Source organism: Pseudomonas sp. RGM2987 (assembly GCF_022952855.1).
Classification (GTDB): Bacteria; Pseudomonadota; Gammaproteobacteria; order Pseudomonadales; family Pseudomonadaceae; genus Aquipseudomonas.
Map to the genome: position 1 here is coordinate 1 of NZ_JALJDX010000178.1, position 42,925 is coordinate 42,925.

At 60.5% G+C, this 42,925-nt stretch carries 34 protein-coding genes; 6 read left to right on the top strand and 28 right to left on the bottom strand.

Going from position 1 to position 42,925, the window contains the following annotated elements:
- Window positions 1-66 precede the first annotated feature (66 nt).
- From fleR to RGM2987_RS10455, 26 genes are all read right to left on the bottom strand, one after another.
- Window positions 67-1,455, bottom strand: coding sequence for a sigma-54-dependent response regulator transcription factor FleR (gene fleR / locus RGM2987_RS10330; protein ID WP_245140472.1), 1,389 nt, complete (start codon window positions 1,453-1,455; stop codon window positions 67-69).
- A 5-nt stretch (window positions 1,456-1,460) separates the two neighbouring features.
- Window positions 1,461-2,651, bottom strand: coding sequence for an ATP-binding protein (locus RGM2987_RS10335; protein WP_245140539.1), 1,191 nt, complete (start codon window positions 2,649-2,651; stop codon window positions 1,461-1,463).
- 256 nt (window positions 2,652-2,907) lie between these two features.
- Window positions 2,908-4,383 carry a sigma-54 dependent transcriptional regulator gene (locus RGM2987_RS10340; protein WP_245140474.1) on the bottom strand — a complete coding sequence of 492 codons (1,476 nt, stop codon included), beginning with the start codon at window positions 4,381-4,383 and terminating at the stop codon, window positions 2,908-2,910.
- A gap of 169 nt (window positions 4,384-4,552) precedes the next feature.
- A complete protein-coding gene (gene fliT, locus RGM2987_RS10345; protein ID WP_245140477.1) occupies window positions 4,553-4,849 on the bottom strand; it encodes a flagellar protein FliT in 297 nt (98 codons plus the stop codon).
- A gap of 11 nt (window positions 4,850-4,860) precedes the next feature.
- Entirely contained in the window at window positions 4,861-5,256 is a 396-nt protein-coding gene (gene fliS, locus RGM2987_RS10350) for a flagellar export chaperone FliS (protein WP_245140480.1), read from the bottom strand.
- Between the two features lie 128 nt (window positions 5,257-5,384).
- A complete protein-coding gene (gene fliD / locus RGM2987_RS10355) occupies window positions 5,385-6,815 on the bottom strand; it encodes a flagellar filament capping protein FliD (RefSeq protein WP_245140482.1) in 1,431 nt (476 codons plus the stop codon).
- Window positions 6,816-6,897: 82 nt separating this feature from the next.
- Window positions 6,898-7,263: a flagellar protein FlaG gene (locus tag RGM2987_RS10360; RefSeq protein WP_122569016.1), complete on the bottom strand. Its 366-nt coding sequence runs from the start codon at window positions 7,261-7,263 to the stop codon at window positions 6,898-6,900.
- Between the two features lie 72 nt (window positions 7,264-7,335).
- Window positions 7,336-8,184 carry a flagellin domain-containing protein gene (locus RGM2987_RS10365; protein WP_245140484.1) on the bottom strand — a complete coding sequence of 283 codons (849 nt, stop codon included), beginning with the start codon at window positions 8,182-8,184 and terminating at the stop codon, window positions 7,336-7,338.
- Between the two features lie 336 nt (window positions 8,185-8,520).
- Complete coding sequence (locus tag RGM2987_RS10370; protein ID WP_245140486.1) at window positions 8,521-9,447, bottom strand: ketoacyl-ACP synthase III; 927 nt, start codon at window positions 9,445-9,447, stop codon at window positions 8,521-8,523.
- A gap of 326 nt (window positions 9,448-9,773) precedes the next feature.
- On the bottom strand, window positions 9,774-12,680 hold the full coding sequence (locus RGM2987_RS10375) for a TIGR00180 family glycosyltransferase (protein WP_245140489.1): 2,907 nt from the start codon (window positions 12,678-12,680) through the stop codon (window positions 9,774-9,776).
- Window positions 12,681-12,743: 63 nt separating this feature from the next.
- Entirely contained in the window at window positions 12,744-16,325 is a 3,582-nt protein-coding gene (locus RGM2987_RS10380; protein WP_245140541.1) for a glycosyltransferase, read from the bottom strand.
- Window positions 16,326-16,435: 110 nt separating this feature from the next.
- Complete coding sequence (locus tag RGM2987_RS10385) at window positions 16,436-18,001, bottom strand: flagellar hook-associated protein 3 (protein WP_245140492.1); 1,566 nt, start codon at window positions 17,999-18,001, stop codon at window positions 16,436-16,438.
- A gap of 13 nt (window positions 18,002-18,014) precedes the next feature.
- Window positions 18,015-20,081 (bottom strand): flagellar hook-associated protein FlgK, encoded by a 2,067-nt coding sequence (flgK, locus tag RGM2987_RS10390; RefSeq protein WP_245140495.1) that lies wholly within the window; start codon window positions 20,079-20,081, stop codon window positions 18,015-18,017.
- Window positions 20,082-20,091: 10 nt separating this feature from the next.
- On the bottom strand, window positions 20,092-21,396 hold the full coding sequence (gene flgJ / locus RGM2987_RS10395; protein ID WP_245140497.1) for a flagellar assembly peptidoglycan hydrolase FlgJ: 1,305 nt from the start codon (window positions 21,394-21,396) through the stop codon (window positions 20,092-20,094).
- 10 nt (window positions 21,397-21,406) lie between these two features.
- Window positions 21,407-22,492 (bottom strand): flagellar basal body P-ring protein FlgI, encoded by a 1,086-nt coding sequence (locus RGM2987_RS10400; RefSeq protein WP_245140543.1) that lies wholly within the window; start codon window positions 22,490-22,492, stop codon window positions 21,407-21,409.
- Window positions 22,493-22,522: 30 nt separating this feature from the next.
- Window positions 22,523-23,218: a flagellar basal body L-ring protein FlgH gene (flgH, locus tag RGM2987_RS10405; protein WP_245140500.1), complete on the bottom strand. Its 696-nt coding sequence runs from the start codon at window positions 23,216-23,218 to the stop codon at window positions 22,523-22,525.
- A gap of 52 nt (window positions 23,219-23,270) precedes the next feature.
- Entirely contained in the window at window positions 23,271-24,056 is a 786-nt protein-coding gene (gene flgG, locus RGM2987_RS10410) for a flagellar basal-body rod protein FlgG (protein ID WP_053146447.1), read from the bottom strand.
- A gap of 49 nt (window positions 24,057-24,105) precedes the next feature.
- Window positions 24,106-24,843 carry a flagellar basal body rod protein FlgF gene (locus tag RGM2987_RS10415; RefSeq protein ID WP_003199043.1) on the bottom strand — a complete coding sequence of 246 codons (738 nt, stop codon included), beginning with the start codon at window positions 24,841-24,843 and terminating at the stop codon, window positions 24,106-24,108.
- A 233-nt stretch (window positions 24,844-25,076) separates the two neighbouring features.
- A complete protein-coding gene (gene rffA / locus RGM2987_RS10420) occupies window positions 25,077-26,222 on the bottom strand; it encodes a dTDP-4-amino-4,6-dideoxygalactose transaminase (protein WP_245140502.1) in 1,146 nt (381 codons plus the stop codon).
- Window positions 26,223-26,273: 51 nt separating this feature from the next.
- On the bottom strand, window positions 26,274-26,951 hold the full coding sequence (locus RGM2987_RS10425; RefSeq protein ID WP_245140504.1) for a metallophosphoesterase family protein: 678 nt from the start codon (window positions 26,949-26,951) through the stop codon (window positions 26,274-26,276).
- On the bottom strand, window positions 26,932-27,909 hold the full coding sequence (locus RGM2987_RS10430; RefSeq protein WP_245140506.1) for an ATP-grasp domain-containing protein: 978 nt from the start codon (window positions 27,907-27,909) through the stop codon (window positions 26,932-26,934). The genes RGM2987_RS10425 and RGM2987_RS10430 overlap by 20 nt, the downstream gene beginning before the upstream one ends.
- Window positions 27,906-28,754: an NAD(P)-dependent oxidoreductase gene (locus RGM2987_RS10435; protein ID WP_245140508.1), complete on the bottom strand. Its 849-nt coding sequence runs from the start codon at window positions 28,752-28,754 to the stop codon at window positions 27,906-27,908. Before RGM2987_RS10435 ends, RGM2987_RS10430 begins: the two co-directional genes overlap by 4 nt.
- Entirely contained in the window at window positions 28,751-29,479 is a 729-nt protein-coding gene (locus RGM2987_RS10440; RefSeq protein WP_245140511.1) for a class I SAM-dependent methyltransferase, read from the bottom strand. Before RGM2987_RS10440 ends, RGM2987_RS10435 begins: the two co-directional genes overlap by 4 nt.
- 45 nt (window positions 29,480-29,524) lie before the next feature.
- Window positions 29,525-33,067 carry a glycosyltransferase gene (locus RGM2987_RS10445; protein WP_245140513.1) on the bottom strand — a complete coding sequence of 1,181 codons (3,543 nt, stop codon included), beginning with the start codon at window positions 33,065-33,067 and terminating at the stop codon, window positions 29,525-29,527.
- A 52-nt stretch (window positions 33,068-33,119) separates the two neighbouring features.
- The gene (locus RGM2987_RS10450; protein ID WP_245140515.1) at window positions 33,120-33,821 is read right to left on the bottom strand and encodes a WbqC family protein; all 702 of its coding nucleotides are present in this window, start codon (window positions 33,819-33,821) and stop codon (window positions 33,120-33,122) included.
- Between the two features lie 140 nt (window positions 33,822-33,961).
- Complete coding sequence (locus RGM2987_RS10455) at window positions 33,962-35,521, bottom strand: sigma-54-dependent transcriptional regulator (protein WP_245140518.1); 1,560 nt, start codon at window positions 35,519-35,521, stop codon at window positions 33,962-33,964.
- 426 nt (window positions 35,522-35,947) lie between these two features.
- Here RGM2987_RS10455 and phhA point away from each other — a divergent pair, with 426 nt between their 5' ends.
- From phhA to RGM2987_RS10470, 3 genes are all read left to right on the top strand, one after another.
- Window positions 35,948-36,733, top strand: a complete 786-nt coding sequence (gene phhA, locus RGM2987_RS10460; protein ID WP_245140520.1) for a phenylalanine 4-monooxygenase — start codon at window positions 35,948-35,950, stop codon at window positions 36,731-36,733.
- Window positions 36,734-36,833: 100 nt separating this feature from the next.
- Window positions 36,834-37,190 (top strand): 4a-hydroxytetrahydrobiopterin dehydratase, encoded by a 357-nt coding sequence (locus RGM2987_RS10465; RefSeq protein ID WP_245140523.1) that lies wholly within the window; start codon window positions 36,834-36,836, stop codon window positions 37,188-37,190.
- Entirely contained in the window at window positions 37,190-38,383 is a 1,194-nt protein-coding gene (locus tag RGM2987_RS10470; RefSeq protein ID WP_245140526.1) for an amino acid aminotransferase, read from the top strand. Before RGM2987_RS10465 ends, RGM2987_RS10470 begins: the two co-directional genes overlap by 1 nt.
- A 151-nt stretch (window positions 38,384-38,534) precedes the next feature.
- Here the strand turns inward: RGM2987_RS10470 and RGM2987_RS10475 are convergent, their stop codons facing one another.
- Complete coding sequence (locus RGM2987_RS10475) at window positions 38,535-39,098, bottom strand: NAD(P)H nitroreductase (protein WP_245140528.1); 564 nt, start codon at window positions 39,096-39,098, stop codon at window positions 38,535-38,537.
- Between the two features lie 164 nt (window positions 39,099-39,262).
- Here RGM2987_RS10475 and RGM2987_RS10480 point away from each other — a divergent pair, with 164 nt between their 5' ends.
- Window positions 39,263-40,717 carry a TrkH family potassium uptake protein gene (locus RGM2987_RS10480; protein WP_245140531.1) on the top strand — a complete coding sequence of 485 codons (1,455 nt, stop codon included), beginning with the start codon at window positions 39,263-39,265 and terminating at the stop codon, window positions 40,715-40,717.
- Here the strand turns inward: RGM2987_RS10480 and RGM2987_RS10485 are convergent.
- Entirely contained in the window at window positions 40,674-41,735 is a 1,062-nt protein-coding gene (locus tag RGM2987_RS10485) for an AraC family transcriptional regulator (protein WP_245140533.1), read from the bottom strand. The two genes, RGM2987_RS10480 and RGM2987_RS10485, sit on opposite strands and share 44 nt — an antisense overlap.
- 160 nt (window positions 41,736-41,895) lie before the next feature.
- On the opposite strand from RGM2987_RS10485, the gene RGM2987_RS10490 reads away from it, so the two are divergent.
- Together RGM2987_RS10490 and RGM2987_RS10495 are read left to right on the top strand one after the other, a co-directional pair.
- On the top strand, window positions 41,896-42,207 hold the full coding sequence (locus RGM2987_RS10490; protein WP_245140535.1) for a DUF962 domain-containing protein: 312 nt from the start codon (window positions 41,896-41,898) through the stop codon (window positions 42,205-42,207).
- A 20-nt stretch (window positions 42,208-42,227) separates the two neighbouring features.
- Complete coding sequence (locus RGM2987_RS10495) at window positions 42,228-42,815, top strand: HD domain-containing protein (RefSeq protein ID WP_245140537.1); 588 nt, start codon at window positions 42,228-42,230, stop codon at window positions 42,813-42,815.
- The last annotated feature ends 110 nt before the right edge of the window (window positions 42,816-42,925 follow it).

Below are 42,925 nucleotides of genomic sequence, written 5' to 3' on the forward strand. Positions count from 1 at the left end.
TCAGTCAATGCAACGGTGACTGGAAAATCGCTTTCGCGAGCAAGCCCGCTCCCACAAGGGAATAACTCAACTGGCGAAGAGGTAAGCCTCGACGTCCATCCCGGCATCGCGCATCTGCGCCAACTTGTAGCGCAAGGTACGCGGGCTGATGCCCAGGCGCTCGGCCGCTTCCTTGCGACGCCCGCGCTCGGCGCGCAGGGTGTCGATGATCATCTGGAATTCGCGGCGGCGCAGGTCGTCGCCCAAGGCACCGGCCGACTCGCTATCGACTTGCGCCGAGGGCACGAACGTCGACGCCGCTGGCAAGGCAGGCAATGGCGCACAGGCGACCGGGCCGGCGAGGCAGAAGTCCTCCGGCTGGATCAACCCGCCCTGTTGCAGGATCAAAGCCCGCTGGATCGCGTTATCCAGTTCACGGACATTGCCGGGCCAGGGATAAGCCACCAGGCAGGCGCGGGCTTCAGCTGAAAGCCGGGCCGCCGCATGCTTCATTTTATTGACGTGCTTGGTCAGCAGGCGCTCGGCCAGCGGCAAGATATCGGCGGTGCGCTCGCGCAACGGACGCCAGGCCAAGGGAAATACCGACAGGCGGTAATAAAGGTCTTCACGGAAGCGCCCCGCCGCCACTTCTCCGGCGAGGTCGCGGTTGGTGGTCGCCACCACGCGAATATCCAGACTGATGGGCTTGCGCGCCCCCACCCGCTCCACTTCACGCTCCTGCAATACCCGTAGCAGCTTGGCTTGCAGGCCCATGGGCATTTCGGAAATTTCGTCGAGCAGGATCGTGCCGCCGTCGGCCTGTTCGAACTTGCCCGCCTGGGCGGCAATGGCCCCGGTGAACGAACCTTTCTCGTGACCGAACAAGGTGGCCTCGAGCATATTGTCGGGAATCGCTGCACAGTTGATTGCAATAAACGGTTCGTTGGCCCGCCGGGACTGCTGGTGAATGTAGCGCGCCAGCACCTCCTTGCCGGTGCCGGACTCGCCGGAGATCAACACGGTTGAATCACTGCGAGCCACGCGCGCTGCCAGTTCCAGTAACTGCGCGCTGGCCGGCTCGATGGCAACCGGGCCTTCGCCCTCGACAGCAGGACTGCCCAAGGCATGGCGAGCCACCAGTTCCAGCAGCGCCTTGGGCTCGAACGGCTTGACCAGATAATCCGCCGCACCCTGACGCATGGCATCCACCGCTCGCTCGACAGCGCCGTGGGCGGTCATCAGCAGCACCGGCAACTGCGGCTTGCGCGCGCGCAATAGCCCGAGCAACTGGTGGCCGTCCATCCCCGGCATATTGACGTCACTGACCACCAGACTGAACGCTTCCCGCTCAACGGCGAGCAATGCCTCCTCCGCCGAACCCACCGCAGCATAATCATGCCCGGCCAATATCAGCGTATCGGCCAGTGCTTCGCGCAGGGCTCGATCATCCTCAACCAGCAATACCTTGATCGCCATTACCTTCACTCCACCTCTGGCGCGCTGGAAAACAGCGGCAGGTACACCGTCGCACAGGTGCCACGCCCCGACCGCGAGCGCAGTTGCAATTCTCCCTGATGGGCCCGGGCCACAGCCTTGACCACGGTCAGGCCCAGGCCGGTGCCGGTGGTCTTGGTGGTAAAGAACGGCTCGCCCAGGCGCGCCAGCACCGCCGGCTCGATACCGCTGCCGCTGTCGCTGACGCACAGGCGCAGGACGTTGTCGCGGGTATAAAGATGCACCTTGAGCCGGACCTCGCCGGCACTGGCCTGGATCGCGTTCTCGATGAGGTTCAACACCGCGCCCACCAGGGTGTCGCGGTTACACAACACCTCCCCGTGGTGGCTGTCGCATTGCCAACGGATCGGCAGATCCCGGACATGAGCTGCGGCAGCCGCCTGCAGCGCTTGCAGCAGCGCCTTGGGATTGACGCGATCCGTCAACGGCAGCTCGCCACGGGCGAAAACCAGCATGTCGCGCACCTGGTGCTCGAGCTCGTGCAGGCGTTCTTTCAGGCGCCCGGCGAAACGTTGCTGGGTGTCCATCGGCAGTTGCTGTTCAGTCAAATGACTGGCGTAGAGCAGCGCGGCGGAAAGCGGGGTACGAATCTGATGAGCCAGGGAAGCGACCATCCGCCCCAGGGAAGAGAGCCGTTCATGGCGGGCCAGTTGGTCTTGCAGATGACGGGTTTCAGTCAGGTCGTTGAGCAACACCAACTGCCCGGGCTCGGCGTCCAGCGAACGGGTCGAGATGGACAGGCGCCGGCCGTCCTTGAGGGAGACTTCGTGACCATCGTCCTCACGCGGGGCGAAGCATCGAGCGATGACCTGGCGCCACAGCTCCCCTTCCAGCGGCAGGCCAAGCAATTGGCAGGCGGCCGGGTTGGCTTCGCGCACGCGACCGTGAGCATCAATGACGATCACGCCACCGGGCAACAGATCCAGGAGGTTTTGTAGACGATTGGCCAGGCGTTCTTTTTCCGCCAGTTCCTGCATGCGCTGGGCGCTGACCACCGCCAGCTCTCCCTTGAGCTCGGTAACCCGGGCTTCCAGCAGACTGTAGGAATCGCTCAGCTGAGTGGACACCTGGTTGAACAGCGAAAATGACTGCTCAAGCCCAAGCCGGCTGGCCTGCTCAACGGACGGCATGTGCCCCGGCTCGGGGACAGGAGACATCTGGGCGGCGTGGGTCATGGTGCTCTCTCGCGTGGCTGACCGTCAGTTAAACGGACGTTGCGAGGGCTGTAGCAATAGGCGTGCCGGAAGGATGGTCAAACCTGTGGCGAGGGAGCTTGCTCCCGCTGGGCCGGGCTGGCGCACCAGCGCGAAGCGGCCCTGTTTTTGGGGCTGCTGCGCAACCCAGCGGGAGCACGCTCCCCCGCCACAGGGGAGCATACTCACCATGAATCAGGGGCGGATGGTTAAACAGGCGTCAATCATCCGCCTGTTCGTCTCCTTCGCGACGGCTCATGCCGTACTTGCGCATCTTCTCTACCAGCGTGGTACGCCGGATGCGCAGGCGCTCGGCGGCACGGGCAACGATACCGTTGGCGTCGTCCAGGGCCTGCTGGATCAGACCCTGCTCCAGGCCTCCCAGGTAATCCTTGAGATCCAGGCCTTCCGGCGGCAGCAAGGCATTGGCGCTGAAGTCGGGGGTATGGCCGTTGATTGCCACCCGCTCCTCCAGGTCGCTGCGCAGGCTGTCGACCATTTGCTCGTCTTCATCGTCGACGTAGCGGAATTTCTTCGGCAGCTCGTTTACACCGATCACGCCGTAGGGGTGCATGATCGCCATGCGCTCCACCAGGTTCGCCAACTCGCGGACGTTGCCCGGCCAGCCGTGACGGCACAGAGACATGATCGCCGCCGAGTTGAAGCGGATCGAGCCGCGCTTTTCATGCTCCATGCGCGAAATCAGCTCGTTCATCAACAGCGGGATGTCTTCGACCCGCTCACGCAGTGGCGCCATTTCAATCGGGAATACATTGAGGCGGTAGTAAAGATCTTCGCGGAAACTGCCAATCTCGATCATGGTTTCGAGATTCTTGTGGGTCGCGGCAATGATCCGCACGTCAACGCTCTGGGTCTTGTTGCTCCCCACGCGCTCAAAGGTGCGCTCCTGCAGGACCCGCAACAATTTGACCTGCATCGGCAGCGGCATGTCGCCGATTTCGTCGAGGAACAGCGTACCGCCGTTCGCCAGCTCAAAACGCCCGGCGCGACTGGTGATCGCGCCAGTAAAGGCACCCTTCTCATGGCCGAACAGCTCGCTTTCCAGCAACTCGGCCGGAATCGCGCCGCAGTTGACCGGCACGAATGGCGCTTCGCGACGCTTGGAGTGGTAGTGCAGGTTGCGCGCAACCACTTCCTTGCCGGTGCCCGACTCGCCAAGGATCAATACGCTGGCGTCGGTGTCGGCGACCTGCTGCATCATCTGGCGAACGTGCTGGATCGCACGGCTGGTACCGACAAGGCTACGGAACAGGTTGGGCTCACGATGACGGCCGCGCTCGCGGGCCTGGTCATACATCTCGCGATAGACCTGGGCACGGTGCAGCGAATCGAGCAATTTGCTGTAGCTGGGCGGCATCTCCAGGGTCGACAAGACCCGACGACGCTGGTCTTCGGGCAAGTCAAGAGAAGAATTTTCGCCCATCAGCAAAACGGGAAGGAACTCATCCCAGGTGGAGAGTGTCTTTAACAAGCCCAAAAGCGTGGTAGGCGCACTTACCGTCCCGATAAGGACGCAAATGACCTCGCGACTGGAGGACAAAGAGTCGACAGCCTGCTGCCAGTCATGGCTTGCGCAGGGTAAATTTTCTTCACCAAGAAAATTTAGGATCACCGCCAGATCACGGCGGCGGACGCTATCGTCATCGATCAGGAGAATTTTGGTTTCACGCCACATGCAATAGCAACTTCCCTAGTCAACCCAATGCCCGGAATTAGGGGGCAAGCTAGACGCTTGCAGACTTGTTATGCCTGTAGACGCCTGAAATCTGAAAACAGTTACTAGTTAAGTCAAAAAACCGTTCACAGTCAAATTTATGGCGCAACGGATTCGGATTAACTGAGTATTAACCGAACAGATGGTAAACCTTTGCCGCGTTCTGTGCTTGATGGATCTGCGACATCTCGTCGACGACCGCCTGGCGCTCCCCTGTAGCCGCCTCCAGCAATTGCTTGTAGACCCCCAGCAACTCCTCAAGATTGTCGCGCAGCGCCCCCTGATCCACGTCGGACTCGCTCAGCACGTCTTCCATGCAGGAACGACACGTCATGTCCAACTGACCGATCGCCTCCCAGTTGCGCTCGGCCAAGGCATTGACCAGTGCATCACGGGTATTTTCTATTCGCTGCAAGACAAGACTCATGAGAGTGCTCCTTAGAATTGCGGGCCAGGCGTGGCAATGGCATCCCAACCTTCCTTGACCGTGCGAAGCAGATCGGCGACTTCGTCGAGGATCTTCGGATCAGTCTTGACGTTGGCTTCGGTCAAACGTTTCATCATGTAGGCGTAGAGCGCATCCAATTCGGCAACCGACTCGGCCCGGTTTTCCAGGTCCAAGCCTTCGCGCAGGCCGCCGACGATACCGATGGCCTTACTGATGAATATGCCCTTGCTGGCAATGTCCTTGCGTTCCATTGCACCTTTGGCCTGCGCGATGCGGTCCAGGCCACCCTCCATGAGCATTTGAACAAGACGATGGGGACTTGCTTCGGAGGTTTGCGCCTGGGCCCCAATCTTCTGGTATTGGCGAAGGGCCAACATCGGATTCATGTTCTACCTCATCAAAAAACTTTGGTTCGTATAAACAGCGTATCGACGCTGCGTCAAAAAACTTTAGACCGAAAAGCCGAAAGCCCGGAACGCTATCAACCGTACCGGGCTTTCTGCAGCGGTCGAAATCAGCTGTTTTTCTGCTGAGCCGCCATTGCTTCGAACATCGAGGTGATGTTGCTGGCAGTAGCCTTCAGCTTGCCGACCAGGGTATCCATATCGTTGTACTTCTTGGTCAGAACAGCGGTCAGGGTTTCGACCCGTCGGTCCAGGGCCTCCTGATCGTTCTTCAGACGGGTCTGGGTCTGGGTCAGCGTAGTGGTCCGCTGATCGAGGATGCCACCCCTCTCGCTGAAGGGTTCGATCGCCTTGCCCATGCGTTCCAGCAGGCCATTGGTACCAGTGAACAACGTCTGGACTTCACCACTGAGCTTTTTATCGCCCATCGCTGTAGTGAATTTGACGGTATCGAAGTTCAACGCTCCCGTCTTCTGATCGGTGGTAATACCCAACTGGGCCAGCGAGGTCAACTTGTCGCCAGCGCCGGATTCAGACAAGGGCGTTCGAATCGCCGCCAACAGCGAGCGGGGCAATGCGTCACCGGTCAATTTTGCCGGCACCGTCAGCTTTCCATCGTCGTCGAGCGACGGTTTGGTCAGCGCAGTGATGCTATTGGCGATCGCATTATACGCATCGACGAATTTCTGGATCGAGGCTTTCAGGCCATCGTTGTTCGGTGCAACAGTAACGGTTGAACTCGCGCTCGGCCCACCACTGAGCAAATTCAAGGTCAACCCGGAAATCGCTGTGCTGACCGTATTGCTCTTGCTGGTCAACGCCATGCCATCGACGGAGAACTTGGCATCCTGGGCCAGGGCACCGATGGCGCCCGCCGAACTGGCCGTCAGCGCAGCCCCCCCGGCACCCACGACGTTCGTCCCATCAATCTCCAACCCGGCGATACCGGTCACCGAGATGTCGGAACCTGCGCCGGTAGTGGTTGAGCCCAGCACCAGGCGCGAACCGAAAGAGTCGGTGATGATGTTGGCACTGAAACCCGCTGCCTTGAGCGAAGTGTCAGCGTTGATCGCGTCACGAACCGATTGGAGAGTCGCACCGGACCCCACATTGAGGTTGTAGTCGACGCCGTTCTGCTTGATGGTCAACGTGCCGCTCGGAATGGCACTGCTAGTACCGCCGGCAAAGGCCGCCGAGGTGACCTTGGAAGCGGTCGCGATATTTTCGACCTTGATCGCATAGGTGCCGCCCACCGCAGAGTTGCTGGCTGTAGCCGTGAGTACTGTGGGGGTAGAGGATGTCGCAGCAAAACCCGAGAATTGCGGAGTCGTTGTGCTGGACAAGTCCTTCATGGCGGTGGTGAAAGCTGCCAACAACGACTTCAGGGTGCCCACCCCGGAGATACTGTTGGCAGTCGTCGTCGTCGCTCGGGTGATCTGACCTTGCTTGGCGGCCTTGTCAGAATCAACCAGCGCCTTGACGATCTCAGTCGTGTTGAGGCCGGAGCCTAACCCCAAGCCAGGTAGAATTGGACTTGCCATGTGGAACTCCCTTCAGTGTGTCGCCGGCCTTTTGACCCCTACAACGCCCAAAAGTACATAGCAACGAAATTCGTGCCTATTGTCAGGCTTCGGCGCTGAACAACAAGCTGTTTGCATCATTCAAACTGTTGGCCAGTTTCAGAACTTCTTCGTTCGGGATCTGGCGAATCACTTCACCGGAACCACTGGCAATCACCTTGACCACTACTTTGCCTGAAGGCTCATCAATAGAGAACTCCAGATTACGCTTGACCGACTGGACGAACTTCTCGATTTCCTGAACGGCCTTCTTGAGTTTGTCCTGCTCGGCGGCAGCGTCCTTGGGAGCTTCCTTGACCGGGGTCACGGTAGCAACTTCGGCTCGAGGCTTCTCCACTGGCTTGTCGACCACTGTAGGTGCCGGCTTCGCCGCTGGATAAGACAAGTTCAGCTTCACGCTCATATCCATGTCCATCACCTCTTGAACGGAAAAAGCGAGAGAGCACGCAAGCGCACTCCCCCGCTAAAACTCATCCGGCTATTACTGAAGCAGCTTCAGTACAGCGGATGGCAGTTGGTTGGCCTGGGCCAGAACCGAGGTAGACGCTTGCTGCAGAGTCTGCTGCTTGGTCAGTTGCGCAGTTTCAGCAGCGAAGTCGGTATCTTGTACACGACCCAGTGCAGCACTGGCGTTTTCGTTGATGTTCTGCAGGTTGGAGATGGTGCTGGAGAAACGGTTTTGTGCAGCACCGAGGTCGGCACGAGCACTGTTGATGGTGTCGATCGCGCTGGTGATTGCGTCCATGGCGGCCGAGAAAGCGGTTTCGGCGGCAGCGCTGTCGGAACCAAGGATGGTGACTGTCGAACCAACACCCAGGCTCGTAGCGTCGAAGCTGGCGCTCAGGGTCAAGGAGATCTGGTTGTCGGAACCGGTGTTCGAACCGACCTGGAAGGTCATGGTGCTGGCGGTGCCGTCGAGCAGGTTCTTGCCGTTCAGGTTGGTACTGTTGGCGATACGGGTCAGTTCGTCGCTCATCTGCGAGAACTCTTTGTTCAGAGCGACGCGGTCGGTTGCGCTGTTGCTATCGTTACGGGACTGGATGGCCAGTTCACGCATACGTTGCAGAATGTTGGTCTGCTCCTGCATCGCGCCTTCAGCGGTCTGCGCCATGGAGATACCGTCGTTGGCGTTTTTGATCGCCATGGTCTGACCGCGGATTTGCGAGGTCATACGGGTAGCGATCTGCAGGCCGGCGGCGTCGTCTTTGGCGCTGTTGATTTTCAGGCCGGAAGACAGGCGGGTCATCGAAGTAGAGAGAGCGTCGGAAGCACGGTTCAGGTTCTTCTGGACGTTCAGCGAAGTGGTGTTGGTGTTTACTGTTAAAGCCATGACGAATTCCTCGTTGGTTGGGTACTGCGGCTTCCGGCCCTTGGCAACCGCCGGGGTGTGGCCTAGAGAACCTTCGTAATAGTTATCGTCGGATTGGGAACTTGCTTGAGGGCTTTTTTCAAAATATTTACTAGCAGACTGCCACCCCTTGCAAAACAAGGGTTTAGCGGGGAGCAAAGCGCCGAAAAATGACGTCAAAAACCTGCGCCATGAAATCGCAAGCAAAAAATGTGGGAGCGGGCTTGCTCGCGAAAGCGGTGGATCAGCTTGTATATGTGCTGAAGTACCGACGCCTTCGCGGGCAAGCCCGCTCCCACATTTATATTCCGGTGTGAATCAGTCGCGATAGAGGATCGCCGAGCCCCACGACAGGCCTACACCAAAACCACTGATTGCCACGCGCTTCCAATTGGCATCCAGGACATGCTTTTCCAGGAGCAATGGAATACTCGAGGACACGGTATTGCCGGTCTCGACCATGTCTTTGATGAATTTTTCCGGTTCACCTTCAAAACGTCGCGCCACGGCATCGACAATCGCTGCGCTGCCCTGATGGATGCAAAACGCATCGATGTCGCCTGGCTGTAGCGAAGATTCGCTCAGCAGTTCATGCAGGTGAGCCGGCACTTTCACCAAGGCGAAGTTGAAAACCTGGCGCCCGTTCATGAAAAACACGCCATCGCTGACTTTCAAATGGGGCGCGCCTGAGCCATCGGTGCCGAATTTCGCCTTACCCAGTTGCCAGGCGGCCCCCTCGCCCATCCATGTCGCCGTGGCGGCATCGCCAAACAACATGGTGGTGTTGCGGTCTTCTGGGTCGACGATCTTCGAATACGGGTCAGCGGTCACCAGCAGGCCATTCTTCAGGCCAGCAGCCTCCATGAAGCCTTTCAGGGCGTAGATGCCATAGACATAGCCCGAACAGCCCAGGGAAATATCAAACGCCGCCACATGGGTCGGCAGGCCCAGTTTGTCCTGCACAATGGCTGCGGTATGAGGCAGGCCTTCCTCGTCGCCGTTCTGGGTGACGACGATCAGCGCATCGATCGATTCGCGCGCAAGGCCCGGGTTGTTGGCGAACAATGCATTGACTGCTTCGACACACAGGTCGGAGGTTTCCTGGTCCGCGTTCTTGCGCGGCAGGAACGCCGAACCGATCTTGCCAAGGATGAACTCTTCATCCTTCTCGAATTTGGCACCCTGAGCGTAGTTATCCACACCAGCGGTCGGCACATAACTCGCTATGCTTTTTATGCCAATCATCATGGCTTCCCGATCATAAAATGCGATTTGGTTCATCCCCAAAAAGCTCAGGGACGCTTCAAAAATGGTTGATTTGCTGGGGCGGGCGCCTTTTCAGGCGAATGAACGAGCCTCCACTCCTGGCAATACAATACAGTGAAGATGCACTTTATGACCTATGCGTCACGCGCATTTGCCCGGGAAGGGCATTTTTTCATGACAAACGAAGCAGTGTCATTGTTTGCAAAGGTGGGGGGCACTGGGCAGGAATCTTCAGAATGGCGGCGTATTTGGGCCAGAGCGCCGGCAGCTTTAAGCTGCCGACGCCGAAGGCTTGCGAGGCAGGGTTATGCGCCGGGCTCGTCCAGCAAGGCGGTCCAGGGTACGTTGCGCACCGGTCCCAGGGTGAAGCCCGCGCCTTGCAACGCCAGGTTGCCGTTGTAGAACCGATCCTGAGCGAACGCCTCGGACCACTTCTCCCGCAGCGCCACCAGAGCATCAGGCGTACTTGCCAGCACGCCGGGCTGGATCACTTGCACGTGTGGCGTCCATACCGTCAGGTACCCAGCCTGGCCGACTCTGAGGCACAGGTCCACATCACCCAAGGCATCGTCGAACAGTCCAGTGTCTATGCCGTCAGCAGCGTTGAATAGCTGTTTGGAAATCATCAAGCAGGCAAAAGATACCGCCGAACAATTCTGCTCGACGACCAACCGGTTCATGTAGCCTCTGGCGGTCTTCGGTTCGCCGATGAAGGCCGAGCCGACTTCGTCATTCAGGCCCAGGATCAGGCCGGCCTGGGTGATACGTCCATCGCGCTCGATCAGCCTGGCGCCGACCACACCGACTTCCGGACGCAAGGCTTGATTGAGCAGCGATTCGATCCAGTTGACGTTGAGCACCTCGCTGTCGGCCGCCAGGGTCACCAGATAGTCACCCTTGGCCTCCTGGCTGACGGCGTTGATCAAGGACCCCGTCGCGACGCCCGGTTCGATCTCCAGCAACCGCACGCGACTGGCCTGATGCCCCTGGCCGCCGAGCCAGGTGCGCAGCGTCGCGTGCTCGGCCGCCATGAGCGGGACCAACACCTCGTAGCGCTGATAACGAGTGCGTTGCAGCACGCTGAGCAAGCAACGCTGCAACGCCGCCAGTTCGGTGACGCCATGGACGATGATCGACACCATGGGGCGATCGGCAAAGCGGTAGTCGATCTTGTGCGTGCCCCGCACCGCCGTGCTCACGTCGGCCTGATAACCCCTTACCGCCAAGTGACGCAGCAGCGTCTTGCGTTCATCGGCGTTGTCCTCCACCGGTGGCGCCTGACTAATCAGCAGCGGCTCATCCAGGTGGGCAAGGCCCTCCAGGCCGTCCTGCTCGATCAAGCGCAACAGCAGGTCGAACTCCATCGCTTGCTTGAACTCGCGGGAATAGCCGCCGAGCCTGACCAACGTCTCGCGGCGTACCAGCCAATGACGGGCCATCAAGGCCGGGGCGTTCAGCAGCAAGTCGAGGTTGAACCCCGGCCGGAATACATCGGCCAGCGTCCCGTCGGGCTGACGCTGGAACTCATCCATTGCCACAGCCTGGCACTGTGGAGCGGTCAGCAATTCCACACCCGCGCGGAACAGGCCGCCCGGCGTCAATTCATCACCGGCCTCGGCCATGACCATCCAATCGCAATCGCTCTGGCTGGCCACCTGGTTGATCTTGTCGACGTAATTGCTTTCGTTGACTTTGACGAAATGCAGGACATTCTTTGATGTCGTCTCGGCCGGCAGATCGCCGGTGGTAAACACAACAATCTTGAACGCCCGGCAATAGCCATTGATGACGCTGTCGAAAGTTGCCTGCATCTTGAAGATATCGGCGTCCAGGTCCAGGATCAAAATGCCGAACGTCGGGCCACCGTTGCGGGCGGCCAGATATTTGGAGACTTTCCGGGTGTCACTGGCGCTCGGTTCACGCGCTTCGAGCCAGCCCAGCAATTGGCCGGAGCGCGTGGTATCGAACAACCTCGCGGTATTTTCAAACGCCGCCGCCTTGAGCCGTTGGTCCCAAGCTTGGAGCATTTGCACGTAGCGCTTGTCACCCTTGGCCTGCATGAGATCGAGCAGTTGCTTGTTCAGGTCCTGGTTGAAGGCATAGCTCAGGAAAGCCCTCGCCAGTTGTTCATCAAGCGGCTCGGCACTGGTGTTGCGCTGGGGGCGAGACAGCTCCTTCTGCTTGAGCATGACAGCTTCCAGCTCCCTCAACTGCACCTGCCCGCTTGGCGCCGCATGAAGCAGGAATTCCAGGTCGGTGAGCTGGTCAAAAAATGCCCGGTTATAGAAAGGCATCTCAACGTACTGCGTCGGTTCGAAACGGCGAACCGGTTCGCCACGCCGCGAATCCCAGGAGGACTCCAGCAGCTTGCCGGACTGGGGCACCGAGCGCTCGGCCAGCTTCTTCACGATGGTTTTGGCGTGCTCCCGCGTCGAGGCACCCGTGCCCAATGCACTGGCCAACGTCGTGGCCAGGCGTTCCTGTTCGGCGGCCGCATGCAAGTCCTGGGACCCCGGCGCCAACGCGGACGGGCTTAGCGGCGGCGCCACGCGACCGCGCTCATGCAGACCGTATGGAATGTCCAGCAAGCGCACCGAGGCTTCGCTCACCAAACCATAGGAATGGCCGGCTTCCTGCAATCGCGAATCAAACCCGGTGGGCGACGACGCGTAGCTGCGCCGCAGGGTTTCAGTGCGCACGAGGGCATTGGCCAGCGACGGGCAATCCTCGGCAAACGCGGCCAGCCGCCCTTCGGCCGATGCACCGCGGTAGTCGTCACTGCCCTTGCGATCGAGCAGGTAGTAGTCGACACGATCGGCGTGGGCCTCGAACGCCAGGCTGTAGCCTTGGCAGGCGCTGTACTCAGCGTTCGCTTCCAGGAAACTCAACGCCTGTTCGAGCGCCTGGGGCAGCAGGAAACTCTCCGCATCGGCAATCGCCAGGTACGGCGTGGCGACTCGCTCGACGGCCTGGCGAACCTTTTCGCCGAAACCAATGGCCGTGGGTGCGTGCAGGTATTGCACACTGGGGGAAGCTGCGGCGATGTCGGCGTGGTTCAGGCTCGAAGAGTCGATCACCAGTACGGCGAACGAACTGTCACGGTAGTGGCGCAACGCCCGCCGCAGGGCAGTCGACTGGTCGTGAGCGAGCAGCACCAGGGTCAATCGTTCATTCAACGGCGCGGTCGATCCTGTTGGGACATTGCTTTGCATATTCATTCCTTAACGAGTGGGTGATCGCATCAGCGACACCGGGAGTTTCAAGCTTGAAACCCATCAATCCGGCAGCCAACCATTGGCCCAGTACTGCAGGTTATCGCCGCGCAAAATAAAGTCGCGCAACACCACTTCACGTAATTCGTCGCCCATCCGGTAGCTGGCAATCGGGTCTGCCAGGTGCATACGGATGGCCTCCAGCCATTCTTCGGTGCTGTTGGTGAGAATCCGGGTACAAGGCAGGTGTCCCCGGTAAGCCTCGGTATCCGAACAAATGACGGGATAGCCGCACGCACCGTATTCCAACAGGCGCAGATTGCTTTTGCAGTCGTTGAAAATATGGAACTCCAGCGGCGCCAAGGCCAGGTCGAGATTCAGGCTGGCAAGCTTTGCCGGATAAGTCGCCAGGCTCACGCCAGTATGAAACTCATGGACATAGGGCTTGAGCAAATCCGGGCACATGCCAAAGAATACCCATTCGACTTCGTCAGCCAGTTCCCGAACGACATCGGCGATGAGTTCCAGGTCACCACGGTGGCTGGTGCCGCCGCCCCAACCAATACGCGGCTTGCTGGAGGTCGCACGCTGGCTTCTGAGCTGATTCCACAGGCCGGCAGCCAACATGTTCGGCACGACGCGGATGTCGTGGTGCATGCTGGACAGGACGTCCGCCAACGGATGGGTGGAGACCACGACCCGATCACACAGGCCGATCCCTCTGCGCAACATGTCCTCGAGGTTGTCCGGCATATTTCGGCTGTGTTCGTTTTTCTCCGGGATCCTGGCAACGTAGTCATCCAACTCGTAGATGCGCATGGCCTTGGAGTAGTTCTTGACCTGGGTGATGTCCTTGAATTTGCCGATGTTATAGCGACCCTGAAGCACGACCACGTCCGGCGACTGACGCTCGATGTCGATGATCGAAGGCATATCGTAGGCAACACGCCCGATGATCCGCCCAGCCGCTTCCAGTTCGAATAGCGGTTGGCTTACACGGTAATGCCCCACCGCCGAAGTGTTGAGCGCCAATCCCAGGATCGAGGGTACGTTGCGGGTAATCAACGGATTCCATCCGGTGCGTGGCCCAGGCTCAAGACTGAAGCTTTTCCCGGTCAGGGTCAGGTTATGGTTGTAGGCCGGATCGTTGGCGATCCTGGGCAACCAGCGTTGGTAGAACGCTTCCTGCTCCAGCTCCAATCGTTGCTTCCACGAAGACTCGCGATGAGTGTCCACGCCAGGCGCCAACACGACGTCGCAATAAGGTGTGGTGACAATCAGGTAACCGCTCTTCCCGACCTGCAGGCATAACTCCAGAGAATTGATGCCCTGTGTCGTGATCGTCTCATCGAACCCGCCCACCTCCTCAAGAACCCGTTTGCGCACCAATAGACACTGATCGCCGACAGCGCTCCAATTTTGCACCACCTGCAAGCGCTGCATGTAGCCGCCAGAAGTCACCGATTCGTTGACAAAAGCCCTGCCCGCCAACCCACCCAGCCCCATTATCAGGCCGGAGTCGATGACACGGCCCTGCAGGTTGAGTGTGCGAGGGCCAACGATACCGACTTCAGGACGCTGCCCCTGATTGAGCAATTCGTCCAGCCAGGCGGCTTCACACACGATGCAATTGGGGTTGAGCAGCAGCAGGTATTCGCCGCGGGCCTGTTGCGCGGCGAAGTTACGGATCACTGCCTCGCTGGCAATTTCGGGGCGCACGAATATTCGTAGCTTTTCGCTGCCCAGTTCGGCCATGGCCCGTAGCCAATGCGCCAGCTCGGCGTTGTCACTGGCATTATCGACAATGATGATTTCGTAATGCGGATAGGCGGTCGTGCTGATCAGGCTGTTGACGCAACGCTCCAGCGCGTCCAGGTCATCCTTGACGCTGATGACGATCGACACCAGTGGTCGCTCGTCGAACTGGTATTCGATGCGTGGGAGCAACGCCAGGACCGCCCCCGGATGAAGCCGGTGCGGCGCGCCGATACGTTGTAGATGAGCGCTGATCAACCGGCCGTTTTGCTCGATGACCTCAGGTAACGATAGCCATTGGGCAAACGAAAACGTCGATTCGACCTGGACTTCCGGAATGTGACCGATGACCTGCGGCCCATCGGTTTCCACCAGGCGCCAGATCAAGTCATGGGGCGCCAATTCGCCCAGGCTCGAATCGAATCCACCCGAGGCAAGGAATCGCGCACGCTCGAAAGCCAGTGCCCGGCCGACATAGGGATAACCGCGCATCAGGTCGAGATTGAAGTCAGGCTTGAAGATCGGTTCCACCGACTTGTCATCCACCAGCGCACCTTCATCACTGTAGATACAGGCAGCAGACGGCGAGCTGACAATCCGGTCGGCCATGATCAGCAGCGCAGACTCGGTCAAGCGATCGCCGGCACGCAGCAGGTAGAACCAGTCGGCGCCGTCCAGTTGAGGCAACAGTCCATTGAGCTGCTGCGCCCAGTCCGCCTGCAGGCCAAGGCGCAGGACATGGTTGTCCACGGCCTGGCGCCCATTGGACAGCAGCAGCACCGATTCGCAGGCATAGGCTTGGACAGCGATACTCTGCAGGGTAATGCCCAACGCATAAGGATCGTCCTGCACGTCGATGATGACCGGGACAATCATCGGCCGATAGGCCCAGCGAGCGATCTGCCGGGACAAGACTTGCTTGCGCAATGGACTGAAACGTCGACACGTCAACCACTGAGCGTAGAGCTCTGCGTAACTTTCGATGTCAGTACCGACTTGCGAGCCAATGACACCCTGCCGGGTCGCAATGAGCGAGTAGACGTTGATTTCCTCCCACTCGGACGCCCCCGGCTCCCTGGCCTGCCCCAGCGCCTGGTAACGCACCCAGCCACTGGCGGGCGCCGGCTCGCCACTGCGCTGGGCCAGCATTTCCTTGAGCCATGTCAGCTCCACCGTGGCCGCCTCAAGCATCCTGGCCTGACGTGCCAGGCGCTCTGGATGCAATCGCTGGCCACTTCCTTCGGCATAAAGCTGGACCAGATTGCCCCGGCGCAGCAGGCAGATGAACAAAGCAAAATCGAGGACAGCCTCAAAGCCTTCACCGGGTCGCGCCAACGCTGGCAGCAAGGCATCGACATCGGTACGGCGCATCAATGCGCCACTCAAGCCGCCGAGAATATTACGGCCGGTTTTTTCAAAATACGCCAGCATGTCTGTGCCGTTGAACATCGCATCGAACAGCGTGATGCCCGTGTTTTCAACGCGGACCGGCAAGGCATAATTGTCTGCATCGATTAAATGATGCCTGTTGATTACCAGCGATACTTGCGCATGCTCCTGCAGGATCGCCGCCTGCTGACTGACGCAGCACGCCAGCAACTGATCGTCATCACACAGGAACTTGATGAACTCGCCCCGGGACTCTTCCAGGCAGCGCAACAAGTTCTGCTGGAATCCCAACCGGGTAGTGTTGCGCAAGTAACGCACCGCAACATCGGAGCCGGCGCCAAGTTCCTGGACGACCCGCTCGATTTCATCGGTGCGACAGTCGTCGCAGATGACAATCTCAAGGTTCTCGTAGGTCTGCTCGAGCGCACTTTGCAAGGCGAGATTGAAAAAGCGTGGGTTGAACGCGGGGATGGCAATACTGACAAGAGGAGCTGATTTCACACGCATGGCTCTCAACCGGCGGGCGTCAACTCAGGCGAGAGCAGGACGTCCTGAATCGTGAAGGAAACGGGTCAGGGGACCGCTCTGGCGTCACGGCCCCCTGCCTTGGATCAGATTTTGTTGAACAATCCCAACTGGGAGACTTTGCTGAACGCCAATTGCGATGCCTGCAGCATAGTCTGCTGCAAGGTCAGGCGCGTCATCACTTCGGCCGGATCGGAATCACGAATTGCCGACTGGGTCTGCGAGTTGGCGAGCACGAAGCTCTGATTGGTATCGCTCTGGGTATCGAGCGCCTGGCCGCGCCCGCCGACCGCACTCAATGCACTGGTCAACTGGTCAGTGCCGCTGGCCAGGTTACCTATGGCCGAAGCCAGTGCCGCGTTCAGTTTCTGGCCGGCGATGTTGTTGCCATCGACTGGCGTTTCCAATGCCGAGCGCAACTGGTTCACGGTGTCCAAGATGTTCTGCGTCTCGTGGGTGTTGACCGCGATGCTGAACTGATCGTTGGCGGCCGGGGCACCGTTGAGCGTGAAGCTCACGCCGGAGGCGGTCGCCACGTTGCCTGCCAGGGTGCCGCTGGACACCGGCTTGCTGTCAGCAGTCAGTGGCGCGGCGTACAGGTCGAAATCCGTGGCACTGGTGAATTTCATCACTGCCGAGCCCGACGGAAAACTGGCGTGGTAGGCCACCGGATCGGTGATCGCGCTGCCGGTGATCTGAGTGGCGCTGGCGTTGCCCGGGCTGCGGGCCGGGGTGAAGCTGTCAGGCTTGGCCGCCAGCGTGAAGGTATGGCCGGGCAACACCGTGCCAGCCACGTCGCCCGCTTGCAGGTTGACGTTCAAAGTCAGGTCGACGCCGCGAAAACTCACGCTCTGCCCGGCCTGCTTGTTGGGATCGATTACACCGCCCTTGCTGGCTTCGGCGGTCACATCGTTGCCACCCGAATCGGTGATCTTCAACTGGGTGCCGCTGACAAACTCCACTGTGTACGGTTCGCCGCTGCGGAACTGGCTGTTATAGGTCACGCTGGACGAAACTTGGCCGTTGGTCAACACGACGCGGTCATCATCCACCGCCGGCGCGGTCATGGTGACCTGGCTGCGACTGGTGTTGACGGCTTGCTGGAAGGTCTCCCAGCCGGTGCTGTTGGTGGCCATCGACATGGTGTCGCCGATCGGCAGGTCCAGGGTAACCTGGTCGCCGTTATAGGTGTAGGTGCCATCGTCGTTGCGGGTGAACGGAACGACATCGCCCTTGGACCCGGCAAAGATATATTTGCCGTTTTCATCCTTGGTATTCATCAGGCTCAGCAGTTGCTCTTCGATCGACCCCAACTCCGAAGCCACAGCCTTACGGTCGGAGTCGGTGTAGGCCGCGTTACCGGCACTCACGGCCAATTCCTTGGCGCGCTGCAGCACGTTGCCGATGCTGGTCATCACCGATTCGGTGGTGCCCAGGGTCGCCTTGATGGTGGTGACGTTGGCTTCATATTGGGAAAGCATCGACGCCTGGTTACCCAACTGCAGAAGACGCGAGGCACCCACCGGATCATCGGCGGCGGTGTTCACCCGCACCAGGCTACTGGCTTCTTCGCTGGTCTTGACCACCTTGGCGAAATTTTTCTGGTAGTTCGCAGCCGTGCTTTCGTAAAACTGAGAAGTAGAAATGCGCATGGGCTACGGCTCCTTAAAGACTGTTGATCAATGTGCTGAAGATTTGTTGCGCAGCCTTGATGATCTGCGAAGACGCGGTGTAGTACTGCTGGAACTTGACCAGGTTGCCGGTTTCCTCATCCAGGTCCACGCCCGACAGCGAGTCGCGGGCGTTCTTGGCGTTGTTCAGGATGGCGCCGGTGGCGGCGCTGTCCAGCTTGCCCTGGGCGGCCTTGGCGCCGACCCCTTCCACCAGTTTGCCGTAGGCATCGTTCAGGGAAATGCCTTTGCTGGCCGAGCCGGTGTCGACGGCCTTGGCGGTCTGCAAACCGGCCAGGATCGTGCCGTTACGGTTGTCCAGGCTGCCGGGCTGGCTGAGGCTGATAGTGATGCCCGCACCCTGGGATGGCGCCCCGGCGATGGACATGTCGAACGCGACGGTACGCTGTACCGGCGGCACGGACGAATCCATGATCGGGTTGCCGCTGGCGTCCTTGAGCGGAACACTGAGGCTCAGGGTGTTGCTCTCGCCGGGCTTGATGGTGCCATTGCTGATCTGGACGCCTTTGGCATCCAGCAGTTGATAGGCCTGGCTGGTGCCATCGGCGGACGTCGCACCGAACACCACCTTGACCGGCATCGAATTCTTGATGCCGTTCTGGATGATGGACGTGGTGGCCGTGTCGTAAATGTCCAGCTTCGTCGTCATGGTCGGCTGGCCGCTGGCCGGAATGGTCAGCGTGCCGCTGCCGCCCGGTGCAATGGCAGCGCCCAGCGGCGCGGCAATCGCCAACCGCTTGGAGTCGGTCATTTCGGTCTTGATGTTGCCCGCCTCGTTGCGGGTCGGGGTGATCTTGAACGAATCACCGGCCGCCGCAGCGCCACCGGAGAAGGTCATCGCGAACCCGTCGATCACCGGAGCTGGCGTCGTCGTGGTGCTGAAGGCCCCCATCGACGTACCCTCGGGCAAGCGCTGGACGATATAGCCCGTGGCGCTGGTGAACGTCACTTTATAGTCGTTGGTGGTCAGTTTGCCGGAGTCTTTGATGGCCACATCGAAGTTGCCGGAGCCGGCACTGTTGTTCAACGAGGCCACACTGCGCTGGCTCATCTGCGCCGCGCTGTTGATGTTGCTGAACAGATTGGAGCCGAAGGCACCGTTCATGTCGATGCCGGTAGCCTGGATGCTGTTCATCCGGTCGGCGACCACCAGGGCCACGCGCCCCAGCTCGTTCATGGCCGGGTCGAGCACAGTGCTGCGGTAGCGCATCAGGCCACCGATCTCGCCACCGGTGAGCACCGAGGTCAGGTCCATGGAGCTGGAACCGCTGTTGAGCTGGATGCCCAAGCGCCCCGGATCGTTCTTGTCCGGCACTGCTTGCAGGGTATTGGTGATGTTGCCCATTACCAGCGGCTGGCCGGAACCCAGGTAGATGTCCAGGCTGCTGCCGTTCTCCACCACCTGTGTACCGGTGAAGGTGGAGAGTTGGCGAATGGCCTCGCCACGGGAATCCAACAGGTCGTTAGGCGCACCGCCCGCGTTGGAGACTTCGGCGATTTTCTTGTTCAGTTGCGCAATGGTGGAAGCCAGGTTATTGACCTGCTCGACCATGTTCGACAAGTTGCCGTTGATGTTGTCACTCTGCGCCGTCAATTGGCTGGAAACCGAGTTGAAACGGTTGCTCAGGGCCTGGGCATCGCTGAGCAGCAATTGCCGGGACGCATCATCGCCCGGCTTGGCGTTGACGTTCTGCACCGAAGCGAAAAACTTGGTCAACGCGCCGTTCAGGCCGGTGCCGCTGTCCGACAGCAGGGAGTCCAGCGGGGTGATCTGCCCTTGATAGGCCGCCGCGTCGCTATTGAGCGACGTGGTGGTCTTCAATTGCGCTTCCAGGTACGAGTTATACACCCGACGCACGTCGGCCAGGGTCGTGCCGGAACCGATGAACACGTTGCCGTATTGGTTCGACGCCTTGGTGGTCTGCACGGTCTGTTGACGTGAATAACCGGCGGTATCGACGTTGGCGATGTTGTTACCCGTGGTCACCAACGCGGTCTGGCTTGCGGACAGACCCGACATCCCTATGTTGAGCAAACTCATGGTTCAGACCTTATAAAGTCGTGGTGGCGCCTGCAGATGCGTAGTTTTGGTAACTCGTCATCTGCCGGGCTATATGCGAAATCTTGCGGGCGTAGTTAGGATCGGTGGCGTAACCGGCCTTTTGCAGCTCGCGTACAAACTGTTCCGGGTTATCGGCCGACTTCAGTACATCTTGATAGCGGCTGTTGCTTTGCAGCAGATTGACCAGGTCGTGGAAACTGTCGCTATAGGAGGCGTAGGAACGGAACTCGGCCGTCTCCTTGACCATCTCGCCATTGCGGAACTCGCTGGTGATCGCCCGCGCCGAGTCGCCCTTCCAGTTCTGGCTCGCCTTGATGCCGAACAGGTTGTGACTGCTGCTGCCGTCAGGCTGGCGCATGACCGACTTGCCCCAACCGGTTTCCAGGGCGGCCTGGGCCACCAGGTAACGCGGATCGACACCGATGCGGTCCGCCGCTTCCTTGGCCATTGGCAGCATGGCGTTGACGAATTCATCGGCATCGCGGAAGGCTTTGCGAGCCGGAGCCAGTGGTGGTTGCGCCACGGCACGGCCATAGACCTGCATGTCCGGTTTCGCGTCGGCGGCCTTGAGCGCCGCCAGCCAATCGCCATTGGCGAGTTCGCCGGTGGCCGGCTTGACCGCAGCGACAGTGCGATCGGGCAGCAGGTTCTGCGCGGGCACATCGGCATTGGCCGACGCCGAAGGCACCAGCCCGGCGAGCAGCCGGTCGGCCAGTTTCGGCGGTAGGGCCAGGCGCCGCTGGTTCAGCAGTTCCATATCGTTGCGATGAGCACCTTCTGTCCCTTGCGGCGCGCTCACGGCCCGTGACGCCCAGAGCGGACGCTGGCCGCTGGTGCGCGACAACGGACCGTCGGTAGGCAAGGTTCCGGCAGCGACCGGTGTCGGCACCGCTGCCTTGGTGACCTTGTCCAGCGCCTCCTGCTGCTTGGCGGCCGACAACGTCGCCGCCTCGCCGGGGGCCATCGGTTTGTTCTTGGACATCTGGCGCAGCAGCACGTCAGCCAGGCCGATACCACCGCCCTCACGGGACATGGAGACAGCCAGCTGTTGGTCGTACATTTCCTGGTACTGCTTGGCCTCAGGCGTGTTCATGGGGTTGTCCTTGCCCAGGGCCTCGGTGGCCGAGCGCATGGACTTGAGCATCTCGCCAAGGAACAGCGACTCGAATTCCTGCGCCACTTTACGCAGGTTGCCATCGCTGTTCTTGTCGCCGACCTTGAGCTGGTTCAAGCGGTTCAGGTCCGAATAGGACCCCGAATCCCCACTGATCAAAGCGCCCTTGCGCATATCCATGGCCAGATCCTCAGATCACGATCAGGTCGGCTTGCAACGCGCCGGCCTGCTTCAAGGCTTCGAGGATCGCCATCAAGTCGCCTGGCGCCGCGCCGACCTGGTTCACCGCCCGGACGATTTCATCCAGGGTAGTGCCCGGGCCGAACTTGAACATCGGCTTGGCTTCCTGTTCGGCATTGACCCGCGAGCGCGGCACGACGGCAGTCTGGCCGTTGGACAGCGGGCCCGGCTGGCTGACGATCGGGTCTTCGGTGATCGTCACCGTCAGGCTGCCGTGGGTCACGGCGGCCGGCGAAACCTTGACGTTCTGGCCGATGACGATGGTGCCGGTACGCGAGTTAATGATGACTTTCGCCACCGCCTGGCCCGGGTCGACCTCGAGGTTTTCCAGGATCGACAGGTAATCTACCCGTTGGCTTGGATCCATCGGCGCGGTGACACGAATCGAGCCGCCGTCGATGGCCTGGGCCACGCCTGGGCCGAGCATGTCATTGATCTTGTCGACGATGCGCTTGGCGGTGGTGAAGTCGGAACGGTTGAGGTTCAGCGTCAGGCTGTTGCCCTGGTTGAAACCGCTCGGTACCGCACGTTCCACCGACGCACCGCCAGGGATGCGACCGGCCGACGGAACGTTGACGGTGATCTTCGAGCCGTCCGCGCCCGAGGCGTCGAAACCACCGACCACCAGGTTGCCCTGGGCCACGGCGTAGACGTTACCGTCGATACCCTTGAGCGGTGTCAGCAACAGGGTGCCGCCACGCAGGCTCTTGGAGTTACCGATGGACGAAACGGTGATATCCACCTGCTGGCCGGGCTTGGCGAACGCCGGCAGATCGGCACTGATCGAAACCGCCGCGACGTTTTTCAGCTGCACGTTGCCCGAGCCTGCCGGCACCTTGATGCCGAACTGCGACAACATGTTGTTGAAGGTCTGCAAGGTGAACGGCGTCTGGGTGGTCTGGTCACCGGTGCCGTTCAGGCCCACGACCAGGCCGTAGCCGATCAACTGGTTGGAACGCACGCCGGAAATGCTGGCGATGTCCTTCAAACGTTCGGCTTGAACGCTGAAGGCTGCCGACATCACCAACGCGCCCATCAACAGCTGCTTAAGATTCAACTTGACCACCTAGAAAGGGAACTTCGGGCTGAGGAAGAAACGGTCGAACCAGCCCGGCTGGCTCGCATCGGCAAAGGCACCGGTGCCCGAGTAGGTGATGCGCGCATCAGCCACACGAGTCGACGACACAGTGTTGTCGGTTGCTATATCGTCAGCACGAACCATGCCAGCGATGCGCACCAGTTCATCACCGGTGTTGAGGGTCAGCCATTTCTCGCCGCGCACGACGATGATGCCGTTGGGCAGCACGTCGGCGACGGTCACGGTGATCGAACCGGTCAGGCTGTTGCTCTGCCCGGACTTACTGTCGCCCTTGGTGGCGCGGTCGGAGCCGTAGCCGGCGTTGAGGCTCAGGTCGTTGCCGCCGATCGGGTTGTTGGTGGTCAGGCTCGAGCCGAACAACGACGTGAGGCCGACGCTGGTCTGGCTGGTCTTGTCGATCTGCGCATTGGCGTTCTTGCTGGCCTGGGTCCGCTCGTTCAGGGTGATGGTGATGATGTCACCGACCCGGAAAGCCTTGCGGTCGCTGTACAGGTTCTGCTCGAAGCCGGCCTGGTAGATCGAGCCGTTGTTGGCGGCGGCCGGCAAGGGCGTGCGCGGCAACACCGGAGCGTAGTACGGGTCATTGGGCCTTGGCGTAGGCGCGACACAGCCGGCGAGCGCGGTGATCCCACTCAGTGCCAGAACAGATACAAAGCGTTTCATGACCCTACCTCTCGGTGTTGCTAGGCGGCTTGTGGCCGCCTGATAGATGTAATTACAGATTCTGCGTGACGAACGAGAGCATCTGGTCTGCGGTGGAGATCACCTTGGAGTTCATCTCGTAGGCGCGCTGGGTGGTGATCATGTTGACCATCTCCTCAACGGTGCTCACGTTGGAGGTTTCCAGGGTGTTTTGCAGCGTGGTGCCAAAACCGTTCAAGCCTGGGGTGCCGACTTGCGGCGCACCGCTGGCAGCGGTTTCCAGGAACAGGTTGTTGCCCACCGCTTGCAGGCCGGCCGGGTTGATGAAGTCGGCGGTCTGCAGGTTGCCGATCACTTGTGCGGCAGGGTTGCCCGCCACGGTGATGGACACGGTGCCGTCACGGCCCACGGTAAAGGTCTGGGCATCGTTCGGGATGATGATGGCCGGCTCCAGGGCGAAACCGCTGGCGTTGACGATCTGGCCATTGGAATCGAGGTGGAACGTACCGTCACGGGTGTAGGACGTGGTGCCGTCCGGCTGCAGGATCTGGAAGAAACCGCGACCGTCGATGGCCATGTCCAGCGGCTGCTCGGTGGTTTGCAGGCTACCGGCGTTGAAGTTTTTCTGGGTGCCGACGATGCGCACACCGGTACCTACTTGCAGACCCGACGGCAGTTCGCTGTCCTGGGTCGACTGGGCACCGGGCTGGCGCTTGACCTGGTACAGCAGGTCCTGGAATTCGGCGCGATCACGTTTGAAGCCCGTGGTCGAGACGTTCGCCAGGTTGTTGGAAATGGTAGTCAGGTTGGTGTCCTGGGCGGACAGACCTGTTTTGGCAACCCAAAGAGCCGGAAGCATTCGTTTCTCCTCGTACGCCTGTTTTTCGGCGCGACGCTGTCAGTAGTAGTTAGATTTGCAAGACCCGAGCCATGGCTTCATCGCCTTCTTTGGCCGTGTTCATCATTTTCACGTGGAGCTCGAACTGCTTGGCCAGGGCCAGCACCGAAGTCATCTCATCCACCGCGTTGACGTTGCTCGCCTCCTGGAATCCCGACACCAGTTGCACATTGGCATCGATGGGAGCCGGCTGGCCGTCCTTGGTGCGGATCGAGCCGTCGAGGCCTTTGGTCATGTTCTTCAGGTCCGGGTTGACCAGCTTGATGCGGTCCACCTCAGCCATCACCCGCGGGCCTTCGCCCATGGCGCGGATGCTGATGGTGCCGTCCTGGCCAATCTCGATTTTCTGCTCTGGCGGCACGGCGATCGGACCGCCGTTGCCCATGACCGGCATACCGTTGCCGGCCCGCAGCACGCCCAGGGCGTCGACGTTCAGACTGCCAGTACGCACGTAGCTTTCACCGCCATCGGGGTTCTGCACGGCCATCCAGCCCGGCCCGCTGACCGCCACGTCGAGGTCACGACCGGTCTCTACCAACGCACCTGGAGTGAAATCAGTGGCGGGACGCTCGGACATGGCAAACGCCCGCGCCGGAAAGCTGTCACCGAACACCGGCATCGAGCGCGCCTGCTCCAGGTCTTTCTGAAAACCATTGGTGGAGATGTTCGCCAGGTTGTTGGCATGGGCCCGTTGCGCCAGTGCGTTCTGGCTGGCGCCGGTCATTGCCACATAAAGGTACTTGTCCACTGTCGTTCCTCTGCATGCCGGACGTTTGCCGTCCACTGCTGTACGGCTGATCCTTAAGCAATTTGCAGACCAACTTTTTTCTGACGCGCCCAGGCCCGGCAAACAAAGGGTCTGACGGGTTTTACTGGAGGTAGGCTATGGGAATCGAAGTCGAGAAACCGGCGGAGTTATGCCGCCCGGTGGCAAGGGCCGGCACCTGGCCTGAAGCCAGGTGCCCGATCAGACTGGATACGTCAGGCCTTTGCCAAGGCATCACCCAGCACACCGACCACCTGTTCCTGCTGATCACCGGTCAAGCCAAGCCACATGGGCAAACGCAACAGGCGCTCGGAGTAATCGTCAGTCACCTCCATCGGGCCGTGCACACGCCCATAGCGCAGGCCACCGGGCGAAGAATGCAGCGGCACGTAATGAAATACCGCGTAGATGGCGTGCCGCTTGAGCTCCTCGAGGATGGCCTGGCGGTCCACGCCCGGGGCGAGGATCACGTAGTACATGTGCGCGTTGTGCTGGCAGCTTTGCGGCACTATCGGACGACGCAGCGCCCCTTGCTGCTCAAGTGCGGCCAACGTGGCGTGGTAATTGTCCCAGATGGCCAGGCGGCGGTCAGTGATGGCTTGGGCTTCTTCCAACTGTGCCCAGAGGAAGGCTGCCGTCATTTCTCCAGGCAGGAACGAGGAGCCCACCTCCTGCCATGTGTACTTGTCCACTTCGCCCCGGAAAAACCGGCTGCGATCGGTGCCTTTTTCCCGGATGATCTCGGCCCGCAATGCCAGCGCCGGATCATTGACCAGCAAGGCCCCGCCCTCCCCCGAAATCACGTTCTTGGTTTCGTGGAAGCTGAATGCCCCAAGGTCACCGATACTGCCCAAGGCCCGGCCCTTATAGGTCGACATCACGCCTTGTGCCGCGTCCTCGACCACCGCCAGCCCATGCTTGCGGGCGACGCCCAGGATCACGTCCATCTCGCAGGCCATACCAGCATAATGGACCGGCACGATGGCCTTGGTCCGTGGCGTGATCGCCGCCTCGATCAGGCGCTCGTCGAGGTTGAGGGTATCGGGACGCACGTCGACGAAGACCGGCACCGCACCACGTAACACGAACGCATTGGCGGTGGAGACAAAGGTATACGAAGGCATGATGACTTCGTCGCCAGGCTGGATGTCCAGCAGCAAGGCCGCCATCTCCAGGGCTGCGGTGCATGAGTGGGTCAGCAGGGCCTTGTTGCACCCCGTTTGCGCTTCCAGCCAACGATGACAGCGCCTGGTGAAGGGCCCATCGCCCGCGAGCATGTTGCCGAACTTGGCCTGGGCAATGTAATCCAGTTCCTTGCCGGTCATGTAGGGGCGGTTGAAGAAAATCGTTTCTGTGCTCATTGCATACTTCCCTGGATGGGCGTGGTACCGGGCGGCGCGCAAGTCAAAACCTCAAACCGCACTGATCCGCCCACCTATCTGGCTGCCTGTATCAAGATTTTCATAGAAGTACGGGGTAAATCCGGCCCGCTTCATCGCCTCTTGGGTTTCACCGATGTCGTATTCAATCCGGTGCAAGGTGAATGCTTCACCGTCCCAGGTCGCAAAAGCTGCCCGGGCATCACCATCACGTGGCTGCCCGACTGAACCAGGGTTGCAATAGACCTTGTCCTCGCCACTCCACAAGTGCTGGACATGGGTATGGCCTGAGGCGAAGTACCGGCCAGGTAATGCAGAGAAATACGCCTGCGACGGTCTCAGGTATTCGTCCAGCGGATCGTTCCAGCCGCCATGGACGATGCTTAATTCGTCCTGGATCGAGCGCTCGGCAAGCGACCACAACCATGCCAGGTTTTGCGAAGTGATGATGCCTCGCTGATAGTCCAGGCAAGCATTGGCGCTATTGGAGCGAGGGCATCGCTCATTCCGAGCCAGGTACCAGTCATGATTGCCCATCACGCTGAAGACTTCTCGCTCGCGCAAGGCCTCGCAGCACTCATTGACCTGACTGTAGTATCCGGCTGTATCGCCCAGGCAGATGATCCGCGAAACACCCAGTTCATCCAGCCTGGCAAGCACTGTTCGAAGGGCGCTGTAATTGCCATGCACGTCAGAAATGATTCCGATCATAGACAATGAAATCCTCTATAAAACGAACAGCGAAACCACTACGAAGGGTCGGCTGACCCGGTGTCTTGCCGTCGAGGTAGTAGTCCAGGCACATAGCCGCCTCGTTGTAACCGAATGCGCGTCGTATCGAACTGGTCGAGGATATTCGCGGATTGATCTCGAGCAGGCGCCAGGAACCGTCGATACCACGACGGAATTGCAAGTTGGTCGGCCCCTCCGGTTTGAAAGCGCGGCACAGCCTGGCGACCGTCTTGTCCAGCGAGTCGTCCTGATACACCCAGGCCTTGGCGGTAGACCCGTCCGAGGCCAGCCTGCGCTGGAAGGCAATGCTCGGACCGGTGTCGCCGCGGCCATCGCCGAACGCCGCAACGGTGAATTCGTCGGCCGCGCTGCCGATGATCGGTTGCGCCATGAGGTGATCGCCGAGCAGTGCCGCATGAGGCACAAAGTCATACTCCTCACGAACCCAGACCAGCCCCTTGGAGGCGTAGCTCCTGCGCGGCTTGAGCAGGAACGGCAGGCCCAGGACAGTCTTGAGCGAGTGAAAGTCCCCCGACAGCCGGCTGGGAATGCGACTGGGATCATCCAGCGCCACGAGCGCCTGGTCCATCGCCCACTTGTCCCTGGAAAGGTCAATCAGGTTCTGGTTGTTGAGCACGACCTGACAATCAAACGTGGCGAGCAGCGCTCGGTTGTCCGACAGCCAGTGGATATCCTGTTCGATCCCCGGGATCAGTAAATCAACCTTGTGCCGGGCCAGTGTATCGCCCAGCCATTGGCCGTATTCCGGGGCAGAGGTCAACGGGGCCTGCACGAACTCATCGCTCCACCCGCGACCGACAGCGTCGTCGTAGATATCGGTGCCCACCAGGCGAACCGACGGATCCGCCGCACGTAGCGATTTGAGCAGGCCATAGCCCATGATGGCGCCTACGCCAGTCACCATGACGGTCTTCATGACAGATTCTCCCGGCGTGCCCGCATCAGTTCGAAGCCGCGGCGAACATCGATCTGCGGGGTGAAGCCTATTCGTTCGTACAGCTCGTGCGCAGGATCGAAGGGAGGCAAATCGGGAATATCGGTTTTTTCCGGCAGAAAGCGCACATCCAGCGGCGCGCCAAACGCCTCGAAGGCGGCCTGGGCGATCTCGGACAGACGCGGGCTTTCGGGATGGCCGCAGTTGAACAAGCCCGCAATGGTGCGCTGCGCCAACCGCGCGCAGACCTCGACCAGGTCACTCAGGTGCAGGTAGTTGCGCCTGGCGTCGTTGCTGCCATACAGCTCGACGGTGCGCCCGACCTGCGCCTTGTCGGCAATGGCATATAACAACGGCTGGTGAGGCCTGCATTGCTCCGCGCTATCGTAGACCTGGCTGATGCGCAGGACTGTCAATGCCATGCCCCGTTCCTGGCAATACAGGCTCGCGACTTCCTCGGCATGGCGCTTGGACAGCGAGTAGCTGCCATAGTAGGGATCCGTCGGCTGGTAGCCGGCCGATTGGGACGACAGCAAAATGAAATGACGCGCCCCGCACTGTTCGGCCAGGCGGCAAGCAGCCAGTGTGCCGACACTGTTGACCAGTTCGGCGCGAACCAGATCCTGCGGCTGGCTACCGCCAAAATCGGCAGCGGCCAACATCACTACGTCGAAACGCTCCTTGCAAGCGCACGGTTCCTGGCTACTCAAGTCAAACGCCAGGTCAGCTTCCCGGCGCCCCGCCAACTTGACTTGTCCATGGCGCGACAACTCAGCGGCGATCGCCTTGCCAATGACCGAGGTACTTCCGATGACCAGGCTTTTCATGACGGGGTGACTGTCCCTTCAAGCATCAGCGCGCAACTGAGTTCCGGATAATCGATGCCTACGGTGCACATGGCAGCGATGATGTCCGCCCCCAGGTTCAACTCTTTCAATTGTCCCGTGGTGAAAGGCTTGAGAAACACGCCCTCCTTGCGTACCACTTGATATCCGGCCGCTTCCATTTCAGCGCTCAGGGTCTGTAGCGAGTAGCTGCGCACATGACCCAGTTCCAGATCGCCACGCCCCAGGGCCATCATGTCGTCAAGCAGTCCGGCAGCGTGGCCCAAGCGTCGATGCAGGGACTCGCCATTGGGAACCAGTACGAAGCAACGACCACCGGGGGCGAGAAAGCGCTTGAACCGTTGCAGCACGGCCTGTGGATCATCGACATGTTCGAGGACAAATCCCATCACGATGAGATCGAAACGCTTGTCGGTGTCGAATGTCTCGAAATAGCTTTCGACGATCTCGGCCGCATTGTCCGGGTATTGCGCCTTGAACTGGTTGATCACCGATGCGGAACCATCGATGACCGTGTGTCCACTGAAGAACTGTGAGAAACGGTTGGTGGTGAAACCATGGCCAATACCGAGTTCCAGCAGGCTTTGCGCCTCGGTGCAGAGCGCCATGATGCGTTGTGGATACCAATTGAGAATGATGTTGTTGTCATACGCGTAGCCAAAGCTGTCGCTGTAGGCTGCGATGAAGGTATCAAGGTCGTTGCTCATGTCACATGTGCTCCGCTGGACGGCCAGGGTAATAGTCGGTACGGATCAATTGGGCAACCAGGCCTGTTGCCAGGCTTGCAGGCGCTCACCTTCGAGCAGCCACTGTGCACGCACGGTCGACTGCAAGGCGTCCCCCAGCGCCGCAGAAGCCTCACGGTCTTCCAGGTGCAAGCGAATCGCTCGGATCCAGTCTTGCGCCTCGTTACTCACGCGAGACAGCGGCAACACCTCACCGCCGATAAACCCCGGCACCCGACTGCAAATGACCGGATGCCCGCAGGCGGCGTGCTGCAAGACCCGCAGATCACCGGAACAGGCATTGCCCAGGTTTTGCACCATCGGTACCAGTGCAAGATCAAGATTCAAGGCTGCCAGGGCCGCTGCCAACCCCTGCTGTGCAACACCTGGGTGCAGCTCCTTGAGATAAGGCTGCAATGACACGGGACAGTCGCCGAGCACCACCCACTCGACTTCATCGGCCAACGCCGGCAGCACCTCGGCCAGCAGTTGGGTATCCTTGCCGCCCAGTAAGCCCAACCTTGGCTTGGCCCCCATGCGGCGCTTGCTTTGTACACGCCCCCACGTGGCCGGCAGCAGGGTTTCCAGTACGCGGATGTCGTGGTGCTGGCCCTGCAACAGTTCGGCCAGCGCAGGCGTGGGGACCAGCACCCGATCGGCCTGCAACATCCCGAACCGCAGACGCTCCAGCAGTTCATCGGCCGAGTAGTCGCCCTTCAACTCCATCTGCGGCAGGTAACCGTCCAGATCGTAGACCGTGAACGCCTTGGAAAACGCCCTCAGGCGGCTCAGCGCCAGGAGCCCGGCATCATTCAAAGGACGCTGCAGCACCACGGTGGTCGGCGCCAGGCGCTCAATCTCCACTGGCAACAGCAAACTCGCTACAGCCGCGCCCTCGACTTGCCCTGCCTCAACCAATGTGCTGAACGGCTGGACCAGTCGCGCGTATGCCGCCGGCTGCTGTTCTGTGACGCAGACCAACACCCTTGGCACGCTGCCTTGTAGCGGATACCAGCACAGGTCGGTGTTTTCCCGGGTAAAACCCTCGCCAGCGCGCAGCGAAAAGTTGGCATTGTAAGTAGCATCGCGGGCCAGCTGCGGCAACCAGCGCGCGAGCAAGGCATCCTCTTGCTCCGTACTTGCATGGGCCTCTGGCTCGCGGTCCACCAACAATCGTGCGTGAGGCGTCCAGACATTCAGGTAACCCGTTTGTTGCAGCTTCAGACACAGGTCAACGTGGGACCAGGGCGCCAGCAGCGGATCGGTATCGAAACCACCGGCCTCAAGGAACAGCCCTCGATCCAGCATCAGGCATTCGCTACCCACGGCAGAGCAGTTCTGCTCAAGCCCAAGCCGCCCCATATAACCCGGCGACTGGGATGGCAAGCCAGCAAAAGCCCTACCCACAGTCCCGCCCAGTCCCAACACGAGGCCGGCCTGACGTACGCGACCATCACTCTGGAGCAACTTGCCACCCACGACGCCGACTTCGGGGCGCTGGGCGTGATTGAGCAACGCTTGCAACCATCCGGACTCAAGCACGGCACCATGGGCATCGAGCCAGGCCAGATACTCGCCGCGCGCCTCCTGCGCCGCTGCATTGCACATGGCCGCACGAGGCTGCCCCGGCATGAAACGCAGTACCTGGATACGGCCTTCGCCCATCTGTTCGACCAGCCCCAGCCACTCCAGCAATGCGGGTTCGTCGCCGCCCGGCTCGATCAGCAGGATCTCGTAGTCCACGGAATGCGTCTGCGCCAGTACACTTTCCAGGCACCGCTGGAAATGCGCCAACTGCCCTTCCAGGTAGACCAGAATACTCACCGAGGCCTGTCGCTCATGGCCATAGTCAATACGATAGCGGCCCGGCTCGTTCTCCAGCGCAATAGCTCGCGCCCGGCCATAACCACGCCCTTGCAGATGGGCATCGATGACCGCGCACTCATCCGCACAGTGAGACTGATGCACCTCGTCGGCGATCAACAGGGGTTCGCTGACGTGTCCGATAGTCGCCATCCCACACTCGCTGATCAGGCGCAGTTGGTAGGCCAATTCGAAGGCACCGCCGCAGGCATTATCAAAGCCGCTAGAACGCACCAGCGCCTCGCGACGGTACATCCAGTGGCGTGAAAGACCGGCCGGAAACGCCAGGAGCAGGTCCAGGTTCAGATCCGGCCGCAACGAAAGGTCAACCACTGCGCCGGTGCGCAGCGCCTCGTCGGCATATACCGCCAGGCAGCTGTCAGGCGCTTCAAGCAGATTCTGAGCCGTCACCAGCAGCCCGGCAGCGATGAACTCGGTCCCGGCCTCCACCAACATGACCCAGTCGCTCTGGACGCCCTCAAGCAAGCTATTGATAGCTGCCGCCGGTTTGTTCGGATCACACGCCAACCACTGAACGTTGGCCCGCCCCGGGTCAGCGCTTGCGATCACGCATACATGGATGCGTTGATACAACTGTCGATCCAGACTGTCCAGGGTGTGGGCCAGCGCCAACTGATTGCCGTCATCACGGACCAGAACAGTGAAGGCAGGCGCCGCCGAGTTCGCCAATCGCTCATTGACCAGACGCAGTTGCTGCGCCGTCGGATAGCGTTTGCGCAACCAGTCAAGCACCCCCAGCCGGTTACCGGCTGCCTCACGAGCGGCAGTCGCCTGGGTTTTCGCAATAAACACGTCCAATTGCTGCCAGAAAGACGCGGTGCGCTCAACGTAACGTTGCAAGGCGTCACCGATGCTCGCCCGGGCATGTTCCAACGGCTCCGGCTGATCGAGCATGGCAAAGCCGACGCTGCCGAAGAAACTGGTCTCGAGCAATGGCTGATCGACGCCATGCCCCGGAATGAATATCACCGGGCATCCGCACAGCACCGCCATTACGCAAGTCATCGACCACTCGTAGCTGTACATCGCTTCCGCGCTGCGCAGCAGCTTGGCCAGCTCGGGCAGAGGCAAGGGATTGGCCATGCTCAGCAGGCGGATATCGGCCGGCAGTTGCGAGTAGTCGATCTGCTCCAAAGGGTGACGGTTCTGGTAGAGATAACTTCCCTTGCGCTCGGCTGGGGCGCCTACCGTCGAGAACATTTCGACGTCGATGGCTGGCAGACACAACAGGTCGCCGTCAGAGTCGCCACGGTGCTCGGCGAGCCGGGCTGCATAGTAAAAAAACAAGTCGGTGGGCGCGGCGTTCATGCCGTTTCCGGTAAGGAACCCCTCGAAATTCAGGAGAAACCGCGCCACGACCGAACAGTTGAGCGGATTGCCGGGAAACACCTCGGGATACACCGCAATCGGCACCTTGCCCGCTGCCTTGTGGCGCTGTTTGATTGCGGACGTGATCACCGGTGTCTTGAGGTCTGGATTGACCACTTCGGTACCGCAGATGTAGGCCTCACGTCCACTGAGGTTGAGCATATGGCAGAGGTAGTGCAGCGAGACAACGCCCGATGACGATTCACGGTAGGCAGGCGCGGCGAAGTAGTAAGGATGTTCAGGCTTGGCATACATCAGCCGCAGACGCGCCAACGCCTGTTCGAGCGAATAAGCGTCCAGCTGCGCGAGGTTCGACATCGGGTGCAATCTCCAGAATCAAAATCAACAGGGTGTCACTGGCGAAGCCCGGTCAGGCGGCCACTTTCTTCAGAAAAGCCGGTGCATCCGCGCCGGTGTTGAACAACAGGTCGATGACACTGAGCGCATGCTGGAAGTCGCCATACACCTGCGGATACTCGGGATAGCCGGCATAACTCATATACGAGACCGTAATCCCTTTGGCGGCAAACGCCGCTTCGTCGAGATAGTGACTGGCCGCAGGCCCTGAGAGGTATTGATCAGCACCGAGAACCTGGCACAGGTGGATCAGGCGCTCATTCTTGCCCTCCACACCGCCCAATTGCTCGGAACGGTAAAGCGGCGTGTGAATGTCCAGCAGGGGGCACAAGCCGGCAATAAACAGGTGGTTGATCTGGCTCAGGTGGGTAAGGTCGGCGGCCTGCTCGTAGAGCGCGCGAATCGGCGCTTGCATCTGGGCGAAGCAAGGCGCACGCCGGTAACTCTGTTCAATGGTCTTCCAGTGCGCTGCGGCCCAATCCGCACTACTGACCTGGACTTCATTGATCAACTGGCCGAGACGGCCCTTTTTCTGGACTGCAATACTCAGCCAATGCTCACCCTGGGCCGTCTTGATCTTGTTACGGTTGCGCCAGTCGGACCGGGTGTACTGAACATCGTCATACAGGATGAACGCATCGACGCTGCGGATCAGATCGAAATAGCCCTTCCAGGGGATGTAGTTCGACTGCACCACAGCTATTTTCTTGTGCATCCTGAACCTCACGTACACAGGGGAAACCGAGGCTTTGCCCTGTCAAAAAATCGCCACCCACCTTGAACAAGCGGGGAATAGGTGACGATCTAGCAAATGCCATACCAGCAATCCGAGTGCATGATTCTCAGCAAAAAGCCCTAGGGTTGAACCTTGCCTACTTCGTACTCACGCAACTTGTTGGCAATCGTAGTGTGGGAAACCCCCAGCCGCTTGCCCAGCTGCCGGCTGCTGGGGTGTTCGGAATACAGGCGCTCCAACACCGCTTTTTCGAAGCGTCCGACGATTTCGTCCAAGTCACCTTCGAGGGAGAAGTCGCCAAGGGGTTGGCGCACGCCGTAATCCGGCAGGCGAATGTGCTCGGCCTTGACCTTACCGCCGTCGCACAGGGAAACCGCCTGGAACAGCACGTTTTCCAGCTGTCGGACGTTGCCCGGCCAATGGTAGTGACTGAGGCGTTCCATGGCCGCCGGGGCCAGTTTCGGCAGCGCACAGCCGATCTGGCGGCTGGCCTGGTCGAGAAAATGCTCCACCAGCGGCGTCAGTCCATCCAGGCATTCGCGCAGCGGCGGGATGTGCAGCGAAAGGACGTTCAAGCGGTGGTAGAGATCCTGACGGAATTCCCCCCGTGCGCAGAGTTCCGACAAGTCCACCTGGGTGGCGCAGATCACCCGCACATCCAGGTACACCTCCTCATCACTGCCGACACGACGGAAGCAACCGTCCTGCAAAAAGCGCAGCAATTTCACCTGCAAGCGCGGGCTCATCTCCCCTACCCCGTCGAGAAACAGCGTGCCGCCCGCCGTCAGTTCCAACAGGCCGAGCTTGCCTTCGGCTCGTGCGCCTTCGAACGCCCCGGGGCCATAGCCGAACAATTCAGTCTCGGCCATGGATTCCGGCAGGCCGGCGCAGTTGAGCGCCATCAACGGCGACTGGCCTCGCGGGCTTGCCAGATGACAGGCTCTCGCCAGCAGCTCCTTGCCGGTACCGGTTTCGCCTTCTATCAATAGCGGCGCGTCCAGCGGCGCCATGCGCCGGGCCTCGCGGACCACCGCCGCCATGACCTTGGAGCTCTGGAAAATACTGTCGAAACCGCGCAGTTCCTGCTTGCGCACGTTATAGATACGCTCGCCCACCCGGTCGGCCCGATGCAGAGTCAGCACTGCGCCGGCCATGGCCTCGCTGTCGTCGTGCTCCGATTGCAGCGGGGCGATGTCAGCCAGGAACACATCGCCCTTGACCTTGACCCGCAGCCCGTTGATCCGCGACTGATTGGCCCGCACCAGCTCCGGCAGGTCGAAATCCTCGGCATAGCGCGACAGCGGAATGCCCGGCACCTCATCCACCCGCACCCCGAGCAACTGCGCGGCCGCCCGGTTGGCCGCAACGATCGAACCGCCCATGTCGATAGATAGCACCGGAAACTCTAGGGCGCCGAGCAAGGCGTTGAGCTCCATGTGCCGACGTTCGCTGGGCATCAATCCTACGCGCTTGACGCCAAACACCCCGGCGATGCCTTCGAACTTCGGGCGCAACGCCTGGAATTGAATGTTGATCAGGTTCGGGCAATGCAGATAGATCGCGTTGCCATGCTCACCGCCGACTTCTCCACGGGCAACGTTGATGCCGTATTCGACCAGCAGGTTGAGGATATCGCGCAGGATGCCGATGCGGTTCTGGCAATGGACTTTGATGCGCATGGAAGGACCCGGATGTGTAGGAGAGACAAGGCGCGCCATTGAAGCCACCCACATCCTGTGACGAGGGGATTTATCCCCGTTGGGCTGCGCAGCGGCCCCATTTTTTGGGGGCTGCTTCGCAGCCCAGCGGGGATAAATCCCCTCGCCACAGGGTTTGTGGTGCGACTTTTTATTGCGTAGCGCAATTAGTTGTCAAGATTATGTGACAGCTGTAGGCCGATTCCCACCCGAAAATGTCGATAACATTGCACCGCCGGTCTTATCGTAACGAAAGCTTTACAAATTCTCCTTTCGTCGGCCATATAGGCTCGCAACACTCTGCTGCAAAGACCCTTGCCTCGGGTTATCTCTAATGCACCGCTGGACATAAAAACAAACAGCCTTTCTTCCGGTTTCAAGGCCGGGGAAAAACAGCAGGAGAGCAGCATGAAGCAGACGCAGTACGTGGCCCGCGAGCCCGATGCGCAGGGTTTTATCGACTACCCCGCCGAAGAACATGCGGTGTGGAACACGCTGATCACCCGCCAGCTGAAAGTCATCGAAGGCCGTGCGTGCCAGGAATACCTCGACGGCATCGACAAGCTTGGCCTGCCCCACGACCGCATCCCGCAACTGGGCGAAATCAACAAAGTGCTGGGCGAGACCACCGGCTGGCAAGTCGCCCGGGTGCCGGCGCTGATCCCTTTCCAGACCTTCTTCGAATTGCTCGCCAGCAAGCAGTTTCCGGTCGCGACTTTCATTCGCACCCGTGAAGAACTGGACTACCTGCAAGAGCCGGACATTTTCCATGAGATCTTCGGCCACTGCCCATTGCTGACCAACCCCTGGTTCGCTGAATTTACCCACACCTACGGCAAACTCGGCCTACAGGCCTCCAAGGAAGAACGCGTGTATCTGGCGCGCCTGTACTGGATGACCATCGAGTTTGGCTTGGTGGACACCCCGCAAGGCCGGCGCATCTACGGCGGCGGCATCCTCTCGTCGCCCAGGGAAACCGTGTACTGCCTGTCGGACGAGCCGGAGCACCAGGCGTTCGATCCGTTGGAAGCCATGCGCACGCCGTATCGCATCGACATCCTCCAGCCGGTGTATTTCGTCCTGCCCGAGCTCAAGCGCCTGTTCGAGCTGGCCCATGAAGACATCATGGGCATGGTCAGGCGTGGCCGGGAACTGGGCCTGCATGCACCTAAATTTCCGCCGAAAGCTGCCTGAATGGCGTTTTTTGCTCTCAAGTGAGTCTGTTGCACCCCATAGCTTTGCTTTAGCGTGGGTGCCATCGACGTTTTTCAAACATTCGATCCAGGAACACACCATGAACGCTCTGAACCAAGCCCATTGCGAAGCCTGCCGCGCCGACGCCCCACAGGTCAGCGACGAAGAACTGCCGGTACTGATCAAGCAGATCCCGGACTGGAACATCGAAGTGCGCGACAGCGTGATGCAGTTGGAAAAGGTCTTCCTGTTCAAGAACTTCAAGCACGCCCTGGCCTTCACCAACGCCGTCGGTGAAATCTCCGAGGCCGAAGGTCACCACCCGGGCCTGCTGACCGAGTGGGGCAAAGTCACCGTGACCTGGTGGAGCCACTCCATCAAGGGCCTGCACCGCAACGACTTCATCATGGCCGCGCGCACCAATGAAGTGGCCAAGACCGCCGAGGGCCGCAAGTAATGCATTTCGACGCCATCGGCCGGGTACCCGGTGATCCGATCCTCGGCCTGATGGAGGCCTACGGGGCGGACAGCAATCCACTCAAGTTCGACCTGGGGGTGGGCGTCTATAAGGACGCCCAGGGCCTGACGCCGATTCTTGAATCGGTGAAGCAGGCCGAACAGCGGCTGGTGGATCGCCAGACCACCAAGACCTATATCGGTGGTCACGGCGATGCTGCATTCGGCGGCTTGATCAATGAGCTGGTGCTGGGCGTTGGCTCAGAGCTGATCGCGCAAAAACGCGCTGGCGCTACCCAGACTCCGGGTGGCACCGGTGCCCTGCGCCTGAGCGCCGACTTCATCGCCCAGTGCCTGCCCGGGCGTGGCGTCTGGCTGAGCAACCCGACCTGGCCGATCCACGAAACCATCTTCGCCGCGGCCGGCGTCAAGGCCAGCCACTACCCCTACGTGGGTGCCGATAACCGCCTGGATTTCGAGGCGATGCTGGCGACCCTGGAACAAGTGCCGAAAGGCGATGTGGTACTGCTGCATGCCTGCTGCCACAACCCGACCGGTTTCGACCTGAGCCATGAGCAATGGCGCCAGGTGCTGGAAGTGGTGCGCAGTCGGGAACTGCTGCCACTGATCGACTTTGCCTATCAGGGCTTTGGCGATGGGTTGGAACAGGATGCCTGGGCGGTGCGGCTGTTTGCCGAGACGTTGCCGGAGGTGCTGGTCACCAGTTCCTGTTCGAAGAACTTCGGTCTGTACCGCGACCGCACTGGCGCACTGATCGTCTGCGCGAAGGACGCCGACAAGTTGCAGGATATCCGCAGCCAGTTGGCCAACATCGCCCGGAATCTCTGGTCGACGCCGCCGGATCATGGCGCGGCGGTGGTGGCGACCATCCTCGGCGACGCACAGCTCAAAAGCCTGTGGGCCGACGAAGTACAGGCCATGCGCCTGCGCATCGCCCAGTTACGCAGCGGGCTGCTGGACGCCCTTGAGCCCCACGGGTTGCGCGAGCGCTTTGCCCATATCGGTGTGCAACGCGGAATGTTTTCCTACACGGGCCTTATGCCGGAGCAGGTCCGGCACCTGCGCGAACGTCACAGCGTGTACATGGTTGGCACGGGGCGGGCCAACGTGGCGGGTATCGACGCCACGCGCCTGGGCTTGCTGGCCGAGGCGATTGCAGACGTTTGTAGATAATAAAGACTGATCAAACCCGTGGCGAGGGAGCTTGCTCCCGCTGGGCTGCGCAGCAGACCCATTTCTGCGGTTGCTTCGCACCCGAGCGGGAGCAAGCTCCCTCGCCACGGTGAATCATGCATGCCGGAGGATGGAACGTTACCCTTCGAATCTACGCCCCCGTCCACTCGCGGACGAAATCGGTGGTGTCTTCCTTCGGCGCGGTCCGCGCTTCTTTCTGCGGCGTACCGAGATAGAGAAACCCGATCACCTCCTCACCATCTTCAAGGCCAAGCCCCTTGGCCACGTGCGGCGAGTACGCCAGTTCACCGGTACGCCAGACCCCGCCCACCCCTTGGGCATAAGCCGCCAGTAGAATCCCATGGGCCGCGCAACCGGCTGCCAGCATCTGCTCGGCTTTCGGGACTTTGAAATGGTCCTGCAGACGGGCAATCACTACCACGACCAGCGGCGCCCGCAGCGGGCCATTCAGGGCCTTTTCCACCACGGCTTCGGGCACCAGCGGGTCGTTGAACCGCGCCGCTTCGGCCAGCAGCTCACCCATGCGATAGCGCGCCTCGCCTTCGACCGTCAGAAATCGCCAAGGCCGCAATTGGCCGTGGTCCGGCGCACGCATGGCGGCGGCGAACATGATCTCGCGCTGTTCTGGCGTAGGTGCCGGGTCCACCAGGCGCGGGACGGAAACACGGTTGAGCAAAGCGTCGAGAGCCTGCATCGGCCACCTCCCTGAAAAAATGTCCGGCTATTCTAGTGGCTGTACGGCGAGTTCGTTAGCGTAAATTGGAGCATCGATGCACACGCCAGTCGCGCCGGGCGCGGTTTACATGCCGCTGGCCGTGGGTAGAATGGCGCCCTTCCCTTTCAGCCCGAGCGGACTTCATGGCGTTGCCGACCCTGCGGATCATTGGTTTCATCATCGGCATCTTCCTGATCACCCTGGCGATCTTCATGGTCGTGCCCATGGCGACCCTGGTGGTCTTCGAGCGCACCCGCGACCTGCCATCGTTCCTTTGGTCGAGCATGATCACCTTCGTCGCAGGCGTAGCCCTGGTGCTGCCCGGACGCCCGGAACACGTGCACCTGCGCCCGCGAGACATGTACCTGCTGACCGTCAGCAGTTGGCTGGTGGTGTGCATCTTTGCCGCGCTGCCGTTCCTGCTGACCCAGCACATCAGCTACACCGATTCGTTCTTCGAAAGCATGTCGGGCATCACCGCCACGGGCGCCACGGTCCTGAGCGGCCTGGACACCATGTCCCCCGGCATCCTGATGTGGCGTTCGCTGTTGCACTGGCTCGGCGGTATCGGCTTCATCGGCATGGCAGTGGCGATCCTGCCGCTGCTGCGCATCGGCGGCATGCGGCTGTTCCAGACCGAGTCATCGGACCGTTCGGAGAAAGTCATGCCCCGCTCGCACATGGTGGCGCGGCTGATCGTGGCGTCCTACGTGGGCATTACGATTCTCGGCACGCTGGCGCTCTGGTGGGCCGGGATGAGTCTGTTCGACGCCATCAACCATTCGATGTCCGCCATCTCCACCGGCGGTTTTTCCACTTCGGACTTGTCCCTGGCCAAATGGACCCAACCGGCGGTGCACTGGGTCGCCATTGTCATCATGATCCTCGGCAGCCTGCCATTTGCCTTGTATGTCGCCATGCTGCGCGGGCATCGCCGGGCACTGATCAAGGACCAACAAGTCCAGGGCCTGATCGGCGTGCTGCTGGTGACCTGGCTGGTGCTCGGCACCTGGTACTGGGCGACCACCGACCTGCACTGGCTGGACGCCTTGCGGCACGTGGCGCTGAACGTGACATCGATCGTCACCACCACCGGTTTCGCCCTGGGGGACTACAGCCTGTGGGGCAACTTCTCGCTGATGCTGTTCTTCTACCTGGGGTTCGTCGGCGGCTGCTCCGGCTCGACCGCCGGCGGGATCAAGATCTTCCGCTTCCAGGTCGCCTACATCCTGCTGCGGGCCAACCTCATGCAATTGATCCACCCACGCGCGGTGATCAAGCAGAAGTACAACGGTCACCGCCTCGACGAAGAAATCGTCCGTTCGATCCTGACGTTCTCGTTCTTCTTCGCCATCACCATCTGCGTGATCGCCCTGTTGCTGTCGCTGTTGGGCGTGGAATGGATGACCGCACTGACCGGTGCCGCCAGTACCGTGTCCGGCGTCGGTCCGGGGCTGGGGGAAACCATCGGCCCGGCCGGCAACTTCGCACCACTGCCGGATGCCGCCAAGTGGATCCTGTCGGCGGGCATGTTGCTGGGACGCCTGGAGATCATCACGGTGTTCGTGCTGTGTATCCCGGCGTTCTGGCGCCACTGACCGGCTCAACCACATTCGCCAGTCGCGTCCGGTATTCGCCGGGCGTGGTGTCGAACCAACGACGAAAGGCCCGGAAAAAATTGCTCGGGTCGGCAAACCCCAACAGATAGGCGATCTCCAGCAGGGTCATGGCCGGTTGTGCCAGGTATTGCTCGGCCAGCTCCCGACGGGTGTCGTCGAGCAGGCTCTGGAAACTGGTGCCCTCTTCCTGCAAGCGCCGCTGCAAGGTGCGCTGGGACAAATGCAGGGTCTGTGCCACCACGTCACGCTTGGGCTCGCCCTGAGGCAGCAACCTACACAGCACCTGCCGCGCCTTGTGGGTCACGCGACTTTCCGAAAACCGCGCCAGGTACTCCCCGGCAAACCGATCGTGGAGCAGGGCCATGGCCTCGTTGGCCGTAGGCAGCGGTGCTTCAATGTCGGCCCGTTCGAAGATCAAGGCATCCTGGGGCGCACCGAACACCAGCGGTGCGGGAAACGCCTGTCGATAAGGCACCAGGTCCAGGGGTTCGGTGCCTTGGAACAGCACCTTCACCGGGCGCAGGGCCCGGCCGGTCAGCCAGTTGCACAGGGCCAGCGCGCAGGCCAGCGATGCTTCGGCACTCTGCCGGGTAGGTGGCAGATGATCGCCGTGAACGGTCAGGATCAACCCGTAACCTTCCTCCAGCTGACGAAAACTCAATTCTGCACTTTCGGCGATGATCCGCTGATAACGCACCAGCCGCTGGAAGCCTTCCAGCAGGGTGCGACTGGACATCAGGGCGTAACCCACCACATGAAATGATGCCGGACGTGCCACTTTGCCCATGTTCAAGCCGATGGCCGGGTTGCCCGACAACTCCACCGCCCGTTGCCAGAGCCGCGTCATCGAATCCTGGGGAAAACGCGCATCCGGATCGTCCAGCGCATCAAAGTCCAGCCCCAGCTGCTTGAACAGCAAACGGCAGTCGAGGCCGTCCATTTCCAGCGCCTTGACAATCCCCATCGCCCAGCTTGAAGAAGTCGTTCGTTCGTGCATGACGGTTTACTTGCATGACGAGCCGCAGGGTACGGCTGGATGATCGAAGGATACTAAAGTGGCGCCCATTGTCACTGGCCGTTGTGAATGATCGCTCTAGACTTCCATAAGCAAGCTCAATCTACTCGTCTCGACAACAACAACCACAGAGCCCGCAGTCGTGGAAAACACCAGACAATTCAACAGCTTCGCCGAGTTCTACCCGTATTACCTCAGCGAGCACGGCAACAGCACCTGCCGACGATTGCATTTCATCGGCACCTCCTTGGTCATCCTTATTTTCGCCTTGGCGCTCGTCATCGGTGGCGGCTGGTGGCTGATTACCCTGCCAGTCGCCGGCTATGGCTTCGCCTGGGTCGGGCATTTCTTCTTCGAAAAGAACCGTCCCGCCACCTTCCAGCATCCGTTCTACAGCCTGCTCGGCGATTTCGTCATGTACCGCGACATGCTGCTGGGCAAGGTTGCGTTCTAATCTCATGCAAAGGACTGTCAATGAGCGCTCACGCAGGCTTTACGCACATGCAGGACGGCACCGGGGACGACTGGGCGATCATCGCGGCCGACTTCAGCACCTACGCACGCCAGTTGCCGGGTCGGATCCTGGCTCATCTGAAATTGCTGGACGGGGACTTCGGAGGGTTCCCGGTGGACCGCCTGACCCACTCCCTGCAAACCGCCACCCGCGCGTATCGGGACGGGCGTGACGAGGAATACGTGGTCTGCGCCCTGCTCCACGATATCGGCGATACGCTGGGCTCGTATAACCACCCTGACATCGCGGCGGCGATCCTCAAGCCGTTCGTCAGTGCCGAAAACCTGTGGATGGTGGAGAAACACGGGATTTTCCAGGGTTATTACTTCTTCCATCACCTGGGCATGGACCGGCACCTGCGCGAACAGTTTCGCGATCACCCGCAATACCAGGCGACCATCGATTTCTGCGCCTTTTACGACGCCGCAGCGTTCGATGCCGCCTACGACACCCTGCCGCTGAGCTTCTTCGAGCCGATGCTGCACAGGGTTTTCGCAGCGCCGAGGCAGTCGATCTACAAGGCGGCGATGGCGCAGCAACCGGCCTGACGCACGACCCTGTGGCCTGCCTGACACACAACCCTGTGGCCTGGCTCACACACAACCCTGTGGCGAGGGAGCTTGCTCCCGCTGGGCGCGCAGCGCCCCTCTTTTAGGGC

Coding starts and splice junctions, on each gene's coding strand:
- fleR (WP_245140472.1), bottom strand. CDS start 1,455: ATGGCGATCAAGGTATTGCTGGTTGAGGATGATCGAGCCCTGCGCGAA.
- RGM2987_RS10335 (WP_245140539.1), bottom strand. CDS start 2,651: ATGTCTCCTGTCCCCGAGCCGGGGCACATGCCGTCCGTTGAGCAGGCC.
- RGM2987_RS10340 (WP_245140474.1), bottom strand. CDS start 4,383: ATGTGGCGTGAAACCAAAATTCTCCTGATCGATGACGATAGCGTCCGC.
- fliT (WP_245140477.1), bottom strand. CDS start 4,849: ATGAGTCTTGTCTTGCAGCGAATAGAAAATACCCGTGATGCACTGGTC.
- fliS (WP_245140480.1), bottom strand. CDS start 5,256: ATGAATCCGATGTTGGCCCTTCGCCAATACCAGAAGATTGGGGCCCAG.
- fliD (WP_245140482.1), bottom strand. CDS start 6,815: ATGGCAAGTCCAATTCTACCTGGCTTGGGGTTAGGCTCCGGCCTCAAC.
- RGM2987_RS10360 (WP_122569016.1), bottom strand. CDS start 7,263: ATGGATATGAGCGTGAAGCTGAACTTGTCTTATCCAGCGGCGAAGCCG.
- RGM2987_RS10365 (WP_245140484.1), bottom strand. CDS start 8,184: ATGGCTTTAACAGTAAACACCAACACCACTTCGCTGAACGTCCAGAAG.
- RGM2987_RS10370 (WP_245140486.1), bottom strand. CDS start 9,447: ATGATTGGCATAAAAAGCATAGCGAGTTATGTGCCGACCGCTGGTGTG.
- RGM2987_RS10375 (WP_245140489.1), bottom strand. CDS start 12,680: ATGCAAAGCAATGTCCCAACAGGATCGACCGCGCCGTTGAATGAACGA.
- RGM2987_RS10385 (WP_245140492.1), bottom strand. CDS start 18,001: ATGCGCATTTCTACTTCTCAGTTTTACGAAAGCACGGCTGCGAACTAC.
- flgK (WP_245140495.1), bottom strand. CDS start 20,081: ATGAGTTTGCTCAACATAGGGATGTCGGGTCTGTCCGCAAGCCAGACC.
- flgJ (WP_245140497.1), bottom strand. CDS start 21,396: ATGGATATGCGCAAGGGCGCTTTGATCAGTGGGGATTCGGGGTCCTAT.
- RGM2987_RS10400 (WP_245140543.1), bottom strand. CDS start 22,492: ATGGGCGCGTTGGTGATGTCGGCAGCCTTCAGCGTTCAAGCCGAACGT.
- flgH (WP_245140500.1), bottom strand. CDS start 23,218: ATGAAACGCTTTGTATCTGTTCTGGCACTGAGTGGGATCACCGCGCTC.
- flgG (WP_053146447.1), bottom strand. CDS start 24,056: ATGCTTCCGGCTCTTTGGGTTGCCAAAACAGGTCTGTCCGCCCAGGAC.
- rffA (WP_245140502.1), bottom strand. CDS start 26,222: ATGAGCACAGAAACGATTTTCTTCAACCGCCCCTACATGACCGGCAAG.
- RGM2987_RS10425 (WP_245140504.1), bottom strand. CDS start 26,951: ATGATCGGAATCATTTCTGACGTGCATGGCAATTACAGCGCCCTTCGA.
- RGM2987_RS10430 (WP_245140506.1), bottom strand. CDS start 27,909: ATGAAGACCGTCATGGTGACTGGCGTAGGCGCCATCATGGGCTATGGC.
- RGM2987_RS10435 (WP_245140508.1), bottom strand. CDS start 28,754: ATGAAAAGCCTGGTCATCGGAAGTACCTCGGTCATTGGCAAGGCGATC.
- RGM2987_RS10440 (WP_245140511.1), bottom strand. CDS start 29,479: ATGAGCAACGACCTTGATACCTTCATCGCAGCCTACAGCGACAGCTTT.
- RGM2987_RS10445 (WP_245140513.1), bottom strand. CDS start 33,067: ATGTCGAACCTCGCGCAGCTGGACGCTTATTCGCTCGAACAGGCGTTG.
- RGM2987_RS10450 (WP_245140515.1), bottom strand. CDS start 33,821: ATGCACAAGAAAATAGCTGTGGTGCAGTCGAACTACATCCCCTGGAAG.
- RGM2987_RS10455 (WP_245140518.1), bottom strand. CDS start 35,521: ATGCGCATCAAAGTCCATTGCCAGAACCGCATCGGCATCCTGCGCGAT.
- phhA (WP_245140520.1), top strand. CDS start 35,948: ATGAAGCAGACGCAGTACGTGGCCCGCGAGCCCGATGCGCAGGGTTTT.
- RGM2987_RS10465 (WP_245140523.1), top strand. CDS start 36,834: ATGAACGCTCTGAACCAAGCCCATTGCGAAGCCTGCCGCGCCGACGCC.
- RGM2987_RS10470 (WP_245140526.1), top strand. CDS start 37,190: ATGCATTTCGACGCCATCGGCCGGGTACCCGGTGATCCGATCCTCGGC.
- RGM2987_RS10475 (WP_245140528.1), bottom strand. CDS start 39,098: ATGCAGGCTCTCGACGCTTTGCTCAACCGTGTTTCCGTCCCGCGCCTG.
- RGM2987_RS10480 (WP_245140531.1), top strand. CDS start 39,263: ATGGCGTTGCCGACCCTGCGGATCATTGGTTTCATCATCGGCATCTTC.
- RGM2987_RS10485 (WP_245140533.1), bottom strand. CDS start 41,735: ATGCACGAACGAACGACTTCTTCAAGCTGGGCGATGGGGATTGTCAAG.
- RGM2987_RS10495 (WP_245140537.1), top strand. CDS start 42,228: ATGAGCGCTCACGCAGGCTTTACGCACATGCAGGACGGCACCGGGGAC.